Source organism: Ruegeria sp. H4 (assembly GCF_056533065.1).
Genome location: NZ_JBQFOC010000005.1, coordinates 57672 through 113611, shown reverse-complemented (window position 1 = coordinate 113611; position 55940 = coordinate 57672). Strand labels below are relative to the sequence as shown.

At 56.5% G+C, this 55940-nt stretch carries 59 protein-coding genes and 3 tRNA genes (2 of these 62 cut by a window edge); 17 read left to right on the top strand and 45 right to left on the bottom strand.

The annotated features are described in order from the left end of the window. Positions 1–757, bottom strand: partial view of an ABC transporter substrate-binding protein gene (locus tag ACR0KG_RS19595; RefSeq protein ID WP_480828217.1) — the start only. It extends 797 nt beyond the left edge of the window; only the first 757 of its 1554 coding nucleotides appear in the window; the start codon lies at positions 755–757; the stop codon falls past the left edge of the window. A 58-nt stretch (positions 758–815) separates the two neighbouring features. Continuing rightward, positions 816–2390: an ABC transporter substrate-binding protein gene (locus ACR0KG_RS19590; RefSeq protein ID WP_480828216.1), complete on the bottom strand. Its 1575-nt coding sequence runs from the start codon at positions 2388–2390 to the stop codon at positions 816–818. A 399-nt stretch (positions 2391–2789) separates the two neighbouring features. Between ACR0KG_RS19590 and ACR0KG_RS19585 the strand changes: the two genes are divergently transcribed. Continuing rightward, the gene (locus tag ACR0KG_RS19585) at positions 2790–3638 is read left to right on the top strand and encodes an MBL fold metallo-hydrolase (RefSeq protein ID WP_480828215.1); all 849 of its coding nucleotides are present in this window, start codon (positions 2790–2792) and stop codon (positions 3636–3638) included. Then, the gene (locus tag ACR0KG_RS19580) at positions 3635–4579 is read left to right on the top strand and encodes an MBL fold metallo-hydrolase (RefSeq protein ID WP_480828214.1); all 945 of its coding nucleotides are present in this window, start codon (positions 3635–3637) and stop codon (positions 4577–4579) included. Before ACR0KG_RS19585 ends, ACR0KG_RS19580 begins: the two co-directional genes overlap by 4 nt. Position 4580: 1 nt before the next feature. Here ACR0KG_RS19580 and ACR0KG_RS19575 read toward each other — a convergent pair whose 3' ends face one another. The 14 genes from ACR0KG_RS19575 to ACR0KG_RS19510 form a co-directional block, all read right to left on the bottom strand. Next, positions 4581–5639 (bottom strand): YeeE/YedE family protein, encoded by a 1059-nt coding sequence (locus ACR0KG_RS19575; protein WP_480545110.1) that lies wholly within the window; start codon positions 5637–5639, stop codon positions 4581–4583. 52 nt (positions 5640–5691) lie between these two features. Continuing rightward, positions 5692–6915, bottom strand: a complete 1224-nt coding sequence (gene hemA / locus ACR0KG_RS19570) for a 5-aminolevulinate synthase (protein WP_480545109.1) — start codon at positions 6913–6915, stop codon at positions 5692–5694. Between the two features lies 1 nt (position 6916). Further along, positions 6917–7351: a DUF302 domain-containing protein gene (locus ACR0KG_RS19565; RefSeq protein ID WP_480499491.1), complete on the bottom strand. Its 435-nt coding sequence runs from the start codon at positions 7349–7351 to the stop codon at positions 6917–6919. Between the two features lie 80 nt (positions 7352–7431). Further along, positions 7432–8694 carry an FCSD flavin-binding domain-containing protein gene (locus ACR0KG_RS19560; protein WP_480551333.1) on the bottom strand — a complete coding sequence of 421 codons (1263 nt, stop codon included), beginning with the start codon at positions 8692–8694 and terminating at the stop codon, positions 7432–7434. A gap of 24 nt (positions 8695–8718) precedes the next feature. After that, complete coding sequence (locus ACR0KG_RS19555) at positions 8719–9426, bottom strand: c-type cytochrome (RefSeq protein ID WP_480545106.1); 708 nt, start codon at positions 9424–9426, stop codon at positions 8719–8721. Between the two features lie 2 nt (positions 9427–9428). Next, positions 9429–10754 (bottom strand): c-type cytochrome, encoded by a 1326-nt coding sequence (locus ACR0KG_RS19550; protein ID WP_480828213.1) that lies wholly within the window; start codon positions 10752–10754, stop codon positions 9429–9431. Next, complete coding sequence (gene soxC / locus ACR0KG_RS19545) at positions 10738–12000, bottom strand: sulfite dehydrogenase (RefSeq protein ID WP_480828212.1); 1263 nt, start codon at positions 11998–12000, stop codon at positions 10738–10740. Before soxC ends, ACR0KG_RS19550 begins: the two co-directional genes overlap by 17 nt. A 24-nt stretch (positions 12001–12024) precedes the next feature. Further along, positions 12025–13722 (bottom strand): thiosulfohydrolase SoxB, encoded by a 1698-nt coding sequence (gene soxB, locus ACR0KG_RS19540; protein ID WP_480828211.1) that lies wholly within the window; start codon positions 13720–13722, stop codon positions 12025–12027. Positions 13723–13809: 87 nt separating this feature from the next. Then, on the bottom strand, positions 13810–14655 hold the full coding sequence (gene soxA / locus ACR0KG_RS19535) for a sulfur oxidation c-type cytochrome SoxA (protein WP_480551325.1): 846 nt from the start codon (positions 14653–14655) through the stop codon (positions 13810–13812). Positions 14656–14724: 69 nt separating this feature from the next. Beyond that, a complete protein-coding gene (soxZ, locus tag ACR0KG_RS19530; protein ID WP_353010669.1) occupies positions 14725–15054 on the bottom strand; it encodes a thiosulfate oxidation carrier complex protein SoxZ in 330 nt (109 codons plus the stop codon). A gap of 34 nt (positions 15055–15088) precedes the next feature. Continuing rightward, the gene (gene soxY, locus ACR0KG_RS19525; protein ID WP_480545101.1) at positions 15089–15505 is read right to left on the bottom strand and encodes a thiosulfate oxidation carrier protein SoxY; all 417 of its coding nucleotides are present in this window, start codon (positions 15503–15505) and stop codon (positions 15089–15091) included. Positions 15506–15551: 46 nt separating this feature from the next. After that, complete coding sequence (gene soxX, locus ACR0KG_RS19520) at positions 15552–16028, bottom strand: sulfur oxidation c-type cytochrome SoxX (protein WP_480545100.1); 477 nt, start codon at positions 16026–16028, stop codon at positions 15552–15554. A gap of 131 nt (positions 16029–16159) precedes the next feature. Beyond that, positions 16160–16738, bottom strand: a complete 579-nt coding sequence (locus ACR0KG_RS19515) for a thioredoxin family protein (RefSeq protein ID WP_480828210.1) — start codon at positions 16736–16738, stop codon at positions 16160–16162. A gap of 14 nt (positions 16739–16752) precedes the next feature. Next, positions 16753–17493 (bottom strand): cytochrome c biogenesis CcdA family protein, encoded by a 741-nt coding sequence (locus ACR0KG_RS19510; protein ID WP_480828209.1) that lies wholly within the window; start codon positions 17491–17493, stop codon positions 16753–16755. Positions 17494–17573: 80 nt separating this feature from the next. Between ACR0KG_RS19510 and ACR0KG_RS19505 the strand changes: the two genes are divergently transcribed. The 3 genes from ACR0KG_RS19505 to ACR0KG_RS19495 all read left to right on the top strand — a co-directional run bounded on the left by ACR0KG_RS19505 (position 17574) and on the right by ACR0KG_RS19495 (position 19460). Beyond that, positions 17574–17948: a hypothetical protein gene (locus ACR0KG_RS19505; protein WP_480828208.1), complete on the top strand. Its 375-nt coding sequence runs from the start codon at positions 17574–17576 to the stop codon at positions 17946–17948. A 100-nt stretch (positions 17949–18048) separates the two neighbouring features. Next, entirely contained in the window at positions 18049–18357 is a 309-nt protein-coding gene (locus tag ACR0KG_RS19500) for a metalloregulator ArsR/SmtB family transcription factor (protein ID WP_170536475.1), read from the top strand. A gap of 41 nt (positions 18358–18398) precedes the next feature. Next, entirely contained in the window at positions 18399–19460 is a 1062-nt protein-coding gene (locus ACR0KG_RS19495; protein WP_480828207.1) for a YeeE/YedE family protein, read from the top strand. A 110-nt stretch (positions 19461–19570) separates the two neighbouring features. Here ACR0KG_RS19495 and ACR0KG_RS19490 read toward each other — a convergent pair. From ACR0KG_RS19490 to ACR0KG_RS19420, 15 genes are all read right to left on the bottom strand, one after another. Continuing rightward, a tRNA-Phe gene (locus ACR0KG_RS19490) sits at positions 19571–19645 on the bottom strand. 79 nt (positions 19646–19724) lie between these two features. After that, on the bottom strand, positions 19725–19907 hold the full coding sequence (locus ACR0KG_RS19485; protein WP_480551313.1) for a DNA gyrase inhibitor YacG: 183 nt from the start codon (positions 19905–19907) through the stop codon (positions 19725–19727). Further along, a complete protein-coding gene (locus ACR0KG_RS19480) occupies positions 19904–20926 on the bottom strand; it encodes a ribonuclease E/G (RefSeq protein ID WP_480828206.1) in 1023 nt (340 codons plus the stop codon). Before ACR0KG_RS19480 ends, ACR0KG_RS19485 begins: the two co-directional genes overlap by 4 nt. After that, positions 20923–21501, bottom strand: a complete 579-nt coding sequence (locus ACR0KG_RS19475) for a Maf family protein (RefSeq protein ID WP_480828205.1) — start codon at positions 21499–21501, stop codon at positions 20923–20925. The genes ACR0KG_RS19480 and ACR0KG_RS19475 overlap by 4 nt, the downstream gene beginning before the upstream one ends. Before the next feature lie 11 nt (positions 21502–21512). Next, positions 21513–21731, bottom strand: coding sequence for a translation initiation factor IF-1 (gene infA / locus ACR0KG_RS19470; RefSeq protein ID WP_005978431.1), 219 nt, complete (start codon positions 21729–21731; stop codon positions 21513–21515). Positions 21732–21821: 90 nt separating this feature from the next. Next, the gene (locus ACR0KG_RS19465) at positions 21822–22697 is read right to left on the bottom strand and encodes a carbon-nitrogen hydrolase family protein (RefSeq protein WP_480828204.1); all 876 of its coding nucleotides are present in this window, start codon (positions 22695–22697) and stop codon (positions 21822–21824) included. Between the two features lie 140 nt (positions 22698–22837). After that, entirely contained in the window at positions 22838–23431 is a 594-nt protein-coding gene (locus ACR0KG_RS19460) for a GNAT family N-acetyltransferase (RefSeq protein ID WP_480551306.1), read from the bottom strand. Beyond that, positions 23424–23822: a ketosteroid isomerase-related protein gene (locus ACR0KG_RS19455; protein WP_170452409.1), complete on the bottom strand. Its 399-nt coding sequence runs from the start codon at positions 23820–23822 to the stop codon at positions 23424–23426. The genes ACR0KG_RS19460 and ACR0KG_RS19455 overlap by 8 nt, the downstream gene beginning before the upstream one ends. Positions 23823–23825: 3 nt before the next feature. Then, entirely contained in the window at positions 23826–24278 is a 453-nt protein-coding gene (locus tag ACR0KG_RS19450) for an arsenate-mycothiol transferase ArsC (RefSeq protein WP_480545089.1), read from the bottom strand. 3 nt (positions 24279–24281) lie between these two features. After that, positions 24282–24761 (bottom strand): UPF0262 family protein, encoded by a 480-nt coding sequence (locus ACR0KG_RS19445; RefSeq protein ID WP_480545088.1) that lies wholly within the window; start codon positions 24759–24761, stop codon positions 24282–24284. A gap of 99 nt (positions 24762–24860) precedes the next feature. Beyond that, positions 24861–26162, bottom strand: coding sequence for a histidinol dehydrogenase (gene hisD / locus ACR0KG_RS19440; protein ID WP_480545087.1), 1302 nt, complete (start codon positions 26160–26162; stop codon positions 24861–24863). A gap of 53 nt (positions 26163–26215) precedes the next feature. Continuing rightward, on the bottom strand, positions 26216–26710 hold the full coding sequence (locus ACR0KG_RS19435; RefSeq protein WP_480828203.1) for a GNAT family N-acetyltransferase: 495 nt from the start codon (positions 26708–26710) through the stop codon (positions 26216–26218). A gap of 22 nt (positions 26711–26732) precedes the next feature. Beyond that, a complete protein-coding gene (locus tag ACR0KG_RS19430; protein WP_480545085.1) occupies positions 26733–27209 on the bottom strand; it encodes a DUF2948 family protein in 477 nt (158 codons plus the stop codon). Further along, positions 27206–28474, bottom strand: coding sequence for a UDP-N-acetylglucosamine 1-carboxyvinyltransferase (gene murA / locus ACR0KG_RS19425; RefSeq protein WP_480551304.1), 1269 nt, complete (start codon positions 28472–28474; stop codon positions 27206–27208). Before murA ends, ACR0KG_RS19430 begins: the two co-directional genes overlap by 4 nt. A 6-nt stretch (positions 28475–28480) precedes the next feature. Beyond that, positions 28481–28636 carry a hypothetical protein gene (locus ACR0KG_RS19420; protein WP_480828202.1) on the bottom strand — a complete coding sequence of 52 codons (156 nt, stop codon included), beginning with the start codon at positions 28634–28636 and terminating at the stop codon, positions 28481–28483. A gap of 83 nt (positions 28637–28719) precedes the next feature. Here ACR0KG_RS19420 and ACR0KG_RS19415 point away from each other — a divergent pair. After that, positions 28720–28794: transfer RNA gene (locus tag ACR0KG_RS19415), tRNA-Thr, on the top strand. A gap of 196 nt (positions 28795–28990) precedes the next feature. On the opposite strand, the gene ACR0KG_RS19410 is transcribed toward ACR0KG_RS19415, so the two are convergent. The 5 genes from ACR0KG_RS19410 to ACR0KG_RS19390 all read right to left on the bottom strand — a co-directional run bounded on the left by ACR0KG_RS19410 (position 28991) and on the right by ACR0KG_RS19390 (position 34459). Next, entirely contained in the window at positions 28991–29884 is an 894-nt protein-coding gene (locus ACR0KG_RS19410) for a hypothetical protein (RefSeq protein ID WP_480828201.1), read from the bottom strand. Positions 29885–29888: 4 nt separating this feature from the next. Next, positions 29889–30614 (bottom strand): class I SAM-dependent methyltransferase, encoded by a 726-nt coding sequence (locus tag ACR0KG_RS19405; RefSeq protein WP_480828200.1) that lies wholly within the window; start codon positions 30612–30614, stop codon positions 29889–29891. A 7-nt stretch (positions 30615–30621) separates the two neighbouring features. Next, positions 30622–32157 carry a hypothetical protein gene (locus tag ACR0KG_RS19400; protein WP_480828199.1) on the bottom strand — a complete coding sequence of 512 codons (1536 nt, stop codon included), beginning with the start codon at positions 32155–32157 and terminating at the stop codon, positions 30622–30624. Further along, positions 32141–33118 (bottom strand): glycosyltransferase family 2 protein, encoded by a 978-nt coding sequence (locus ACR0KG_RS19395; RefSeq protein WP_480828229.1) that lies wholly within the window; start codon positions 33116–33118, stop codon positions 32141–32143. Before ACR0KG_RS19395 ends, ACR0KG_RS19400 begins: the two co-directional genes overlap by 17 nt. A 390-nt stretch (positions 33119–33508) precedes the next feature. Continuing rightward, the gene (locus ACR0KG_RS19390) at positions 33509–34459 is read right to left on the bottom strand and encodes a GlxA family transcriptional regulator (protein WP_480828198.1); all 951 of its coding nucleotides are present in this window, start codon (positions 34457–34459) and stop codon (positions 33509–33511) included. A gap of 153 nt (positions 34460–34612) precedes the next feature. Here ACR0KG_RS19390 and ACR0KG_RS19385 point away from each other — a divergent pair, with 153 nt between their 5' ends. The 4 genes from ACR0KG_RS19385 (at position 34613) to ACR0KG_RS19370 (ending at position 39085) form a co-directional block, all read left to right on the top strand. Then, positions 34613–35323, top strand: coding sequence for a GntR family transcriptional regulator (locus ACR0KG_RS19385; protein WP_480828197.1), 711 nt, complete (start codon positions 34613–34615; stop codon positions 35321–35323). Between the two features lie 7 nt (positions 35324–35330). Then, positions 35331–36248: a dihydrodipicolinate synthase family protein gene (locus ACR0KG_RS19380; RefSeq protein WP_480828196.1), complete on the top strand. Its 918-nt coding sequence runs from the start codon at positions 35331–35333 to the stop codon at positions 36246–36248. A gap of 3 nt (positions 36249–36251) precedes the next feature. Beyond that, positions 36252–37748 (top strand): aldehyde dehydrogenase, encoded by a 1497-nt coding sequence (locus ACR0KG_RS19375; protein ID WP_480828195.1) that lies wholly within the window; start codon positions 36252–36254, stop codon positions 37746–37748. Positions 37749–37846: 98 nt separating this feature from the next. Further along, positions 37847–39085, top strand: coding sequence for an NAD(P)/FAD-dependent oxidoreductase (locus ACR0KG_RS19370; protein WP_480828194.1), 1239 nt, complete (start codon positions 37847–37849; stop codon positions 39083–39085). A 4-nt stretch (positions 39086–39089) separates the two neighbouring features. Here the strand turns inward: ACR0KG_RS19370 and ACR0KG_RS19365 are convergent, their stop codons facing one another. From ACR0KG_RS19365 to ACR0KG_RS19350, 4 genes are all read right to left on the bottom strand, one after another. After that, positions 39090–39824 carry an SDR family NAD(P)-dependent oxidoreductase gene (locus ACR0KG_RS19365; RefSeq protein WP_480828193.1) on the bottom strand — a complete coding sequence of 245 codons (735 nt, stop codon included), beginning with the start codon at positions 39822–39824 and terminating at the stop codon, positions 39090–39092. Beyond that, positions 39821–40552, bottom strand: coding sequence for an SDR family NAD(P)-dependent oxidoreductase (locus ACR0KG_RS19360; protein WP_480828192.1), 732 nt, complete (start codon positions 40550–40552; stop codon positions 39821–39823). The genes ACR0KG_RS19365 and ACR0KG_RS19360 overlap by 4 nt, the downstream gene beginning before the upstream one ends. A gap of 141 nt (positions 40553–40693) precedes the next feature. Further along, positions 40694–42235 carry a trimethylamine methyltransferase family protein gene (locus ACR0KG_RS19355; protein WP_480828191.1) on the bottom strand — a complete coding sequence of 514 codons (1542 nt, stop codon included), beginning with the start codon at positions 42233–42235 and terminating at the stop codon, positions 40694–40696. Between the two features lie 149 nt (positions 42236–42384). Next, positions 42385–44211, bottom strand: coding sequence for a BCCT family transporter (locus ACR0KG_RS19350; RefSeq protein ID WP_480828190.1), 1827 nt, complete (start codon positions 44209–44211; stop codon positions 42385–42387). A gap of 464 nt (positions 44212–44675) precedes the next feature. Here ACR0KG_RS19350 and ACR0KG_RS19345 point away from each other — a divergent pair, with 464 nt between their 5' ends. From ACR0KG_RS19345 to ACR0KG_RS19320, 6 genes are all read left to right on the top strand, one after another. Then, positions 44676–45581 (top strand): LysR substrate-binding domain-containing protein, encoded by a 906-nt coding sequence (locus ACR0KG_RS19345; protein ID WP_480551284.1) that lies wholly within the window; start codon positions 44676–44678, stop codon positions 45579–45581. 96 nt (positions 45582–45677) lie between these two features. Next, complete coding sequence (locus ACR0KG_RS19340; RefSeq protein WP_480551282.1) at positions 45678–46832, top strand: aromatic ring-hydroxylating oxygenase subunit alpha; 1155 nt, start codon at positions 45678–45680, stop codon at positions 46830–46832. 29 nt (positions 46833–46861) lie between these two features. Next, positions 46862–47101, top strand: coding sequence for a hypothetical protein (locus tag ACR0KG_RS19335; protein ID WP_480828189.1), 240 nt, complete (start codon positions 46862–46864; stop codon positions 47099–47101). Between the two features lie 135 nt (positions 47102–47236). Continuing rightward, positions 47237–48706, top strand: coding sequence for a flavin-containing monooxygenase (locus ACR0KG_RS19330; RefSeq protein WP_480828188.1), 1470 nt, complete (start codon positions 47237–47239; stop codon positions 48704–48706). Positions 48707–48710: 4 nt separating this feature from the next. Beyond that, on the top strand, positions 48711–49685 hold the full coding sequence (locus ACR0KG_RS19325; protein WP_480828187.1) for an alpha/beta fold hydrolase: 975 nt from the start codon (positions 48711–48713) through the stop codon (positions 49683–49685). An 85-nt stretch (positions 49686–49770) separates the two neighbouring features. Continuing rightward, positions 49771–49847, top strand: a tRNA-Met gene (locus ACR0KG_RS19320). Here ACR0KG_RS19320 and ACR0KG_RS19315 read toward each other — a convergent pair. Then, on the bottom strand, positions 49804–51417 hold the full coding sequence (locus tag ACR0KG_RS19315; protein WP_480828228.1) for a recombinase family protein: 1614 nt from the start codon (positions 51415–51417) through the stop codon (positions 49804–49806). The genes ACR0KG_RS19320 and ACR0KG_RS19315 overlap by 44 nt on opposite strands. A gap of 274 nt (positions 51418–51691) precedes the next feature. After that, a complete protein-coding gene (locus tag ACR0KG_RS19310; protein ID WP_480828186.1) occupies positions 51692–52126 on the bottom strand; it encodes a hypothetical protein in 435 nt (144 codons plus the stop codon). A 104-nt stretch (positions 52127–52230) separates the two neighbouring features. On the opposite strand from ACR0KG_RS19310, the gene ACR0KG_RS19305 reads away from it, so the two are divergent. Then, on the top strand, positions 52231–52680 hold the full coding sequence (locus ACR0KG_RS19305; protein WP_480828185.1) for a hypothetical protein: 450 nt from the start codon (positions 52231–52233) through the stop codon (positions 52678–52680). Here the strand turns inward: ACR0KG_RS19305 and ACR0KG_RS19300 are convergent. The 3 genes from ACR0KG_RS19300 to ACR0KG_RS19290 all read right to left on the bottom strand — a co-directional run. Beyond that, positions 52661–54271, bottom strand: coding sequence for a hypothetical protein (locus ACR0KG_RS19300; protein WP_480828184.1), 1611 nt, complete (start codon positions 54269–54271; stop codon positions 52661–52663). The two genes, ACR0KG_RS19305 and ACR0KG_RS19300, sit on opposite strands and share 20 nt — an antisense overlap. A 157-nt stretch (positions 54272–54428) precedes the next feature. Further along, positions 54429–55652 (bottom strand): MobA/MobL family protein, encoded by a 1224-nt coding sequence (locus ACR0KG_RS19295; protein ID WP_480828183.1) that lies wholly within the window; start codon positions 55650–55652, stop codon positions 54429–54431. Next, positions 55649–55940 carry the 3' portion of a hypothetical protein gene (locus ACR0KG_RS19290; protein WP_480828182.1) on the bottom strand. Its footprint extends 110 nt past the window's final position, so only the last 292 of its 402 coding nucleotides appear in the window; the start codon falls outside the window, past its right edge; the stop codon is at positions 55649–55651. Before ACR0KG_RS19290 ends, ACR0KG_RS19295 begins: the two co-directional genes overlap by 4 nt.

The following is a 55940-nucleotide window of genomic DNA, read 5'->3' as shown; positions in this document are numbered from 1 at the left end:
GGTTGTTCTGCAATCGCGCAACATCCTGAATCGGTACCGGATTGATGAAATCAACATCGCCCGACAACAACGCTGCTAACGCGGTCGCAGGGTTTTGGATCGGCACCAGTTCAGCCTGGGTCAGGTTGTGCTCTGCATCGCCCCACCAGCCATCATACGGTTCCAGCACAGTGCGCAAACCTGGTTCTCGTGCGGTGATTTGAAAGGCGCCAGTCCCGTTTGCGTTCAGTGTCGCATAGTTACCGGCCTCTTTGTCGGGCAGGACGGTATCATTCGCCTCGGCCCAGCCGCTATCCATGATCATCCAGTTGGCGATGCTATCGGGGAAGATCGGGTTTGGCGCATTGGTCATCACGTCGACGGTGTAGTCATCGACTTTCAGGACCTCGGCGACGGGGGCGAACCAGCTGCGAGTGTCTGAACTTTCGTCGGACGCGCGCTGATAGGAAAAGATCACGTCATCGGCGTTGAATTCGGACCCATCATGAAACGTCACGCCCTCGCGCAGCTTAAACCGCCAGCCTGCGCCACCCTCAATCGGCTCCCAACTGGTTGCAAGCGCCGGTTCGATGGTCATGTCCTTACCGCGCCGCACCAGCCCTTCATAGACGTTGTTCAGAAACCCGAGAACCGGGGCGGAGTTGACCGCATGCGGATCCATGGTTTGCGGATCGGTGGTGACGGCAAAGGTGAACTCTTCGGCCGCAACAGGCATGGCAAGCGCGCCCAGCAGCACGGCAGTGGTTAGACGTTTCATGATAGCTCCCACTTCAAAAGCGGCCGGGCTCTGCAGAACAGAACCCGGCAACAAGGCTTTAGTTCAGGCCAAAATGTTTGACCATGGGTTGATCTTCCGGATCAACCTCGATGCCGAGATTTTCGGCCATACCCCAGTTCAGCACCTGATGGTGGATCGGGATATACAGCTGTTCGTCCTGCACCACCCGCCAAATATCGGCGATGTCCTGATTGCGTGCATCCAGGTCGGTGTTCGAGGCCAGTGACTTGATCTTTGCGTCCAGATCATCACTGTCGAAACCAGTGCCATTCCAGGTGCCGATATCGCTTTCACGACCGTGGACCAAGAAGTTGAAGATGTATTCCGAATCGTAGGTCGGCACACCCCATCCCAGCATGTAGAAATCGGTCTTGCCGTCGGTGATCAGCGGGAAGTGCTGCGCCTTGGGCTTGGCATCCAGGTTCACGGTGATGCCAATCTGACCCAACATTCCAACTGCGGCCTGACAGATGCCTTCGTCGTTGATGTAGCGGTCGTTGGGGCAATCGAGGCGGATCGAGAAGCCATCGGGATACCCCGCTTCGGCCAACAGAGCCTTTGCGCCTTCAACATCCGTGCTGCTTTCGGCATCCATCTCGGCCGTCCAGCCGTTCACGAAGGGCGGAGCAATCATGCCCGCAGGCTGCGACTGCCCGCGCATGACCACCTGCTTGATGGCATCCCGGTTGATCGCCTTTGACATCGCCTGTCGCACACGCACATCGGCCAAGGGGTTCTTGCCGTCCACATTGTCGGCTTCGATATCGTCCGCGCCTTGGTTCATCCCGAAGAAGATAACCCGGTTCTGCGGCGCCTGTTTGACAACCAGACCGTCTGCAGAATTGACCCGATCAAGGTCCTGTACTGGCATATCCTGAAGGAAGTTCACCTCACCCGACAGCATCGCTGCGACTCGGGTCGCGTCGTTCTGGATTGGTGTGTAGATGATTTCGCTGATCGCCATCGGGAACTGATCGCGGCCCCAATAGTCTTCGTTGCGCTCCATCACGGTTTTCACGTCTGGTTCACGGCTCACCAACTTGTAAGGCCCCGTGCCATTCACATTGGTGGTGGCAAAGGTGATCTCACCCCCTTCGAAATCCTGAACCGCAACCGCATTGTTTGCCTCGGTCCAACCTTTGTCCATGATGAACAGGTCAGTGAGGTTTGCGGGCAGGATCGGGTTCGGGCCATCGGTCACGATCTCAACCGTGTGATCGTCCACGGCACGCACTTCGACGATCGAGTTGATCAACTCTTTCATGTCCGAGTTCGGCTGCTTCGCCCGGTTGATGCTGAACACCACATCCTCGGCAGTAAAATCAGCGCCATCGTGGAACTTCACACCCTGACGCAGATTGAATACCCAGACATTCGGGTCATCAGCGCTGGGTGCCCAGTCCGTGGCCAACGCAGCTTCGAACGCGCCCGTGGTGTCACGAATGATCAGCGGCTCGTACATCTGATGGCGCACGGTATGCGTGGGCCCTTCATTTTGCGAATGAGGATCAAGCGTCAGCGCATCCCCGGAGCGCGCCCAGCGCAAAGTCTCAGCCTGAACCAGCGTTGTTGAGGCCATCAACATCGCCAGCGCGAACATTGGTTTCTTCATTATTTTCTCCCTTATCTGCAGCGGGTTAGCTGCATTGAATTCGCGATACTAAGTCGCAAATTTCTGTTAACGCTAAAATCGAGGATAGCATACCAACTGCGTCGGCATGTCAATCGGTCAACGGCACAGAAAATCGGAGAATGAAGAATTTAGAACGTCGCCAAGCAGAGTTACAAACAAAACCAATGTCGACATCCAAACGCTGGGCAACTCCTGAGACTGCTCTCAAAGACACAAGTATCACCTTGGTCGCGCTAAAACACAGTCGATCTAAAGTCTTTCGATATTTACAAATTAATATATTCATTTTAATGATTGTATATGAGAGAAATCCAACTTTCCCGGCGTATTTTTTTACGTAATGCTACCTGCCTTGCAGCACTCGGAGCTCAATCCAAGGTGGTACTGGCGGAATTGCAAATCGGCTCATCTGGCAGGTTGCAAACGTTATCTGATGGATATCTGACCATACCGCCAGAAATGGTCTTTGGATCGATGCCACAGGATGAGCTGACGCCGTTTCTGAAGCAAAAACAGATAGACGCGACAAGGTACGAACCAGAGTGTAACGTGACGCTCTACCTAGATGGCACGAACACCGTACTCTTCGATGTCGGTGCAGGACCAGATTTTATGCCAACATCCGGCAAGCTGCTGGATGCTCTTTCCGCCGTGAATCTCACCCCCGAAGACGTTACCCATGTGGTCTTCACCCATGCGCATCCTGACCATATCTGGGGCGTTCTGGACGACTTTGACGACATGCTGTTCGCCAACGCCACGCATTACTTCGGTCGCACCGAATGGGACTATTGGTGGAACCCCGCAACGGTTGAAACGATTGGCGAAGATCGCGCCGCGTTTGCAGTCGGCGCGAAGCGGCGCATGGAAGCGATCGAGGATCAGGTCATGTTCTTCGATGACGGGCAAGAAATCCTGCCGGGTATCGCCGCGCGCGCCAGCCTTGGGCACACACCCGGACATATGGCGTTTGAAATTCGCGAAGGCAGTGACTCGGCAATGGTTGTGGGCGACGCGCTTGGCAATCCCCATGTCGCCTTTGAACGCCCGGACTGGTACAGCGGCGCGGATCAGGACCCTCAGACCGCTGCCGCCACACGCAGCCTTCTGCTGGATCAGCTTGCTGAAGAACAGATGAAAGTTATTGGGTTTCATCTGCCAGATGGTGGGATTGGCCGGGTCGAAAAGACAGGCTCGGCATATCGATTCATAGGAGAGCCGTCATGATACGATCACTTTTGACTATCTTCGCCATAGCCGCACCCGCCTGGGCCAGCGAAGACATCGCTGATAAATATCCGCAAAGCGCACTCTACTCCAAGCCAGTCGAATACATCCCCGGCGTCTATTCTGCCATTGGCGCAACCGCGCCACCGACCTACGAAAACGCAGGCCACAACAACAACCTCAGCTTCATCGTCACCACAGAAGGCGTGGTTGTTGTAAACGGCGGAGCGGCCTATGTGCTGGCGCAAGCCCTGCACAAGGAAATTCAGGCGATCACGGATCAACCGGTCAAGCTTGTCTTCAACGAGAATGGTCAGGGGCACGCGATGCTCGGCAACGCCTACTGGTCGGAACTTGGCATTCCAATCGTGGCGCATTCGGATGCAGCCGCGGAATTTGAGGAATATGGCCCCCAGATTCTGGAGGGCATGCAGCGATACAATCGCGACAAGGCAGAAGGAACCTTTTTGGCTGGTCCGACCGAGACATTCGATGACGAATATGTGGTTGAGATGGGCGATTTTCGGATTGAGGCCAAATACCTCGGACCTGCCCACAGCCCCGGCGATATCTCAATCTGGTTGCCAAATCAAAGCCTTGTCATCGCCGGAGATATGGCATTTCACGAACGTATGCTGCCGATCTTTCAGGAGACCTATACAGCGGATTGGCTGGAAACCTGGGACAACGCGTTCGAGCCTTTGGGCGCTACGTATGTGATACCCGGTCACGGCCATCCGACAAACATGGATCAGGTGCGTCGCTACACGCGCGACTATCTGATATACCTGCGTGGCAAAGTGCGGGAGCATATGGATGCAGGCGGCGATCTGGCCGAAGCCTACTATGTCGATCAATCCCCTTATGCCCATCTGGACACGTTCGAAGAACTGGCGACCAAAAATGCCGGGCGCGTTTTTGAACAGATGGAGTTTGAATAGTTCAGGATCGCTGCAGAGCGGGCAGTCGCGTTGCGAAGCGATGTGTCACAATCGCGCCGACCCACATAAAGAACACCGCAAGCCAAGCAGTCAGGGACAGGGCGGACCCTCCGGACAGCCCTGCCCCCACGGCGCAACCGCCTGCCAGCATGGCTCCAAATCCCATAAGGGCAGCGCCAAAAAGGTACCGTTCCATCGGGGTGTCGTTGCCGAACCGTTCGATCTTCCATTCTCCGGCATAAATAGCTGAAGCCGCAGCCCCGATGGCAACACCCGGAACAAGGCCGATACCAAAGGACAATGCAACGTTTCGTTTGGCGACCAAAGCCATCAAAGTATCTGTGGCCGGGCCGGTAAAGGTAATCGAAGACACGGGTACGACCTCGAAAGAGGTCTGCGCAATTGCGAAGGTCATCAACCAGCCGAGCGCGACTGCCATCCCGACGCCTGCGGCAGACACGATCCGTATAGGCGCGACACGCCGGTAGACCGCGAATGCTGTTGCCAGAGCCAAACCCAGCGTTGCGATCGCTGTGTAAGCCTTTGGCGACAATCCAAGCAACTCTGACAGATCGCGCGATGCGCCACCTGAAATCGTCCAGATGCCAAAAAACGTTTCACGAACGGGACTAAGAACACCTGTATACGCCGCCTGAGCCACCAATGTCAGGACCAGCCCGGACACCAGCGCGCGCAGATTTCCGCAGGATGCCAAAACCAACAAGCGCGATGCACAACCGCGTGCCAGTATCATACCCGCACCAAACATCGCGCCACCGAGGATGGCGCCGCTCAGGCTACCGGTCGAGGCGATTGCACGTGTCTCAGACAGGTCCAACTGGTCAAATACGACGAGCCCCTGCACCATAGTCAGAGCCGCAGTGAAGGCGATCAGCCAAACCGCCAAACGCGGACCAAACGCGCCCTCGGCGACTTCGACAGTCGAGGCGCGCAGACAGAAATGAGACTTTTGGGCCGTCGCACCAAACAGGATGCCAACAAGCACACCTGCGCATGCCAAAGCGCCTTGGTCACCCAGGAAATCAATGAGCTTTTCCATCAGCGGAAACTCTCACACCGTTGCGGTTGCGTCTTTGTCTTCGGTCAAGTTGTCATTGCGCGGCCATCGGCCTGCGCGCCAATTGGCATTGCGTCCACAACTCAGCCAATGCAGAAACCAGACGATCCACGTCCTCACTAGAATGCACGGGCGACGGCGTTATCCGTAGACGTTCCGTTCCTTTCGGGACGGTCGGGTAGTTGATGGGCTGGATGTAGATCCCGTAGTCGCGCATCAGAACATCCGAGATGAAGCGGCACTTGACCGGATCGCCGACCATGACCGGGATGATGTGACTTGGGTTCGGCGTATGCGGAATGCCCAGATCGTCCAGCCTGTCCCGAACCTCGCGCACGCACTGCTGGTGCAGATGTCGTTCCGCATTGCTTTGCTTTAGGTGCCGGACTGAAGCCGCGGCCCCTGCGGCTACGGCCGGAGGTAGTGCTGTGGTAAAGATAAACCCGCTGGCAAAAGACCGGACAAAATCGACAAGTTCGTGCGATGCCGCGATGTATCCGCCGACGACACCGAAGGCTTTGCCCAATGTCCCCTCGATGACGGTGAGCCGATCCATCAGGCCTTCGCGTTCGGCAATTCCCCCTCCGCGCGGCCCGTAAAGCCCAACAGCATGAACCTCATCCAAATAGGTCATCGCGCCATAACGATCCGCCAAATCACAAATCTCGGCAATCGGCGCGATGTCACCGTCCATAGAATAGACGCTTTCAAACGCAATCAGCTTGGGCGCATTGGCGGGCAGATCAGCAAGGTGCCGTTCAAGGTCCGCAACATCGTTATGTTTCCAAATCCGCTTCTGACAACGGCTGTGGCGGATGCCTTCGATCATCGAGGCGTGGTTTAGCTCATCCGACAAAACCGTGATGCCGGGGATGCGCGATGCCAAAGTGCCCAGCGCTGCCCAGTTCGACACATATCCGGATGTAAACAGCAAAGCCGCATCTTTATCGTGCAGATCCGCAAGTTCTTGTTCGAGCAAAACGTGCTGGTGAGTTGTCCCAGAGATGTTTCTTGTGCCCCCCGCGCCAGCACCGCTTTGGTCGATTGCGGCGTGCATGGCGGCAAGTACCTTTGGATGCTGCCCCATACCGAGATAGTCATTTGAGCACCAGACCGTGACGTTTTCGGGTCCATTCCCGGTGTAGCTGCGCGCCTTTGGAAACGCGCCGCACTGACGTTCGAGGTCTGCAAAAATCCGGTAGTTTCCGTCTTCTTGCAGCTGGTCCAATTGATCACGAAAGTACTGCTGATAGTTCATCTCAATCCCCGACGGCCTCTTCCACGATCTCGGACAACAGGGTCTGGACCTTTTGCATCGGTCCCTCGGGATAGCTTCGGTATCCCACCGTCACGCCATTGTCGTCTTCGGCCACGAAAATCCCATAGGGACAAAAGCCGATGTTCATCGGATCAGCTTCCATCACCTCGCGCGAGAGTTTTGCTGAGCAGAAAATGAAGATATCAGCAGCCGCGAATATCTGTTTGTCGCTTCCAACATCCGCACCTGTCCGATTCAGCATCTCGCCGACATGGCTTACATAATCGATGACCAGCCCCTGCCCGACTATCGCGGATTCAACGGCGAATGTGGCATCGTCGAAACTGCCGTCAAAAGGGGTGGTGATGACCTCTTGGGCCAGAGCCTGACCTGTGAGAACGGTGGAAAATACGGCCGCAGCAATAATGTGTTTCATGGTCTTTGCACTCCTCCTGAACCGCATTTTCGCAGATTGTCTGTCGGGGGCTTTGACACCGGTCAAATCCCCCGCAGCCCTTAGCTGAACATGTCCGAGGTGATACCCGCATACCAACCCAGCGATTCCTCGTAGGTTGCTTTCCTCAGATCGGCATCTTCACCGGTTTGGCTGATAAAGCCGTCCACCTTGGCAATCTTCTCTGGCGTCGCCTCATAGGTCGCGCCAACCTTCACACCATCATTGGTGTCGATCAGCGACCAGCATGTGTTCGAGAACTTGGCCGGGAACACTTTGGACCCGGTCAATGCACCGCGCACGGCATTCGCACAGACCTTCGCCTGACTGTTGGCCGAAAAACCGGATTTCGGCATGTCGCCCTGCTGGCTCGCATCGCCAAGAACATAGATATCCGGATCCGCCTTCGATGACATGTCAGCCGCATTCACCGGCGCCCAATTGCCATCGGTCACACCGGCCATTTCCGCAATACGTCCGGCCTTCATCGCCGGGATGACGTTGCAGACATCAACCTTGGTTTCTTCACCGTCGATCGTCACGGTCATTGCGTCCGGGTTCACGGAAACATTGCCACCGCCAAAGTCCTCTCCGATCCAATCGACCATACCTTCGTAGTGGTTTGCCCAGCCTTCCTGAAACAAAGCCATTTTCGAGAATTTCGGCTTGGGGTCGGCGACGATGATTTTTGCAGTTGGATTATTCTCTTTTAGAACATGGGCCACCATGGAAATACGCTCATAAGGCCCTGGTGGGCACCGGTATGGGTTTGGCGGCGCAACCATTGCATACGTCCCGCCTTCAGGCATTGCCATAACCTGTGCTTTCAAAAGCTCGGTCTGCGATCCGGCCTTGTAGGCGTGCGGCATCTTATTCTGCGCTGAAACATCCCAGCCTTCGACCGCACCATCGACAAAGTCGATACCCGGGCTCAGGATCAGCTTGTCGTAGGGAACGGACCCGCCCCCAGCCAAGGACACCGTCTTGGCATCACGATCAACACCAACGGCCCAATCATGGACCACGTTGATCCCGTAGTTCGCCGCCAGAGCACCATAGCTGTGCGCGATATCCGAAAGCTCTTGAAACCCTGCTAGATACAGATTTGAGAAAAAGCAGGTGTAGTAGGTCCGCGATGGCTCGATCAGAGTTACATCAATCTCACCTTTGCTGTCTTTGGCGATGTAGCGCGCGGCGGTTGCGCCACCCGCGCCACCACCAACAACAACGACACGGGGTTTGCCTTGCGCCAGCACCATCGGCGCCGATAGCCCAGCTGCCACAACACCTGCGGCCCCCAAGAATGTTCGTCTGTTGAATGTCATCGCGTTTCCTCCCGTATTGCGCTGTTATTCTGGATTATTGAAATAGGCCGCCAATGCCGCGATCTCGTCATTGCTCAGCCGTCCGGCAATCATCTGCATGACCGGATGAGGGCGCTGTTTGTCTTTGTAAGCATGCATCGCGACCACGAAATCTTCGTCTGGCCAGTAGACGATTGACGGGATGCCAGCGTCGCCCCCTTCGATCTGATGGCAGGTTGTACATTCGCTGCTGAGATAGGCGCCATATTCCGGGTCGCCCTGAATAGCCAGTATCGCCGGATCAACAGAATGATCCGTGCCCCTGGCCGTTGGATCCGCTTCGGGGATGTCCTGCGGATTATCAGAGAATCCGCGCAAAAAGGCGATGATGTTGGCGCGGTCCTCGGGGTCTTTCAGGCCCCGAAAACTCATCCGTGTTCCAGATGCAAATGCACGTGGATTTTCAATATAGGCCGATAGTGTATCAGCGTGCCATTCCAGGCCCGAATTTCCAGCACGCTCAAGACTCTTGGAGTAATTGAACCCGTCAAGGCCTGCCGCTTTGCGTCCAAAAACGCCATTCAGATGCGGGCCGATTTTGTTTTTGGCACCCTCACCGACCTGATGACATCCTTTGCATTTGGCAAACACCACTTTTCCGGCTTCGGCGTCGCCCAGGTCTTCGGTTGCGCTGACCGACGAGGTGGTCGCTATAGCGACCGCCGCATGGGTCAGTATAGCCGACCAGCGCATGATCAGTTTCCGAACGACTTGAGATAGACGATCACAGCCTCGATATCGTCAGGTTTTCTAAGCCCCGCAAAAGACATCCGCGTGCCTTTCATGTACTCTTTGGGTTTCGTCAGGAAGGCCGCCATTTCCTGGTCGGTCCAGACAAGCCCCTCCTCAGCAGCAGCGTTCAAGGCCTTGGAGTATTTGAACCCTTCGACTGAGGCTGCATTGGCACCGATGATCCCGTTCAATACGGGCCCTGTACTGTTTTTTGCACTTTCGCCGACCTGATGACAGGCTTTGCATTTCTTGAAGACTTTCTCGCCAGCGGCAAACACTTCTGTCGTTCCGTCCGTATCGCTGGATTCCTGAATGGTTGGCGTTGCAGCAGCTTCGTCCTCAGGCTTTGACGCCGCAGTCGGAATGAACGAAGGACCTTCTGCCGTAAACTTTGGCAATTCGTCCGCGCTGGCGTCGTTCATGACCGAGTTTGAACCACCTTCGGGCGGCGTCTCCACCAAAAAGACAGAGCGCATCGTGACGGCGGCTTCTGACTTGCAATTCTCCATGCATGGCTCTTGCCGCCACTCGGCGTACTCAGTTTCAGGACGTACATCGACGACAAAGCCGTTCATGTTGTACATTTCAAAGTCGGCGAAGTTGTCGTGGTTGAGCTCGAAGTCGTCATCCACAAGATCGTTCGAATACAAGATGTAGGCGACGATCGCATAGGTTTCATCCGCGGTCAGCGTACCTGCTTCGCCAAAGGGCATAGAGCGGGAAATATAGTCCCAAGCAGTCGACAGATGCGGCCAATAAGAGCCAACAGTTTTCACTGGATCTTCGTCGGCAAGCGTGTCGAAACCGCCGGCCAGAACAGGCCAATTGTCGGCGCCTTCGGCAAACTCTCCGTGACAGGACGCACACCGGTCTACAAACACTTCTTCTCCAGTCCAGACATCGCCTGATCCAACGGGCAAGCCACGCCCGTCGGGCAAGACGTCAACGTCCCAGGCCGCGATCTCTTGCTCAAGCGCGGGGCGCCCAAGCCCGTATGTGCCCTCGCTGCTGGGCGCAGGCGCGGTCAGGTTCATCCCGTTTGCGGCCCGCTCGGCCGCTGCGGTCTGGATTTCTTCGACCTTGGCCGCCAGTTCGGCTGCCCGGCTGGCCTCTGCTTGCGCGGTTTCCTGGGCAGTGGCTGCGTGCGCCTCAACCTGACTTATCCGGGTTTCCAAGGTTTCTATCTGCGATTGGCCGTAGTTCCGATTCGCAATAGCCACAGCCACCGCAAGCACCAACGCAGTGCCGCCGAATACGGGCAAGAAAACATGACTAAGAGACTTCGACATTCTCAGCGATCCCTTCTGCGCTCACGTACCAAGTCTGGATACAGTTGTTGTGGTAGACCGAGTTCTCTCCGCGCTTTTCGCGCAGTTGGTCTTTGGTTGGCTGCACATAACCGGTCTCATCTATCGCCCGGGCCTGCAACAACATCGGCGCTCCGTCCCAGTTCGTATCCAGATAGAAACGCGTCAAAGCCTTGCTGTCGCCCTGCTTGCCAAGACGCGCCGTCTCCCACGTGATCCCACCGTCCTTGGACACATCGACCCGCGTGATCTGACCATGGCCTGACCAGGCAAGCCCGGAAATGACCAAGGGTCCCGGTCCGTGTTTGATCGGCATTTGCGGACTGGGTGAGGTGATGACGGATTTTGCATCCATCACCCACGTCCATTTCTGGGCTGTGCCATCTTCGTAGACGTCGGTGTATTTTGATGTTTCTTCGCGGCTTTCGACCGCCATATCGACAACCTCAATGCGGCGCAGCCATTTGACCCACATGTTGCCTTCCCAGCCAGGAACAACCAGTCGCACGGGATATCCATGCTCCATGCGCAGCGCTTCACCATTTGCCTTGAAAGCTACCAGCACGTCATCCAGTGCTTTTTCCATCGGGATGGAGCGGCCATTGGATGACGCGTCTGCGCCTTCAACATAGACCCATTTGTCTGGTGAGATATCAGCGCCTGCTTCCTGCAGTAGCGTGCGCAACGGAACACCGGTGTATTCCATGTTGTGAATCATGCCGTGGGTAAATTGAACGCCGTTGAGTTGCGCACCCGCCCACTCCATACCTGTGTTCGCCGCGCATTCGCAGAAATACACATGGTTTTCGCGCGGGAACCGCTCGATATCGTCGTAGGTAAAGACCAGCGGGCGGTCGACCAGCCCGTTGATCATCAGGCGATAGTCTTCCTTACGCAGCTCGATCGCGCCCGAGTGGTGGCGTTCAAAGGCGCAGCCTTGCGGCGTGATCGTGCCTTCAAGCGCATGGATCGGAGTGAAGTTGATCGACGAAATAGGAGAGGCGGTCAGCCATTCCACGTTGCGCCGAACGACATGGGATTCGAAGCTGATCGGCATGCCATAAGGTGACTCATCGACACCGGCGCCTGTGTAAGACGCCCAATCCTGAAGCTCTGTTATCAGTGGGTCGGGCGTGTCTGCCGCTGCCGCACCCGCAACTGACCCAGCCGCAACCGCAGCACTGCCTTTCAGGAAGGCCCGGCGGGACGGTTTGAACGCGTCATCCATATCTCTTAGGTCTCCATTGGTTTCTTAAGCGCCGACAACATCGACGCTGGTGTTCTCTTGCACCGTGACGGTGCCAAGGTTGCGAATGTGGTTTTCGACGACATCCCAGATCGGCGGACCCTCGGTGCCTTCGTTGACACTGGCCCAACCAGCCACGACGTAGGTTTTCGACGGATCAATCGCTTCACCCGTTTTGAGCAAAGTCATTTCGCTGATCCGTTGCCCTTGTGGCTTGTTCACATCGATGCGGTAGCCAAGCCCACCGACGCGGACCATATCGCCGCCCTGCTGATAATAAGGGTCGGGGTTGAACAGGTTGTCACCGACATCCTCGAGGATCACATGGATGAATTCGCCTGTCATTTCAGTGCGATATGCGTTCGGGTAGGACATCGAGGTGACGTTCCAGATGTCTTCGCGCGTAATCTCCTGCCCCGGTAGGATCGACGGCCCCCAACGCACGCCGGGCGACATTGCGATATCAGCCTCGCGCTGCTTGATCAGGGCATCGCAGATCAGGTCATCCCAAGTGCCGTTAAAGTTGCCGCGGCGATAGAGCAACGAGTCCGTTTGGCCGATCACTTCGCGCAGCGTGTCCTCATAGGGTGCGCGCTGTTCATCGATCAGGGCAGAGATCGCAGGATCAGGAGCGATGACGTCAGAGAAGATCGGGATCAGCTTGTGCTTCAGCCCCATCATCTGCCCGTCCCTCACGTCGAGATCGACGCGGCTGACGAATTTTCCGTTCGAGCCAGACGCGATGATATGCGTTTTTCCCACGAGAACAGGTTCCGGCAGTGCATCATGAGTGTGGCCGCTGAGGATCACGTCGATCCCCTGCACCCGGCCCGCCATCTTCTTGTCGACGTCAAAGCCGTTATGGCTGAGGACAACGACAACATCGGCACCGGCGGCACGCACCTCATCGACCATGTCCTGCATGTTCTCATCCCTGATACCGAACGAGTATTCGGGGAACATCCAGCCCGGGTTCGCAATGGGCATGTAGGGAAAGGCCTGGCCGATCACGGCGACCTTTGCGCCGCCTCGGTCAAAGAACTTGTAGGGCTGGAACAGCTCAGCAGGTTCATCCCATTCGGCGTCAAAGATGTTCTGACCCAAGGCCGCAAAGGGCAAACCTTCGACAATTTCATTCACGCGGTCGCTGCCCAGCGTGAACTCCCAATGGAACGTCATCGCATCGGGTTTCAGCGCGTTCATGACATTGACCATGTCCTGACCCGCCGTCTGATAGCAGGTGTAAGACCCGTGCCAGGTGTCGCCTCCATCCAATAGAAGCGCATCGGGACGGTCAGCACGAATGGCGTTGATGACAGTTGAGACGCGGTCCAATCCACCGACCCGACCGTAGGCCTTCGCTAGCGCAGAGAAATCGTTGTAGGTCAGCGCATAGGCTGACGGGCTTCCATCTTCGATCCCGTAGGCCTTGCGGAAAGCCGCCCCGGTGACATGTGGCATCTGCCCTCGCGCATCGCCAATACCAAGGTTGATCTCGGGCTCACGGAAGTAGATCGGTTTGAGTTGCGCGTGAATGTCGGTGACATGGATCAGGCTGATGTTGCCAAAAGTCTCGAACTCCAACAGTCGATCCTGTGTCAGGCTTTGCTGTGCGGCAAGTCTGGCCCAATTGCCGAAACCGGACGCCCCATAGAGTGCCGAGGCCGCCATTGAAGCCTGCAAGAAGTCACGTCGCGAAATCATCAATCAGCTTTCCTGTGTCACATATAAATATGTGAATGTTATTTCTGCTAAAAACCCGCGCAAAGCATTGCTTGCGCGGGGCCGTTGTTACTGGCGCACAGCCGGGGTTTCGACTGAAAGCCCGTTGCCTCGGGATGCTACATACAGCTCCAAGGCGCGGAATTCGTCTGACCCTTCGGCAAAGGTTTCTGCCCGCGTGTCGCGAATGCAGCCGCGGAACCGATTATGGCGCGAAATCAGTTTGGCCTGTTTCAGGCGATAGGTCGGGAACCCGTTGATCATACCCTGGCTCAGGTGGTCGGCACGGATCATGTTGCCCCAGTTGTCTTCGTGACAATTGGCGCAGCTAAGCTCTAGCTGGCCGTAGCGGGTGTAGTACATGTCTTTGCCCTGCTCCCAATACGGGGCGGCATCGCCATCGATCGCCACATTCATTGGCATTCCGCGCGACTGCAAACCGATCAGAGCGACCATCCCCTGCATGTCTCCTCCGGACCATTTCCAAGCATCCGCTTCCATACGATCCGTGCGGCATTTGTTGATCAGGTCTTCCATGACAACCAGCTTGCCGCTTTCAGCATCAACCTTGGGCATAGACGCGTGAAGCCCTTCAAAGCTCTCTACCCCATCGTGGCAGGACGCACAGCTTTCACCAGCGGCGCCATCAACCGTCTCGAACAGGTCGATAGCCTGATCGACAAAGATCATCGCCGGATTGTCAAAGTCATCAACTTGTAGCGCTTGCGTCTCATCTGTGCGGAAGTGCCAACCCGAATAGATCGTATCCAGATTTTCCAGATGTGCTGGCGCCTCGGTCACCGAGGTCATATCCAGCTCATCATTGATCACAAGACTGTCTTCATCCGGTCCGGCCATTGCTGCCACTGGGAAAGCCAGAATTGCCGCGATCGCCGTCAATGCCTTGGTATTCATTACGTTCCTCCCTTGGTGGATCAGCGCCAGCTTCTTGGACCAGCGCTGATCTGCCTTAGTGTCGAGCCGTCAGGCGATCTCGATTGATTTTTTCTCGTCGTAAACAGAACCGTCATCATCGTACCAGGTGAAGACGAACTCACCGGCTTCGGGCACGACGGCTTCAAACTGGAAATACGGGTTGGTCGAAATCGCCGGCTCCATCGTCACATCAACCACCATTTCGCCATTAAACTCGCAGGTGAAACGGTTGATGATCGAACGCGGGATGACATTGCCTTCTTTGTCCTTGCGTTGGCCGCTTTCCATCTTGTGGCTGATCAGGGTTTTGATCGTGATGGTTTCACCAGCCGCGGCTGTCTTTGGAACCTTGACGCGGGGTTTTACACCGGATGCCATTGGGTACTCTCCTGTTCTTCAGGGCGCGTGGCGATCAGCCGCCGCAGCCGCCAATTGTCACTTTTACGGTCGCGGATGCCTTGGCGAAGCTGCCATCGGCCATCTTGGCCACGGCGATGACATCCTGTGTTCCGGCCAGACGGATGCGAGTTGATGCGGCTTGTTCAGCAGCCAACGGGCCGAAATTGAAGGTTGCAACACCCGGTTCGGGGTTCCCGGCCGCGACAATCAGAATAGACGTTGCGCCCGGTGCGCTGACTTCGATTGGCACGGTGTTTCCGTTTTCGGCGATTTCCGGTGCAGTCAAAGTGACACCGCCATCAACCATATCCGCACCACCCGTAAACGCGGCAATCGCATCTTCAGCGGCCGCATTTGCGCGGAGCGGAATCATTGTCAGGAACGCGGCGCCCAGGCCAAGGGCCAGAGTCTCGCGGCGAGAGAGTTCCATTTTCAATCTCCTTTGAATCTTCGGAAAGTCACGCAAGAAAGCGCGGTTATTGTTCTTTCAGGGTCGCGAGAAACGCGACCACATCTTCAATTTCCTGTGCCGTTAGGATCGACGTCAAAGGCGCTGTCGGCGCTTTGCCTGTATAAGCATCACCAGGACGGATATAGCCGTCATCCTTGTAGAATGCGGGCATGACTGTTCCATCGAACGTCATCTTTGCATTTGCGATCAGCCCGCGCAGCTCGGCCTCGGACCAGCGATCACCCGCCCCATCCAGCATTGGCCCAACTTCGCCATGGAATGGAATGTCCGCCAAAGCCGAGACTGCGTGACAGGCCACACAGTTTCCTTTCGATTTATCCCCTACGATGAGCGCGCCGTTTGCAACATCACCTGCAACCCCGGTCAGAGAGACCTCGACCGCACCATAGTCATCATAGGTTACGTCTTTAGGGCCTGTATCCGCTGCAAATGCGGCAACACCCGACACCGTGCAGACCAATGTTAAGAGTCTCAGCTTCATGATCCCTCCCATTTGCTACCGCGCCGATGGCGCTTTGCGACCCAAAGCTTTTGTGTACCGTAGTCGACGGGCACTGCTCTTCGCAACATTAAATTCATCTTATTGAATTTTTTTATTTGTAACGGCAGGCCCTAATCTTGCGAAACATTGTTGCGCTCCTGAATGCGCCGCGCGTGATACCGTTGAAAATCTTCACCATTCTCAAGGTCGTAGCGTTTCTCATCAACCCAGGTGAAAAGATCCAAGGTTGTTGATTTTGAGAACGCCCCCGGCATGACAGCAACCGCTGCCTGGATGGCTGTGGCGTCTTCAGAGACCTCTTCAGGCAGGAAAACAAGCGTTGGTGTGAACAGAATCCCCCATTTGCGCATCAGGGCTCTTTGCTCTTCTTCTTGCCCGTCAAAGTCGGTTGCCGTGGTGCTGCCATGCAAATCCATCTGTACGACAAAGAAGTTTTCTTCGATATACGTTGCCAGATCGGGTTGTGGGAACACCTCCTCGTGCATCTTTTTACAATAGATGCAGCCCTGCTGTTCTATGAACAAAACCAACCGCTTACCTTCGCCCGTAGCCTCTTCAAGGTCCTCACGAAGATCCTTGAACGTGTCACGCATCCACGGCGTTTTGTGCAGCCCGTCATCCCCCAGTTCGGCGGCAGAAATTGGGGCACTCATTAGAAGTAAGACCAGAATTGAAAACGCTTGTTTCATAACATCCTCCGCTATTAGCCAATGGTCGCAAGCCATGGCATATGATCCAGCATCCATTGCGCGATGTGATTGATGGAATTGGTGGCGATCAACACGCCGAACAGGATCAGCAGACACCCCATCGCCTTTTCGATTAAGGGCAAGTGCTTCCTGAACCGCGCCATCCATTGCATGAACGGGCGCACCAGAAAGGCCGCCAGAACAAACGGAGCTGTCATTCCCACCCCATAGGCGAACAAAAGCAACGCGCCCCGCCAAGCGGTCTCGGTCCCTGCTGCCGTGAACAAGATCGCGGCAAGCACGGGCCCCACGCAGGGTGTCCAGCCAAACGCGAAGGCCAAGCCAAGCACGTAGGCCCCGATCAGGCTGACATTCGAGGTTTCGCCAACATCCGCACGATACTGGCGATACAGAATCCCGATGCGAATGAGCCCAAGAAAATGCAGGCCCATCGCGATGATGATCGCCGCAGCAATCCAGCGCAGGATGTCAAAATATTCTCGAACCAATTGTCCAAAAATCGACGCCGTCGCGCCAAGCGCCATGAAGATCGTGATGATGCCTGCCGCGAACGCAATCGCCGAAAGCGTCGCCCTGCGACGTATATTGGCGGGAATCTCCGCGCCCGCCGAGATCTGCTCCATCCCGACCCCTGCCAGATAGCTGAGGTAAAACGGGACAATCGGCAAAATGCAGGGGGAAAGAAAGGACAACAGACCAGCGACGACAGCTCCTGTAAATGTGATGTCGAACATGGTCAAAACGGTCCTGTCAGGCTATCATTCACACATTCAAAATAGTAAAGATATATCGTCGCGGTCAATCGGAGCTTGAGATGCGCCACCTGTTTCTGCTGTCTTTGGCAATGACATTGCTGGTTTTCCCTGTAGCTTCACGGGCCGAAATGACCCTTTTGATGGTCGAAGAAGACGGGTGTATGTGGTGTGCCCGCTGGGATGATGAAATCGCTGAGATTTATCCCAAGACACCCGAAGGAAAAGCAGCACCACTGCGACGGCTTGATATTCGCCAAACAACCCCGGGCGATATCGCCTTGGGAAAACCTCTTTACTATACACCGACCTTTGTTCTGCTGGACAACGGTCAGGAAGTGGGCCGGATTGAAGGCTATCCGGGCGAGGACTTTTTCTGGGGGTTGCTTGGCGCTTTGATGCATGACGCAGGGATAGATATTGAGACTTCTGGATAAACAGCAACAAATCACATAAACTGATTTGAATGCATGAAGCCGAGAAAGCGGGGCAATCTTGTTGGACAAACCATCGAAACTGCCAGTGTTCACAAAGGACATGTGTGCAGACGACCTGGACAGAATGATGGAAAATGCCCAGACGGCATCAAACTTCCTGAAGGCGATTAGCCATGAGGGACGTCTGATGATCTTGTGTTACCTGTCCTCGGGCGAGAAATCCGTGACCCAGATGGAAGAGATGCTATCGGCCCGACAAGCGGCCGTGTCACAGCAACTGTCGCGCTTGCGGTTCGAAGGTCTGGTCAAAACACGGCGCGAAGGCAAAACAATCTACTACAGCCTGGCTGATGATCGATCGACGCAAATCCTGGAAGTCGTCTACGATCTTTTCTGTAGGGAGAAGTAGAGGCCACTCAAGAAACCGCCAGCTTTGGGAGGAGACTGGCCATGCTCGAGACATTGGGAGAGGCAAATACCGTTGCGCTAATAGGCCTGATGGGTGGCATCGTCTTGGGCCTTGCTGCACGTATCGGTCGTTTCTGCACATTGGGTGCAATCGAAGATTATCTGTATGCAGATGATGACCGGCGGATGCGCATGTGGGCCATCGCCATCGGTGTGGCGATCCTTGGTAGCCATGCTGCCTTGGGAATTGGATGGCTTGACCCCGTCGAAACGCGATATCTTGCACAGACATGGAATCCGATTGGTTCGATCGTAGGCGGCCTGATGTTCGGCTATGGAATGGCCATCAGCGGGAATTGCGGTTATGGCGCATTGGCACGGCTTGGTGGTGGCGATCTTCGATCATTCGTCATCGTTCTGATCATGGGCCTTTCAGCCTATATCGCCATGTCAGGCCCCCTGGCCCATCTGCGGGTTTGGATTTTTCCGGTGGAGATGAATCTCAGTGCCCCCCAGAGCCTCAGTTTTCTGGCAGAACGGCTAATTTCTATTCCTGCGTGGATATTCGGGTCAGTTGTTGGAACCATCCTGATCGTGCTTGCCCTGGCAAATGATCGCTTTCGCCGAGCCCCTATGCAGGTTTTTTGGGGCGCTGTGGTCGGGTTGGCGATTGTCTCTGGGTGGCTTGGGACAAACTGGGTCGCAACATACGGATTCGATGCTGAGAGGGTCCAAACCCACACCTTCGCCGCACCATTGGGTGATACGATACTCTACCTCATGACCGCGTCCGGGAACACATTGTCCTTTGCCGTCGGATCAGTTTCCGGCGTTCTGATCGGCGCATTTCTCGGGTCTTGGTCCAAAGGTCATTTCCGCTGGGAGGCATGCGAGGACCCACGCGAACTCAAGCGGCAAATATTGGGGGCAGCGATTATGGGCCCCGGCGCAATCATCGCGGTGGGATGCAGCGTCGGACAAGGCATATCGGCCTTCTCGTTATTGGCCTACAGTGCGCCAGTAACCTTTGCCGCAATCTTTGCAGGTGCCACGCTGGGCCTGAAACAGCTTGTTTCGGGGCTGTCCTTCATAGCCGAACGATAAGTTGGAAGCCTTCGTCGGCGCACGCTGCTTCACGCGGAATTGCAAGACATCAAACCCGGTCGTACAGAGGGTATCAGAAAGCAGAATGCAACTACATTTGTATGCAAATATGGTGCCCGGGGGCGGAATCGAACCACCGACACGAGGATTTTCAATCCACTGCTCTACCCCTGAGCTACCCGGGCACGGGAACGGCGCTTGCCGTTGGGTGGAGGCGTTCTATGACTTGCGCCAGGGACTGTCCAGAGGCTTTTTTACATTTTTTCAGTGCGGTCGCTGCCTGATCTCGCCTTGGTCCGTATCGTCCGCCTCAACGTCCTCTTCCCGCTGTGATGGCACCGCATAAGATCCGTTCAGCCATTTGGCTAAATCGATATCTGCACAGCGTTTGGAACAGAATGGGCGGAACCTTACGACCGTTTCTTCCCCGCAGATTGGACAGCTCATTTCAGCACCTCTTTCAAGGGGATACGCGCTCTTTTCCGCTGCAACTCGAAATGGCCCAAAGGAGTCCAGCCAGCCAGTGTTGTTTCCACCGAGTCATGGCGGAAAGCAGTGCGCAGGGCTTGTTCAAAACCCCGACGGTCTTTCTTGGGCATTGGGGCAAGGTCCAGCGTGATCTGCCCACCCAGACCCCGTACCCGCAACGCGCGGGCCAACTGTTTGGCGCATGCAAAGTTCGCCTTCGTGCCAGCTGCCAGCGAAGTGTCGGCGCCCGTATTGACGTCTATCGCGACCAAAGCCCGCGTCGGCTCGATGAACAGATACCCTCCGCCCGCCAGCGGTTCCTGAATGCCGCGCGCGATGTCAAGCGCATCCAGAACGCCGTGGGTCTCAAACCCTCCAGGCTCAGTGAAAACGTCCGCCGGGTCGGTCCAATCACGCCAGGCCAGCACATGGGGGCTGTCGCCTTCGCTCAGAGTTTCGGGTTCAGTGCTCGGATCATCCAAAATCTGCTCGGCCTGCGCCAGCATCGCACTGATGTCTTCGGCAATCTCTTCGGCATCCGCACCGGCACAGCAGGAGCGTAGGATCAGGCCATAGGGGCTGTCGCCCATCATGTCATGGGCGATTTCCAGTAGCTGGTCCCGCGCGTCTTCATCCCGGATACTGCGCGAAATGTTCAGGCCCGGCGCATCCGGCGTAACAATTGCATATCGGCTTTTGAATAAGACCCGGTCAGTAACCGGAAGCGCTTTGCCTTCTTCGGCATAACCCGTGACCTGAGCCAGCAGCAAAGCGCCCGGAGCCAGCCCTTTTGCCTGTCGTAGAAAAGCAGGTCCATCGGGGGTTGCCAGGAACATACCACCCTGCCCTTTGACAGGGAGATCTGCCTTGGCGCGGTAGATCGTTCCGGGTGGCGGGGCATCCCCTGCGATCAGAAAGTCATCCAGCTTACCATCCACCATCAAGGCTGCAGCTTCGCGGCCTTCGACATGGTCTAGAACAATCGTGCGACCCTTCATGGCGTCCCTCGATAAAGCGGGTATCCGATGGCTTGCAACAATCCCGATGTCTCGGCCAAGGGTAGTCCAACAATGCCAGTGAACGAGCCGGAGATCCACGGGATGAACGCGCCTGCGGGTCCTTGAATAGCATAGGCACCGGCTTTGCCTTGCCAATCTCCGGTATTAAGGTAGGCGTTCACTTCAATATCCGACAGGCGCTTGAGCCGCACCTGCGAGACCACATCGCGCTGCAAAACGCGATCCCCGCGCCTTACAGCAACCGACGTGATTACACGGTGGCGTCGACCGGACAAGGCATGTAAAAACGCTGCCGCCTCGCCAGCGTCCTCTGGCTTGCCTAGAATGCGACGACCCAGCGCGACAGTTGTATCAGCGCACAGCACGACATCATCATCACCCGCCGCAACCGCGTTGACCTTTTCCTGGGCGATGCGGTGGCAATAGGGAACAGGTAGTTCCCCCTTAAGCGGCGCTTCATCGATATTCGGAGGTCTGACCGCATCAGGCTGTACGCCAAGCTGCGCCAGCAGGTCCAGCCGCCTAGGGCTGCCCGATCCAAGGATAAACGCCATTGGTTAGAGCGTTACTTGAAGCGATAATTGATCCGACCCTTGGTCAGATCATAGGGGGTCATCTCGACCTGAACCTTGTCGCCAGCCAGAACACGGATGCGGTTCTTGCGCATCTTTCCTGCCGTATGTGCGATGATCTCATGGCCGTTTTCCAGCTCGACCCGAAACGTCGCATTAGGCAGGAGTTCCTTCACGACACCGGGAAATTCGAGCGTATCTTCCTTGGCCATGTTGTCTCCATCGTTAGGTTGCACTCGCAGAATCTGCGAGGATGTGCGCCTAAATGAGCCTATTTCGGCCTTATTTCAAGGCCAGAATCATTAAAGCGTTGAGATTGTGACCGTTTCGGCTCGAGGGTTTTGCTCGTCCCAATGCGCGCGGTTTAGGACATGCCCATCCTCGCGGACGTTGGCGATGGCGCCCAGATTGATGTCGGCGTAGGTCCAGCCGGGCTGGTTCAGAGTACCCTCGGCCAGAACGCCGGTCTGCGGAAACCCTTTGTCGGGCGGGCCGAAGATGCCGCCTGAGCCGGTGTTCATATCCACTGCTTCGGACCAGTCATTGTTACCAACCAACGAGGCCATCACCGTCACGCATTGGTTTTCCAATGCACGCGACATCGCCCCGATGCGGACCCGCCAGTACCCCGAAAGCGCCTCGGTGCAGGACGGGACCAGGATAATATCCGCTTCTTTCAGGACGCGGCCCAGCAAAGGAAACTCACTGTCATAGCAGATCAGAATGCCGATCTTGCCCAGCGCGGTATCGAACAGTTTGAGCGGTCCACCGGGGGCGATGTCCCACTCTTCGCGCTCGAACCGGGTCATGATCTGCTTGTCCTGATGATCATGCCGACCGTTTGGCGTATAAAGCACCGCGCGGTTCACGGGGCGACCTGCGTTACTCGCAACCGGGGCTGACGCGCCCAGTATATGAGTATTGTACGCCTGAGAGAGACGCTGATGCAGGGCCTGCACCTCTTGCACCCGGTCCGAGACCGCGCGAATTGATCGTTCGAGGTCAGCGGCGACGTCCGCACCATCCAACGTAGACAGCTCCATCGCGCCGTATTCTGGGAACACCAGTAACTCAGCGCCCTGCTCAGCGGCGTCCGAAACCCAACGATCCAGCTTATCCTCGTATTGCGCCCAGCTATCGAGCCATTCAAGGTTATATGCAGCAGTGGCGACTTTCATTACGAACCTCTCGCGCAAAGACACGACAAAGAACCTGAGACAGACCCATTATGGGCTTTGTTACTCATATCCTAAAGGAAACCAGATACCGGACGGTAGCGTATCATCATCCAAGGACATAAACGTGATCCAAAATCGTCTCAAAGACTTCTGATCCAAAACTGCAACGGCTTGAGCGTTTCGCCCTCTTCCCCCATATCCTTCCACGAAAACTGCGCGATTACACCCTGCAAAGGCTCATATCCTCGCGCGCGCCAGAACCCATCTAGCGGTCGGTAGTTTTCGGGTCTGAGCGGATGATCCGCTGGGCGTTGCACACCACAAAAAGCGCATTTGGCGAAGCCCAGCTCCCGGGCATGAGCTTCACGCAAATCAAAGAACTTATGCCCGACGCCCTGCCCGCGATAGTCAGACAACAGGACAGATTCCGCACAATAGAAGATCTGCGACAAGTCCAGACCCGTGCCATCGAAGGCCGCTGCGAAATCATCGGCGTGATCCATCAGCGGTGCGCCAGTCGAAGCACCAACCAGACGATCCTCATCAAACGCGCCAACAACAATGGCTTTGTCACTGTCGCGGTAGGATTGCAGATACGTCCGCTCGTACTCCAGATCGCCGTCGTACAAATACGGCCAGGCCCGAAACACCTCGATCCGCAGGCGCGCCACGTCGTCCAGAGCAGCCTCAAGCGCCGCTCCGGTCAGGGCGCGGACCGCGGTGACCTCAGCCATTCGAGACCTGCTTGGTCCAATCCGCAAGGTTGTAGAAAGTGGTGACGCGAGTGATTTTGCCGTCTTTCAGATCGAAGAACGACCCGGCCGGCAAGCGATAGGTCTGACCATGGGCATCCGGCAACCCTTCGTCGGTTTCCAGATAGGTGCCGTTGACGATGAACTCGGCTGCCGCACGGGTGCCGCCTTCGGCCTCGAACACTACGATGTCGGTCAGGTTCTCGCTATAGCAGCGGTTCATATGGGCGCAGAAAGCCGCGAATTTCTCTTTGCCGACGCGAATCTGGCCTTCGTTCACGTGATGGGCCACGTCATCGGACAAACAGGCCAGCATGCCGTCTAGATCCCCGGCGTTGAAGGCATCGAAATAGGTTTGAACGGTCTGTTTCATGGGTCACTCCGTTGGTTCGCCCCAGCGGTCTTTCAGATGCTTGATGATCTGATCGCGGGTCTGTCGGTAGTGGTGTAGCTTTGTTTCGCGCGTCTCACCCATCCCGGTAGGGTCCATTATTGGCCAATAATCGACATCCAGGTGAAAAACCCGCGTCAGATCCAGCGCTTTGCGTTGGCTTGCAGGTGATAGCGCGACGATCAGATCAAACGAGCTTAGATCGTCGCCCCACTCCTGCATCTCGTCAAAAGACCGCGAGCGATGGCGCGACAGTTCAACACCAATCTCGTGGCAGACTGAGATACAGAAACCGTCGATCTCCAGATCGTTATAGACACCGGCGGATTGCACGTATGTGCCGGTGCCGTAAAACTTCTTCATGATGCCTTCGGCCATCGGGGACCGAACCGAGTTGTGGTCGCAACAAAACAGGACCGACTGCGGCAGAGGCTTCACGCGTTACCCCCCGAAATGCAGCACGCAGATCAGCGTGAACAGGCGGCGGGCAGTGTCTGTGTCCACATCGGCCTTGCCCTCAAGTCGTTCCTGCAAAACACGGCTGCCTTCGTTATGGATGCCCCGGCGCGCCATGTCGATGGTTTCGATCTGGCTTGGTGGCAAGGTTTTCACCGCGTTGAAATAGCTTTCGCAGATCTGGAAGTAGTCTTTGACCACCTGTCGAAAGGGTCCAAGCGATAGGTGGAACTCGGCCGCTTTCTCGCTGCCTTCGGTGGCGATGTCGAAAACCAGACGTTTGTCACGGATCGATAAGTGCAGATGGTATGGTCCGTCTGGAACAGCACGATCGTCACGTGCGGGCAGGGCAAAGCTGTTGTCTTCCAGCAGATCAAAGATGGCAACCTTACGCTCCTGCTCGATCTCTGGGGTCGGCGGGGGCAGGTTACGGTCATCCAGTTCGATATGCGAAATACGGGTCATCTTTACGGTCACATTCCTTGTCGTCCGCCCAGACCTATAACAAGCGATATCGTTCGGCAATGTATCCACGCTGCGCTTTCGATACGCCTTTGCGTCACCTCATCCATTCAACCGATTCAAACGCGCGCTGACAGACAGCCCATGCGCCTCAAGGCTTTCAGACTGTGCCAGTTGCTCAGCCGCCGGGCCGATGGCACGCAGGGCTGCGGGTGTCATCTGGCTGAGCGTCGTTCGCTTGAGAAAGTCCATGACGCTCAGACCCGATGAAAACCGTGCCGAGCGTGCCGTGGGCAAAACGTGGTTCGGCCCACCGACATAGTCGCCAATGGCTTCGGGCGTGTATTGCCCCAGGAAAATCGCTCCGGCGTGGATGGTCTTTTCGCTCAGCGCCACCGGGTCTGCCACGCAAAGCTCAAGGTGTTCGGGTGCGATGCGGTTTGACAAGGTCGCAGCCTCACTCAAATCGCGCACGGTAATGACAGCCCCAAAATCCCGCCAACTGGCCCCCGCAATCTCACGCCGCTGCAAGGTTTCCAGACGTTTTTCAACCTCCTGCGCAACGGCTCGACCAAGGGCGGCATCATCTGTGATCAGGATCGACTGGGCGCTTTCGTCGTGTTCCGCTTGGCTGAGCAGGTCCAAGGCGATCCAATCCGGATCATTGTCTTTGTCAGCGATCACCAGAATCTCGGACGGCCCGGCGATCATATCGATGCCCACCTTGCCAAAGACGCGCCGTTTGGCCGCCGCAACAAATGCGTTTCCAGGCCCCGTGATCTTGTCCACAGCAGCAATAGTCTGCGTCCCATAGGCCAGCGCGGCGATGGCCTGGGCACCACCGATCCGGTAGATTTCATCCACACCGGACAATTGCGCAGCCAGCAGAACAAGTGGATTGACCTGACCGTCCGGTGTCGGCACCGCGATCGCCAACCGCCCAACACCCGCCACCTTGGCCGGAATCGCGTTCATCAGCACGGATGACGGGTAGGATGCCAGCCCACCCGGCACATAGAGGCCCGCCGCAGAGACCGCGGACCAACGCCAACCCAGCGTCGCACCGCTTTCATCCGTCCAACTTTGATCAGACGGCATCTGCCGCTCGTGATAGGCCCGGATACGAGCCGCAGCCAATTCCAGCGCGGCTCGATCTTCGGCAGAGACCTGTTCTACAGCGTCCGCGATCTTAGCCGCGCTGAACGCCAGCGTATCTGGTGTCAGGTCCAACCGGTCGAACTTGGCGGTCAGTTCAATGATCGCTGCATCACCGCGCGCTCGTACATCTTCGATGATTTCGGCCACAACCGCGTCCACGTCCGGGCTGTCTTCGCGCTTGGCAGACAGCAGAGTTTGAAAGGCGGCTTCAAACTCGGGCGATGTGGTCTCAAGGAAAACGGGCATGATCTGGCACTCCGAAACGTTCCAAGCGGACATATCGCTGGGGCCAGCAGGTCTCAACCCTTCTTGGCGTGGTGCAACGATTTGCGCATCGGGAATTGGGTCATCCCATGCCATTCTTCGGGTGCGCCGGTCTGCGCCCAACCATCGCGCAGATAAAACGCGCGCGCGGTATGCGTGGCCTCCAAGGAAGCCTGCAGGCATCCCCGATCTGCAAGCTCCTGCTCTAACCGTGCCAGCAAAGCACGCCCAATGCCGCGTCGGATGTATCCTGGATCAACATAAAGCAGCGAAACCTTCGTGCCCTGCCGAACACCACCAACAGCGGCAATCTGACCGCTCAACTCAGCCACCCAAAGCTCGGAACCGGATTGTACCCAGCCCCGAATGCTCTGCGGGTCTTTGTTGGCCGTCCAGAGCGATATAAGGCGCGGATCGTTTCCATGATCCGCCGCACACAGATGGGTAATGGACCGGATCAACAACCGGCTCATCTGAAACACGTCGAACACGGTGGCACGGCGCAGAACCGGCTTTTGGGCGGTATTCACGAACGCCTGCGATATGCCGCGCTTATTCTGGATGATGCGGAGCCTGCCCTGAGGGCGCCAGATAAGGGCGTGTCACATCCTTCAGCGTTGCATCGATCGCTTCGACCTTCAGCCGGATTGCACCATCCCCCGCCAAGGTCAGCAAGATCAGTCCGGACCCATCTTCACCGGGCTCAAAATCGACGGACAGCAGCGACAAAATCATATCTTTGTCGCTGCGATCTATGCCCTGGCTGGAGACTGACAAGACTGAATCAAAAACCAGCACAGACTGCACACGCTCAAACGGGCGGTCGCGACGGGCAGCCGCGTCCTTATCCTCCCACCGGAACCGGTTCAAAAGCAACCCAAAACGCCGTTGCGAGGGCTGCCATGTCATCTCGGTCACCGGGAACACAGCGTCTTGCGACAGGGTCGAGATGACCTGCAGATCATCTGCATCCTCGGCCCCCAGGTTCAATGGGGCCTCGCGCCCGTCTTCGAAACTTGCGTCTGTCATTCGCCCTTGATCCGTTCGATTTTGGCACCCACACCTTCCAGCTTGCGCACCACATGTTCATAGCCACGATCCAAATGGTACACCCGGCTTACCGTGGTCTCACCCTCGGCGGCAAGCCCTGCCAGGATCAGCGAAACAGAAGCGCGCAGGTCTGTCGCCATGACGGGCGCGCCCTTCAAACGCTCAACACCTGTCACAGTCGCTGTTCCGCCATGCACCTCGATCTGCGCTCCCATGCGGACCAGTTCGGGCGCATGCATAAAGCGGTTCTCGAATATACGCTCCTCCAAGACCGAGGTGCCCTCGGCCGTGCACATCAGCGCCATCATCTGGGCTTGAAGGTCGGTTGGGAAGCCCGGGAAGGGTTCGGTGACCACATCTACGGCTGTCACACGCCCGTTCTTACGCGCCACTTTCAGGCCCTTTTGGGTTTCTTCAACGCTTACACCCGCCGCGTCCAGTTTGGCCGCGAACGATTCGACCAGCGACATGCGCCCGCCCAGCAATTCAACCTCGCCACCGCAGATGGACGGGGCCAGCATATATGTGCCCAGCTCGATCCGGTCGGTCACTACCTGATGGGTCGCCCCGTGCAGCCGATCCACGCCTTGAATTTCGATGGTCGAGGTGCCCTCACCCGCGATCTGCGCGCCCATTTTGCGCAGGCAATCGACCAGATCGACAATCTCAGGCTCACGCGCGGCGTTTTTCAGAACGGTGGTGCCTTTGGCAAGTGTTGCTGCCATGACGATGTTCTCGGTCGCTCCGACCGAGGCAAAGCGCATCTCATGCACCGCGCCTTTCAAACCGCCCGGAGCCTTGGCATGCAGATACCCGTCTTTCAGTTCGATCTCGGCGCCCAGAGCCTCGAGCCCTTCGACATGCAGGTCCATCGGACGCGCGCCAATCGCACAGCCACCCGGCAGCGACACGACCGCCTGCCCAAATCGCGCCAGCAACGGCCCCAGCACCAGATTTGAGGCCCGCATCTTGCGCACGATGTCATAGTCCGCCGTCTGGCTGGTCAGATCATGGCTCGACATCGCGATCACCTGTCCGTCCTGCAGCGCGGACACCTCGGCCCCAAGCGATTGCAGCAGCGCTGTCATGGTCTTGATATCGCTGAGGCGTGGCGCGTTGGTCAAAGTCAGCGGTTCTTCGCTGAGAAGCGTCGCAGGCATCAGCGTCAGGCACGCATTCTTGGCCCCCGCAATCGGAATTTGTCCGTTCAGCGGGCCGTTGCCCGTCACCAGAATCGAATCCATCTGCTCTTATCCCTCGTCTTTGTCGGCTTTGTTTCCGGAAGCGGCCCGCGCCTTAGCCTGCGCCTTACGCCGCGCCATGTTCACCTTTAACGCAGCCTTCAGGCGTTCTTCGCGCGCATTCCCGGATTTGCCGTGATTTTTTTGTGCATTTTTCTCTGCCATGGTCTTTCTCTACAGGAGGCGAAAAAAACCGTCCAGATACCCTTGCGCCGCGTTTCGTTTGCGTCTAATCACCCGCCCACGATGCTGCTGTAGCTCAGAGGTAGAGCACTCCCTTGGTAAGGGAGAGGTCGAGAGTTCAATTCTCTCCAGCAGCACCATCAGAATCCACGATAGTTCAGAAGACTCGAAATCGGTGCATTTGACCGGTTTTGCCCTCGTTTGCTTGATAACTTACATGCGATAGTTCTCTACTCCACGTGTCTTGGTACCTGCCAAATAGCCCAATCTCACCTCTTCATGCCTTCGATAGGCAAAACGGAGGATAATTCGACACGGGTTATCCGCATACCCGCGCTAACGCCTAAAAAAGGCAACCCCTATCGCAAAGCACACAACGTCCCCAGCGACGGTAATCAGCCGGAAAACAGCCGCAGCGATCAGGGCTGAACCGGGTGTCGTAGCGCCACTTAAAATTGCGATGAACGCGGCTTCGCGAGGGCCTAAACCGCCTGGCGCACCAGGCGTCGCGTACCCAATCAGCCAAGAGACAACAGCGGCAAGCGCCGCGACACCTATTGGGACATCGTCGATTGCGCTCAGGACCCAGGCGGCGACGGAGCTCATACCCAGAAGAAATGCGATCGCAAGAAACGAAATCAAGAGCAAAGCAGAGAGTGTGAGGCTCTGCTTGACGGCAAAAAAAACCAGTACCAGGGATAGCAGAACAGCGATTGAAATCGTAAGCATAGGCCAGACAGGGCCAATGGCTTCGAACGGTAGAATGCCAAAAGGCACGAACCAAACACCAGTTACCAAGATCACCAAAGCGGCAACGGGTAAGCAAATCAGTTCCACCAAGGTTGCCATGGCCAACTGCTTGTCGCTCAGCGTCCCGCCGCGCAGCAAAACAGCGCGTCCCAAAAGGTGGACAACATTGCCGGGTACGTATCGCGCGATTTGAGAGAGAGTGAATGACCGATACGTCCGGCGGCGCGGCTCGGGTCCGAATAGTTGCACGATGCGGTGCCACATCTCGGCCAGCACAAACAGCAACGCTGAATATAGAGCAACCATCACTGCGCAGCGTATTAAGAACCCCTCGGGTGGATCGAAGCTGATCAGCGCGTCCCAATTACGTGCAATCTCGCGTCCGATGAAAATGACGGACAGCGCCAGAACCAGCAGGCCAAGCCCGCGCACCAGTCTTCGACGTAGCACCTTATCCTTGAGCAGATGCGCCACCGGCATCGGCCTATCCCGCCGGTTCGGCGCGCAGGATCGAGGTCTGATCTGGATAAGGCAAGGTCGGAACCAGCCCGCGCAACCTGGTTTCGGACAACCCGCAATCTTTGATCGATTGGCGGTAGCGCGCGCGATGAGAATTGTCGAACACGATGATCCCATCCGGTGCCAGCTTGGGGATTGCATGTTTCAAGCAGGCTGGACGCGCGCGACCATCCACGACGATCAGATCAAAAAGCCCATCTTCGTCATCTATTGCAATGGCATAGGCTGTAAAATTTGCCCGAGAACCATTGGCTTTTTCTGAAAGATACAGAGCGTCAGCGGGCGCATCACTACTTGCCTCAACCAGTTTGACCTCGGTGGTGCACAAGCCCTCGATCATAGGCAGTTTGGCAGTGACGGCCTTGTACCAAGGCGCGTCATGTTCAACGCTGATCACGGATGTCGCGCGACGGGCCAGCCAAACTGTACTGGCGCCCGATCCATATTCTAAAACGCGAACCGGACGGGAAGCCAGGAATGCGTCCACCTGCTCGATAGCGTCGTAGGTCCACCATGGCACGTCGAGGTTGACCATCGCATCAATATCGTAGATTGCGAACAGGCTGGACATCCAATGCCAGCCGCGCCCTTTGTCACGCCGCCGCTCCAGAAATCCTGCAAGCCCGGTTACCTGGGCCAGCGCCGCCAAGATGCGCAACAGGCTAACATAGATAGACTTTAGCAAACGCATCCTGATCTTAACCCTCCAAATCGGTCGGTGCCCGGCAGATCACGGGCATCTGGTCGGACGGCAGCCCTACGCCTTCGGCCAAACCAATACAGTAGCCGTTGCTCCATGGCGCGAAGAAACTGCCTTCGATCTCGCGGAACATAGCGGTGTACTGAAACGTGGCCATCGCAGTGACTGTCGTTCCAATCAGCGCCGCGGCAAAAACCAGTCGTTTGAAGATGCCTGGCTGATGACCGTTCGAAACACCCGCCAAAACGCGGGATATCCCCAGAAAGCTCAGGAACGCGATGAGCGGCCACAGATCAAAACGGTATCTCAGCGTGATCGTCCCATAAGATAGTGTGACCAGAACGCCAACCAACAAACCGGCGGCCAGCACCAGATGGTCTACACGCCTGACCTGCGTCAAACCGATGGCTGCGAATCCGAACCAAATCAACCAAAGCCACAAAAGCCCGTAACGTGGCCCTTCGACCCTGATATACCCTAGACGATCTTCGGTCGCCCGTTGGAATAGGTTGTACATCGCCATCGAAGGGCGATGCGTCAGTTCCAGAGCAGGCAGGTCAAACGCATACAATCCTGCATTCGGTGGAATACGCCCAACATTAAATCGGCCATGTTCGGTAAATGCCTGCGCACGTGGGGAGTCCTGAGGCTCTATCCCCCAGAAAACCGTACCATATTGGGTTTCGCTTACCTCGAACGATCCATGGACTTCGGCAGCGCCGCCAAATCTGAGGGTGTTCAAGCCCAGATAGAGCAGCCCCCCGGCCCCCAGAATTGCTCCGGCAACCAACGCAGGCAGCAGCAGTCGCACACCGTGTTTAATCACGTTCCAACCGCACAGGGCGGTCAGAGCCACATACAGTCCAATCGCCAGGTTCGGGCGGGCATGCACCGTGATCGCTGCACACAAAGCCAATACCGAAAACGCCAACAGAGGATGCAACTTGTCCTGACTAAAGCGCACCCAAACCGCCACAAAGGCACCCGCCGCGCCATATGCCAGCGCGATAGGTTCGTGATAGAGGGATTGGTTGACCACAAGCAGGGTCGCAGGTCCGCAAACCCACAAAGCCGCGGCAAAAAAGACTGCCCAACCCTGTGCATTCCTTTGTACCGGTGTCGCGGTTTTAGCAATCAGATCTTTTAGCGCCACCTGATAACCCAGTGTTCCAAGTGCGGTCCAAAACCAGATCGAAAACCCGGCCATCGTGATCCACTCGAACGGCCAGGCCCAACCGAACAAAAAGCGCAGAAGCAACGGCCCTGCCCCGTGATAAAGATAACCTTGAGCGTCGGGTGTATAATGTCCCTCGAACCGCAATAGCCGGGGTGGCAGATCAAAATGCCCGTTCAGGATGGCGTGATAATAGCCATCATAGATTGCGCCCCCGAAAAACGGATCAGGGTACAGGCCCGGCGCAAGCCAACACAAAACCGCAAGGTAGGCTGCTCCGGCAAAGGCAACCATTGCAAGCGGTCTGCTTGCCCAGAATGCCACAAATCCCGTTTGCGAAGCGTTATGCACGATCTGCATGCTCCGCCCTTTGCTCCAACTCCCGAACCCGGCGCAACGTCGCTTCGAGCAGGCGCCGGTTTGTGGCAATCGTTTCCGACAGGATCGCAATAATGATCGTGAAGTACCCCATCACCACAAAGGCACCGCCCAGAACAAGCGACTGAACTTTTCCGTCGCCATCCCCCATCAGATAGAAAAAGACGAACCGCGCGATCGGTATGATCCCGATCAGCAGCAGCACCAGCCCGATGGTGGCAAAGGCTTTGAGCGGGCGGTACATGACGTAACTGCGCAAGATGGTCCCCATCTGGCGCGAAATGAAGGACCGCATGGACTTGAACAGACGCGATGGTCGTTCGACCTGATTGACCTCAACAGGGACGGTCACGACGCTCAAGCCCGTCTGTCCAGCATGGATAAGTGTTTCGGTTGTGTAGCTGAATTTGGTCATGACATTGATATGCAACGCCGCATCGCGCGAATAGGCGCGAAACCCCGAAACGGCATCGTTCACCTCTAGCCCCGCAAAGCCCGAAACAACGCGGCTGCCAACCCGTTGCAATATCCGCTTAACGGGTGAGAACGATTGGTTTTCGCCGGGCTTCCGATCTCCGACGACCACGTCAGCCTTCCCAGCCAGAATGGGTGCAATCAGATCAGGGATGGATGCACCGGAATATTGGTTGTCACCATCCGTGTTAACGATGATATCCGCCCCCTGGGCCAAGGCATTGTCGATCCCTATCTGAAACGAACGAGCAAGCCCTTTGTTGCCGCGGTTGCGAACAACATGCTCAACACCAAGTTCTTTTGAGATCTCACTGGTGCGATCCGTTGATCCGTCATCAATGACCTGAAGCTCGACCACCCCCACGCCAGAGATATCGCGCGGGATGTCGCGAATGACGGCAGGTAAGGTTTCTTCTTCATTCAGACACGGAATCTGAACCACCAGCTTGGGAAGCGCCTTTAGCGTCATTTTGTTCACTCTACCTGCCCGACACGACATTCTGCGATCGCCTGGCGAGTGTTGTCTATTTTCTCTGAGTTGTCACCATCGGCCCAAGAAGCCGAAACCCAACTGCGACCTGATTGCACTGCAGATGACGCCAGGGCCTTAGCCAAGCCCACGAAACACAGGTTACGTTAACAAAGAGGACGACATATTAATCATTGTGTCACAATCGCGCCCAAAACTGTCATGATATTGTAATAGTTCTGCCAGTTTCGCTGTGTAGTTCAACCTTATCCGATCGATCAGTTTACTAGTCAGATTTTAACGAGGGGGTTCATGGTCGGCCAAGGGGGTGGGCATAGTGAGTCCCCATTTTGCGACCATTATGCTCACCCTACCACATAGCCGGGAAGATCAATCCAATTTGTTTCTCTGAGAATGCGGTGTCACACCAAAGCTTGACCTGTACACGCGCGAGAAATGGCCCGGATTTTCAAATCCGCAGGCGAACGCGACCTCGGTAATCGAGGCTTCGGTCTGCAATAGCAGCTTTTGTGCACGCTCCAGCCGCATCTCCATCAGGTATTTCTTGGGTGAGGTGTTCAGGTATTTTCCGAACAAACGTTCAAGCTGGCGCGTTGAGATTCCCAGCCTCTCCGCAATCTCAGACGGCGACACCGGCGTTTCGATACTGTCGCGCATGATCTCTATCGACCTGGCCAGGTGGGCGTTGCGCATACCGTTGCGCGACTGCAGCGAAACGCGTTGCTTTGCGGTTGCATTGCGCACCGCATTGTAGACCATCTGATCCGCCACCGCGACGGCCAGCTCAGCCCCGTGGTCGCGTTCGATCAGATGCAACATCAAATCAGCGGTCGCGGTGCCTCCCGAGGCGGTGATATGCTTCTCATCCGCGACAAAAACACTGCGCACCAGATTGACCTCTGGAAAGGCTTCCATAAAGGCATCGTGGTATTCCCAGTGAATCGCAGCCTGCATCCCGTCCAGAAACCCTGCTTTGGCCAGCACCCAAGCGCCCGAGCACAAGGCACCGATGGATGTGCCCTGTGCGCGCTCACGCCTAAGCGTTGCCAGCAAAGGCCGTGTAACGTGATTGCGCATGTGAATGCCTGACAAAACAAACAGTTGGTCAGTTTTGGGTAGGTCCTCCAGACCGCCATGAACCAACGTGACCAGCCCATTTGAACAGACCGCGCGCTCGCCGTCTTCGGAAATCATAGACCAATCATACAGCTGCTCTTCACTGACCCAATTCGCGATGCGCAGCGGTTCCACCGCGCATGAAAACGCGAGGTGGGAAAACTCCTCGACCAAAATAAAGGTGATATGCCGCGTCTGGCGCATTGGGGCTTCCACTCGAAAGGCCGATTCCGGCCGGATTTGTCACCGATGGTTCATGCTGCATTATTTTTTACTGTATACAAGTTGTATTTTTTACGCATACACATCTGAGGTGAGAAGTCCCTGATTCGAATACTTCTAAGTCACGGAGATCAGATGAAAGACGATCCCAAATCTCGCAAAACCGAGTTGATGGAGCATTTGAAAGTCTCGATCCTGACATTGCGCCTACAGCCCGGCACGGACCTGGATGAGGCGCTTCTGTCGGATGAATTTGGCCTGTCCAGAACCCCTTTGCGCGAAGTATTCAGGCAATTGGGGGGCGAAGGCTATCTAGAGCTGCGCACCAATCGCAGCGCGCGGGTGTCCGAGATGTCTTACACCACCTTGCGCGACTTCTTTCTGGCCGCCCCCATGATTTATGGCGCGGTGTTGCGATTGGCGGCCAGCAATGCGACGCCTGCCCAAATCGAAGACCTGAAAACGGCACAGCTGGCCTTCAAATCAGCCCTCCGCACTGGTTCGGCAGCGGATCGCGCACTCGCCAACAATCGTTTTCATGAATTGACCGGAGAGATGTCGGGGAACGTCTACCTGCTGCCGTCCTTCAACAGGCTGTTGATTGATCACGCCCGGATCGGGATGACGTTCTATAGGCCACAAACCGCAAAAATGTCCGAAAACCTATCGGAAGCCAGCACCCAGCATGACGCCATCATCGCCGCCATCGAGGCAGGCGATGAGGCGGCTGCTGCGCAGCTGGCCGACGAGCACTGGAACCTATCCCGCGATCAGATCGAACTGTTCGTGATGCCAGACGCATTGGATGTGCCATTGGGCCTGTCCCCGCTTTCGAAACCCGCATGAGGACCGAATGAACCCGATTTTCAAGTTTGAGGGGATTTATACCCCGGTGGTCACACCCTATCACGACGATGGCAGTGTAAATTGGGACGCGCTGGCGCAAGTGATCGAATACCTGATCGAACATGGCGTACATGGCCTGATCTCAGGCGGTTCGACTGGCGAAAACTATGCGCAAACCGTTGAAGAACGGTTGGAGCTTGCGCGGTTTACGCATGACCGACTGAAAGGTCGTGTGCCGCTGGTCGTTGGGACCGGTGCGATGCTGACGCCGGACTCAATAGCTTTGGCGACGGGTGCGCGCGAAATCGACGCTGATGCTATTTTGTTGGCCAGCCCTCCCTACTCGGTGCCCACAGATCGTGAAAATGCGCTCAATGCTCTGGCCATCGACAAGGCCGCTGACTTGCCGGTGATGCTGTACAACTATCCCCATCGGACCGGCACGATGATGGGCGAAGAGTTTCTGGACCGCGTTGGGGGCAGTCGGAATTTTTGTGGCATCAAGGAAAGCTCGGGCGATATCAACCGGGTGCATCTGCTGGCGCGGGATTACCCGCATATTCAACTGGGGTGCGGCATGGATGATCAGGCGCTGGAATTCTTCGCCTGGGGCGCGCCATTCTGGGTCTGCGGCGGATCAAACTTCCTGCCGGTCGAACATGTTGCGCTGTATCAGGCCTGTGTGATCGAAGGTAACTTTACCAAGGGCCGCCGGATCATGTCGGCCATGATGCCACTGATGCGGGTGTTGGAACAGGGCGGCAAGTTCATCCAGACCATCAAGCATGGTGTGACCATGAACGGGATCGACGCAGGCACAATGCGGGCGCCTCTGAAAGGTCTGAACAAGGATGACAAGCGCGCGTTGGAACAGGTGACGCGCGTACTGAAAAAGAAAATCGCAGATATTGTAGCGGAGGGTTAAGGCATGGAACTGCTGACATTGGACGAATACAAATCCATCGCTGCAGGTCTGACCCTGCCCACCGGAGCCTTCATCGACGGTGCATTCCGCCCGGCAATCTCGGGCGACACTTTTGAGACAGTGAACCCTGCCACCGGCGACAAGCTGGCCGATATCGCGGCGTGCGGTGCGGCGGATGTGGACTTTGCCGTCGCAAAGGCGCGTGAGGCATTTGACGATGGGCGCTGGTCCAAACTGCACCCCTCCGACCGCAAGGATGTGTTGATCCGGCTCTGCAAACTAATGACACGCAATGCGAGGGAACTGGCGGTGATGGAAAGCATCGATAGCGGCAAGACCATCTACGATTGCGAAACCGTGGACCTTCCCGAGTCAATCCATTGCCTGAAATGGCATGCCGAAGCGATTGATAAGATCTACGATCAGGTCTCGCCCGCCAGTGATGACCACATTGCCATGGTGGTGCGTGAACCGATTGGGGTTGTGGGGCTGGTACTGCCTTGGAACTTCCCTTTGCTTATGCTGGCGTGGAAGATCGGACCTGCTTTGGCAGCAGGCTGTTCGGTAGTAGTGAAACCAGCAACTGAAACAACGCTGACGGCCCTGCGCCTGGCCGAACTGGCGATGGAAGCGGGCCTTCCGCGGGGCGTTCTGAACATCGTTCCGGGCGGTGGCCCAGAGGTTGGAGAACCCATCGGGCGGCATATGGATATCGATATGGTGTCCTTCACAGGCTCGACCGTGACCGGCAAACGCTTCTTGACCTATTCCGCCGAAAGCAACGCCAAAGAGGTGGTGCTTGAGATGGGAGGCAAGAACCCCGCGATCGTAATGGAGGATGCCGAAAACCTCGACCGCGTGGCGGCCCATGTGGTGAACGGCGCGTTCTGGAACATGGGCGAAAATTGCTCGGCCTCATCGCGGCTGATTGTGCACAAGGATGTAAAGGCAGAGTTGCTGGAACGCATCGCGCATCACGCCAAGCAGTGGAATATCGGCGATCCGTTGGACCCGGAAACACGGTTGGGCGCATTGGTCAGCGAAGGGCACTACACCAAGGTATGCGGGTATTTGGATCAAGCCGAGAATGTGGTTATCGGTGGCAAAGCTGCAGATGGCTTTGTCGAGGCTACAGTGGTCGAGGTTCCCGGAAACGATGCTACCCTGGCGCGCGAGGAGATATTTGGCCCCATCTTGTCGGTGATCGAGGTATCCGGCTTCGACGAAGCCGTCAAAATCGCCAATGACACGGATTATGGCCTCTGCGCTTCAATCTTCACAGCCAACGCCAAACGCGCCATTCGCGGCGCGCGGGCAATCCGTGCGGGTACGGTTACGGTGAACAGCTTCGGCGAGGGTGATATCACAACGCCCTTTGGTGGCTACAAGCAATCAGGCTTTGGTGGGCGCGACAACTCGGTTCATGCCCACGATCAGTACACCCAGCTTAAGACCATCTGGATTGATCTGGCTGATGATGCGGACGAGGCCGTGGATTGACGCGGTTCGAGGCCAAACGGCTTCCTCGGCAAACAGGTCCGGCCGGGTGGAACGCTATTCTGCCCCCTAGGAAGGCTTTGCCAGCGCTCAGCGAGGACTTGAGCGCTGATGTCACCATCGTCGGTGGTGGCTTCGCGGGGCTCAACGCGGCGCGGCGTCTGCATCAGATCGACCCGTCGCTCAGGGTTGTCTTGCTTGAGGCCGGGCATATTGCCGAAGGGTCCGCTGGTCGCAATTCAGGGTTCATGATCGATCTGCCGCATGATCTGGCCTCGGATAATTATGCAGGCGATGCGTTGGAATCGGATCGCGCTGCCATCGCGCTGAATCGCAAAGCCATCGCCTTTGCGACCCATGTTGCCACCGAATGCGATCTGCCGCAGGAAGCCTTTGATCCATGCGGCAAGTTCAATGCAGCCGCAACACCCGGCGGTGACGCCCACAACCTGGAGTTCGCCGAGCATCTGAAGAAGCTGGGCGAGCCACATACGCTGTATGATCGCCAGCAGATCAGCGAGATCACCGGCAGCCCTCATTACACCTCAGCGCTTTATGCACCTGGAACGGTGATGATCCAACCGGCAACCTATGTGCGTGCTTTGGCTAAGACGTTGTCGGAGCTGGTGCGGATATTCGAACGCTCTCCGGTCATTGCGTTCGAGAGGCAAGGCAACGGGTGGCTTGTTCGGACGCCCAAGGCAAAGGTCACCACCGGCAGCATTATTCTGGCCAATAATGGCCATCTCGAAAGCTTCGGATTCTATGCCCGGCGCCTGATGCATATCTGTCTCTACGCGTCACTGACGGAACCGATGACGCCCGAACAGATCAAAACGCTCGGCGGACAATCACGCTGGTCTGTTACACCTGCGAACCCAATGGGTACATCGGTCAGGCGCGTTTCAGGCAGCTATGGCGACCGTATTTTGGTCCGCACATCCTCTAGCTTTCATCCTGATCTTGAGACATCTGAGGCGCGGCTAAGCAAGGCTGGCCGCGTGCATGATCGTAAGTTCCGCGAACGGTTCCCACACCTACCCGATCTGCAGATGGAGCATCGTTGGGCCGGGATGTTGTGCCTCAGCCGGAACGGATCCGCTGCGTTTGGGGAGCTTGAAAGTGGTGTCTATTCGGCCTGCTGTCAGAACGGACTGGGCATCGCACGCGGGACGCTACAAGGCATGGGCGTGGCAGAACTCATCCTGCAGGGCAAATCCGAAATCGCCGATCATTTCACCGCACAGCCCACGCCCCCACGCCTACCGCCGGAACCCCTCGCGTCAATTGGCGCAAACAGCTACCTCAAGTGGAAAGAGTGGCGCTCGGGCAAAGAATAACCCGTCAAGGCAAGCTCAGCTTTGCCATCCTACCCCCATCCACTGTATAAACCTGCCCAGTGATAAAGGACGCATCGTCCGATGCCAGAAACGCGACCAAGGCCGCAACCTCTTTGGGCTGTCCTGTGCGACCGACCGGATGAATGCCGCCTATGTTGCTACGAAACGCATCGGGATCAGGCATCGAGTCAATATAGTCCAGATTCAGATCGGTATCGATCCAACCGGGCGCAATCGCGTTGCATCGGATACCATCCTTCCCATGATCGACAGCAACCGCACGGGTCAGGCCATGCAACCCCGCCTTTGACGCGCAATAGGCGGCATGACCCGGGTTGCTGCCCAGCCCCTCAATCGATCCGGTATTCACAATGGAACCCTGCGTTTTGCGCAGGTGCGGCAGCGCGGCTTTGATCATCAAGAAAGGCGCCGTCAGGTTGACAGACAGCGTGCGCTGCCAGTCTTGCAAGCTCATCGCTTCAACCGACGCCTCCTGCATCATACCTGAATTGTTGACCAGAACATCCAGACGTCCGGCCTTGGCGATGACTGCGTCAATCACGCGCTGCGGCGTAGCGGGATCGGTGAAATCTGCGGTGATCCCTTCGAAATCATCATCCGCCCCGCGTTGTGCCGTAAAAACGCGCGCGCCTTCTTGTTGCAGCCGTATCGCGACAGCGCGGCCAATGCCGCTGCGACCGCCTGTAACCAGCGCAGTTTTACCTTCAAATCGTGTCATGAAACAGGTTTGCCTCCGTTCACTTCGACCAACGTGCCGCACACATAGCGCGACGCGTCTGACACAAGGAACAGTACGACATCGGAAATGTCTTCGGGCTCGGCGATCCGACCCAATGGTACGGTTTGCCCCAGTCCCGCCACCGCTGTGTCCGGATCAAATCCCCGTTTTTCAAAGCCAGAGCGCAGCATCGGCGTATTCACTTCGTTCGGACAAACCGCATTGATGCGAATGCCCTGGTGCGCGTGATCCATCCCCATACATTGGGTCAAGGATGCAATGGCCGCCTTGGTCATGCAATAGACCGCATGATTAGGCCCCGGACGCAAACCCCAGCATGAGGCCGTGTTGACGATAGCTCCGCCCCCGGCATTGGCCAAGATCGGGATTGCGGCGCGGCAGATGCGAAACGGGGCCTCGACATTTACACCCAGCGACAATGACCAATCATTGTCTGACGTCTCAGTAACGGATCCGCGTGTTATGACACCGGCATTGTTTATGACGATGTCCAAACCGCCCAAAGCCGAAGCCGCCGCACTTGGTAGACCATCCGTATAATCGGGGTCTAAAAGATCCCCAGGCAAATACGCTTCAGCGCCGATCTCGTCGACATCTCGATCCGCCACTGCGATACGAGCACCCGCGTCGCGCAAACGCTGCACCAAGGCCATGCCAATTCCACCTGCAGCACCCGTTACAAGCGCCGATTTTCCGTTCAATTCCATATTCTCATCCAATACATCAGGCCAATGTCAACCATACGCCGCTCCGATCTTTTTCAGCTTCTGCGAGCTTCACATCTGCCGCCAAGACCTGATTAAAAAAGAGCCCGCCTATGTGCAGGCGGGCCAGGTCGGGGAGATTGCTTAGTAGCTTTGATTCAATTCATCCGCTGCCGGTATCTCTCGCTCACGCCGTGCAATATAGTCCAGCAACTCTTCATTCTTGGCGATATCCAGCGTCGGTTCTTGATACTCGGCCAACAATTTACGCGCATGGTTCAGGGCACGTTCGGTAATCTCAACTTCACCTTCGGCCACCCATTGTTCGATCGAGTTGTTGTCAAACATCTCAGGCATGAAGAAAGCCGTCTGGAAATTGTCCTGCGTATGCGGATGGCCCAGATAGTGCCCGCCGGGTCCGACGTCTGGAACCGCGGCAAGCGCTTCGTCAAAATCACCCCACTTTGGCCCCTCGGCCATGCGATAGGCCATCGCGCATTGCTCGGCATCGACGATGAATTTGGCAATGGAACAGTGCATCCCGGCCTCGTTCCACCCGGCGCTGTGCCAGATATAGTTCGCGCCCGCATGAATGACCGCGCTCAGCGTTGTGGCCGACTCATACCCCGCCTGCGCATCAAAGGTCTTGGCCCCGCCCAAGGTGTTCGATGTACGCCAAGGCACGTCGTAGTATCGCGCCATCTGACCGATCATGAAGTTCATCAGGCTGATTTCCGGCGTGCCAGCCATCGGGGCGCCGGACTTCATGGACACGGTCGACAGATAATGGCCATAGATCGCCGGAGCCCCTTTGCGGATCACTTGCGTGTAAGCCAACGCACTCAGCGCCTCGGCATTCAGCTGTGCGACCGTGGCGGGAACGGAGGCAGGCGTGTTGGCCCCGCCCAAAACGAACGGAGAGCATAAAACCGGCTGATTGCGACGACAGAAGGCACGCATCGCCCCCAGCATTGTCTCATCCCAGACCAACGGCGAGTTGCCGTTGCAATTCCCGGTGGTGACCGGGTGTTGCTCAAGAAAATCTTCGCCAAACAGGATCGCGCACATGTCCATCACATCCTCGGCGTTCTTGGGCGAGGTGGTCATGCCCATGAACGTCTTGTCCGAGTGTTTCATCGACGAATAGGTGATACGCAGATGCCGTTGGCTGATCGGGTGATCATACGGTTCGACGATGTGATGCGCCGAGGAATGCAACGCGGGCATCATGTGGCTGAGTTTGTGAAACACTGCCAAATCGTCCAGCGTTGGATTCCTTCGCACATCGTCCAGATCGCGCAGGAACGGTGCACCGGTCATAGGCACAAAGATCGAGTGCCTTCCCCCCAGCCGCACGTTCTTATTCGGATCACGCGCGTGATATGTGAAATCCGACGGGATGGTTGCGAGCAACTCGCGCACGAGGCCACGATCTAGATAGACCAACTCACCTTCGACTTTGGCCCCTGCCCGCTTCCAGTCTTCCAGGGCAATCGGATCGCGGAACTGCACGCCTACGTTTTCAAGGATGTCCATCGATGCACTATCGATGCGCTCAACTTGGCTTCCGTCCATCACTTCGCACAGCGGGATGCCGCGGGTCAGTCCTGGCAGCATCTCGAAATTTGGAGCGGTACGTATGGCGCGGCGGGCCGAGCGCCCACCGGCACGTGTCGTAGTACGCATGTTCACGGGGCAATCCTCCTTCTTCCTGCTTACTTTGGCGGGGTCGACCGGGGATTACCTCTCTGATTGCGATATGTGATTGCAGGAAGCGACACGAAAAACGCCGCCCAAGGGGGCGGCGTTCTGGTTTTGTATATCAAGCTTGAAGCTTATTCAGCGGCCTGTGCACTTGCGGCTTCGTGTTTGTCGCGTTGACCGTCGCGGAACAGTGCCTTGGCCAGCGAGATACACATCAGCCCCATCACCATCGTGAACGGAAGCGCGCCGATGATCATAGCATTGCGCAAAGCGTCCATCGGATTGTTGTCACCTGCGGCCAGGATCAGCGCACCGATTACGGCCGTCAGGATGACACCCCAGATGATACGATGCTTGATCCCGGTTTCCTGGCTGCCACCCGACATGATGGTGTTCATCACCAGAATGCCCGAGTCCGCCGAGGTTACCAGGAAGGTCATGATCAGGATCACGCACATGACATTCAGCATGGACAGCAGCCCACCATCGATCATGTAGGACAGCGTCACAAACAGCTTGTTTGTGTTCGATGCACCAATGATCGCACCTTCGGCAGCGCCTGCCAGTTCCAGATCAATCGCAGTGCCACCCAGAACGGTCATCCATGCAAAGCACACCAGCGCCGGTGCGAAGACACAGCCCAAGATGAACTCACGCACCGAACGACCCTTGGAGATACGCGCCAGGAACAGGCCCACGAAGGGCGAGAACGCGATCCACCAGGCCCAGTAGAACGTGGTCCAACCAGCCTGCCATCCGAACTGGCGGCCCTGTTCACCAGCGGCATAGACTGCAGCCAGCGTCTCGGCATCCAGCTCGGCGGCTGCACCTGTCAGGCTATCCTTGAAGCCATCAAAGCTGCCCCAGGCATTGGTCGCACCAGCCATCAGATCGCCAGCCATCGGCTGTGCCGCTTCCGGCAGACCAGCGGCGAAGGCATCCGCAGACATTGGACCATAGGCGCTAAAGCTCAGTGACAGGAAGTGAAGGATGTAGTCCACCATCGCTGTACCATAGGTGGTCATCGCGAAGACGAACGACCCAAACACAACAAATGTTCCCAACAGGATGATCGACAGAACCAGGTTGAGGTTCGACAAGTACTTAACCCCGCGCCCAACACCTGAAACCGCCGAGATGATCGACAGGCTCATGATGACCAGCAGACCCGAGATCAGACCCACTTTGCTTGGCGTCGGGACTTCGCCACCCAGGTCCATCACCCATTGCATACCGGTGATCGCGTATACACCATCGATGAATTGGCTGACGCCATATCCAATCGTCACCGAGACGCCGAGGATTGTCGCCACAACACCCAGTACGTCGACCACATGACCCAGGAACCCGTTCATCAGGCGACCGAACAAGGGTGTCAGCGCCGACCGGATGGTCAGTGGCATGTTGCGGGTATAGGCGTAGTAAGCCAGCGACAGGCCGGTCACCACGTAAATGGCCCAGGCATGGAAACCATAATGCAGGTAGGTAAAGCGATAAGCCGACTGCAGCGCTTCGGGGCTGTTACCCTCGACCGCGCCCGAGACAACAACGGGGTTCGATCCCCACAGGCCGAGCGGTTCAGCCGTTGCAAAGACCATCAGCCCGACGCCCAAACCGGCGCCGAACATCATCGAAAACCATGAGAAGTTTGAGAACTCGGGCCTTTCACCCGGTGTACCCATGATCCGCTTACCGGTTGATGGGATAATGGCGACGATCGCCAGGAAGAAGAAGAACAGGCCAACAATAATAACATAAAAACTATTGAAGCTTTCCAGCAAGCGACCGTTCCAGCTGCCCAATGTACTGTTGGCATTCGCGGGAAAAACCAGCGCCCACAGCACAAGGGCTACCATAATGCCCTTGCTGATCAGCGCAATCGGCACGCTGTAATTCTCATAGAAACCGGCATCTGCCGTTTCTATCTCAAGATCCGTGAATGGTTCAGGTACCGACATATCTCTCCTCCGTGTTGTCGATCCGAGGGGGCGGAGAGCTGCCGCAGGAGCGATGCCCTCTCATTATTCTTTAAGTTATCGTTTGCTTACTGCTTCCCAAGCCGTGTGTTCAGACGCGCCTACAGTTCTTGTTTTCTTGGAATACGCCCACGAGGCTTCACCGTTCCTTGATTCGCGATAGCGACAATTCAGACCCGCATTTTTAAGGTCGTTGGTGAAGCGGCCCACAGTTTCGGCGAGCGTGTTTCGTGTTCTCTGCCGAATGTGATCCAAGTTCTTCTGTTTGCGTAAAGCGCCCCTTGCTAAATTGTCGCACCAAAACCGACCTTTTTACAGGTTTAGACGACCCATGGATCGCGGTTCCGGCAATTTGCCGTATTCTCGATGCATCAATTGCTTTCTTTCAATGGCAAAAATTTTCATAGTCACGCGAACAAGACTAATCCGTAATCAGCCAGGTCCTGATGTCCCGACGCCACTATAAACTGCCGCCTCTTACCACCCTTGCTGCTTTCGAAGCCGCGGCGCGCCACCTCAGCTTTAAAAACGCCGCCGAAGAGCTTTCGGTGACGCCCGGCGCAGTCAGCCATCAAATCAAAGCACTCGAAGGGTATCTGGAGGCACCGCTGTTCCAGCGCAAACACCGCAGCGTTGATCTGACCGATGACGGCAAAGCATTGTACGAGGCGCTGTCGACCTCATTCGCCCGTATCTCAAAGACCCTGTCTACCATACGGGATCGCTCGCTTGGCGGAAAAGTGACCGTGGGCTCAACCACTGCCGTTGCAGCCCTTTGGCTGTCCCCATCGGTGATCAGGTTCTGGCGAGACGCGCCCGAGATCAGCGTTGATCAAATCTCGCAGGACCGGCCTTTTCGGGATCGCCCTGACCTGGATTTCTTTATCCGCTACGGGCGCGACAGTGACGCAAACTTGGACCACACCGCGCTTTATCGTGACAACCTGATCCCGGTCGGCAGCCCGGAATTGGCCGAGCGCCTGAACCGAACAGGGTTAAAGGATATTGCAGCCCAACGCCTGATACATCTTGATTCCGAAGACAACAGCTGGACCACATGGCCAGATTGGTTCCGCGAACTGGGTTATGAGGAACGACTGACATCCGAGGCGCGGGTCAACAGCTATTCGGTCGCTTTGCAACTGGCCCGTAAAGGGGCAGGTCTGGTTCTGGGGTGGCAGCGGTTGATTCAGCCTATGTTGCAGTCGGGCAAACTTGTTCCCATCGGCTCACATTATCTGACGGCACCCAACCAGTTTTACCTTGTCGGTCGGCCAGATGATGAGCTGTCCGACAACGCCCGAGCGCTCAAAGATTGGATCATTCAAGAGGTGCGCGAAGGGACGGTTTAATTCAACTCAACCTGTGATGAGGTTTTCTGATATTGATGAAAACCCATTCTGTCCGCCAATAGGTTTTGCAATGCAATCCAGCCGCAGGAGAGCCTGATGAACAAACATAGCCCGCTTTCGTCGGTTCTGGCCGATGTGAACACCGCCAACGGCCTGCCAAACGAACATTATGTCGACCCCGGCGTTTTCGCCGAGGAGCGGCAATCGGTTCTTTATGCAAACTGGTCCGGCATCGGATTTGGCAAAGACGTCCCAGAATCCGGCGATGCAAAACCGGTGGATTTTCTGGGCATGCCCCTGTTGATCGTCCGTGACCGTGATGGCGAGATTGGCGTGTTTCAAAACACCTGCCGCCACCGCGGGATGATCCTTGTGGATGCACCCAAGAAAATCGGCGGCGCTATTCGCTGCCCCTATCACAGCTGGTGTTACAGCCTGAAGGGAGAGTTGCGCGCGACACCCCATGTTGGCGGCCCTGGTCAGAACAAACATGAAGATGTCAAAAACGAAGACCTTGGGCTGGTGCGTATCCGTTCGCATGTCTGGCGCGATGTGATCTTTGTGAATGTCGACGGCAATGCTCCGACCTTTGAGGATGCGCATGGAGAATTGCTGGAACGCTGGAGAGAATTCGAAACTCCCCTGTTTCATGGCGGCGATGAATCCTCGTTGAAACTTGAGGTCAAAACCAACTGGAAGCTGGCGGTTGAAAACTATTGCGAAAGCTATCACCTGCCGTGGGTCCATCCGGGGCTCAACAGCTATTCCCGGCTGGAAGATCACTACAACATCGAAAAGCGCGGGCATTATTCGGGTCAGGGCACGTTGGTCTATCGGCAGTTGACCGATCAGGATGGCGCAACAATGCCTGATTTTCCGGGCCTCAGCGACAAATGGGATGAAGGCGCGGAATACATCGCTCTATACCCGAACGTCTTGCTGGGCGTTCAGCGCGATCACAGCTTTGCAATCATCCTGGAACCTGTCGATCAGGGCAATACGGTTGAGCATATCGAGCTCTACTATGCCAAAAGCGAGGCTGATACACCCGAACATGACGGGCTGCGCGCCTCGAATGCACAACTATGGAAAACCGTTTTCGAAGAAGACGTTTTTGTCGTCGAAGGCATGCAAAAAGGGCGACATGGTATGCTGTTTGATGGCGGCCGGTTCTCGCCAGCGATGGATGGCCCAACGCACAACTTCCACCACTGGGTGGCAACGCAGATCGAGAACGGACGCTCCGAATAATCTCGACATCGCAGGTGGAGTTAGCAGAAATGGACAGGGCAACGCTGGATGACTTGTTGCTGGATGCGCATTCGCGCAATAATCCAGCTGCCCTCGTCACATATTACACGATGGCCGCAGATGAGCGCGAAGCCGCAGGCGACATCGACGCGGCTTGTTTTTTCCTGACCCATGCCTTTGTTTTCGCGCTCGAGCATGGCGCGCCCGAGGCCGACGGTCTCAACCAGCGTCTGGTGCGCCATGGTCGGGCTGATCGCCTAAAGCTCTGATCTCCGCAATGCCGCCCGCCGCATTTTGAGATGCGCCCGGCGTTTTGACCCGAACAAACGACAGCTTGCTTCTTACCTCAGCATCCTTATCTATGCTGGGATGATCTCCATATGGTTGTGCTAAGGGGCGAAGGCTTGGATCAAAAAACGGATATGTTGATCATAGGCGCAGGCATCGCCGGGATGACCATGGCGCTTGAGGCGCGCAAACTGGGCATCCGAGACATCACCATTCTGGAAAAGGCCGATGATATCGGTGGGACATGGCGAGAAAACACATATCCCGGAGTTGCCTGCGATGTGCCTTCGCACCTTTACAGCATGGCATCTCATCCCAACCCGGACTGGAGTCAGGTTTACGCAGGCGGGGCCGAAATACAGGCTTATCTTCGAGACATTGCGCAAAAAGAAAACCTGTATCACCTCTGCCAATTCAACCATCGCCTGAAATCCGCCGAATGGCGCAGCGATCATTGGTACGTTGAAACCGATGACGGACAACGCTGGACCGCTCAGTTTCTGGTTTCGGCCATCGGGGCGTTGCACATTCCCAAAACCCCCAAAATTCCGGGCGCCGACAGTTTTACAGGACCCAGCTTTCATTCCGCCGAATGGGATCACGATGTTGATCTGACCGGTGCAAATATAGCCGTTGTTGGCAGCGGTGCCTCAGCCATCCAGTTTGTCCCGGAAATCGCCAAGATCGCGAAGCGGGTAACAGTCTTCCAACGCAGCGCCCCTTACGTGCTGCCGCGCATGGATGGACCGGTCGCACCATGGGTCAGACGGCTGTACCGGCGGGTTCCGCTGCTGGCGCGGATAAGGCGGAGCCTGATCTTTGCCTATTTCGAATTCCGCCACCGTGTGTTCCGGCGCGAGAAGCTGATGGTGAAATACGCCATGCATCTGTGGCACAAAGCGTTGCATTCCGCAGTATCGGACCCGGCAGAGCGGGAGAAGCTGACCCCGAACTACCAAATCGGATGCAAACGGATCCTCAGCTCGAATGAGTGGTACCCAGCCCTGATGCGCGACAATGTCGATGTCATCCCATCGGGCGTGGCGGCGATTGAGGGTGATACGATCACAGCCAGCGATGGGACAAAAGTAAAGGCCGATGTCCTGGTCTGGGGGACCGGTTTTCACGTAACCGATATTGCCGAACGTCTGGACATTACAGGCGCAGACGATCTGACGCTACGCGACGCCTGGTTAGATGGGATGCAAGCCCATCTGGGCACTGCAGTCGCAGGGTTCCCGAACTTTTTCATCCTTTTGGGACCGCATACAACGCTGGCCCACAACTCGGTCATTTTGATGATCGAGGCTCAGGTGCGCCATATCAGCGAAGTGCTTACGTCGATGTCGGATCAAGGCCTTCGCACAATCAACCCGCATGCAGAAAAGCAGGCCGCGTTTACACAGGAAATGCAGGATCGGCACGCAGACGCTGTTTGGCAAGACGGCGGTTGCACATCATGGTATCAGGATGCCAAAGGCCACAATACGGCCCTGTGGCCCGGAACCGCTGCTGAGTTCCAGAAACGCATGGCCGCCGCAGGCATCGAACACTATATGCCCTTGCCCGACGCAAAAGGAGACTGATGAGATGACAATTGTTCTAAGCTTACTGGCACTTATTGTCGTCTTTCTTTTGGGCATGCGCCTCTGGACACGGCATCTGACCAAGGTTGGTCTTCAGACCGTTCCTCAATTGGGCCAGATCATCCCGGTCGCGGGCGGTAGTATTCACTACGTCGAAAAAGGTGACCCCAACGCACAAACGATTGTAATGATCCATGGGTTGGCCGGGCAGTTGCAGCACTTCACCTATGGGCTGATGGATGAGCTTGCGGATGAGTATCACGTGATCGCCTTGGATCGATCAGGCTGTGGATATTCCACCCGCGACACGGCCGAGATGGGTCTTTTGCCCGAACAGGCCCGTATGATCACCGAATTCCTCGATGCCAAGGGCGTCACTGACGCCGTGCTGGTCGGGCATTCACTGGGCGGGGCAGTCTCGCTTGCCATCGCCCTGGACTACCCGGACCGCGTGTCTAGCCTGGCCTTGCTTGCGCCCTTGACCCATCAAATGCCAAAGCCACCAGAGGTGTTTAAGTCCCTCGAAATCCGCACGGCCTGGATACGCCGCCTGATCGGAAACACCCTGGCTGTTCCCATCGCGTCCAAAACCGCACCCCATGTCTTGCAGGTAGCCTTTGACCCCGAAACAGCCCCAGATGATTTCCTGGAACGCGCTGGTGGCGCGCTTGGCTTACGCCCATCAGCCTTTATCACCGCATCCCAGGATCTTGTCGGGGTAGATGACAGCATCGCAGCTCAAAGCGCGCGCTATCCCGAGCTGAAAACACCCGGAGGTGTTTTGTACGGGGCGCAGGATACGATCCTGTCCCCCGCAATGCACGGGCCGCAGATGCAGCAGTTCGGACTGACTTATCAAGAGGTTGACGGCCTGGGTCATATGACACCCATCACCGTGCCAAAAACATGCGCCGATTTCATACGCAAGGTGATCCAGAACGCTGCGAAGGCGGACAATACATCAACTGATGTCGGTTGAGGTTGGATCAGAAAAATTCCCTCTCGAACCGACCATTTCCCCCTTGACCCTCTCCTACGGCTCGCTTACATCGCCTCTCACTCATGGCGGAGTAGCTCAGTTGGTTAGAGCAGCGGAATCATAATCCGCGTGTCGGGGGTTCAAGTCCCTCCTCCGCTACCACTAAACCCCCCACTTTTTTGGAACGGTTTGAAACCAGGGCGCTAAGGCGGCCTTTCACTTCGACCGGCACGCCGCCTTCCTCGGTCGGAGACACAACGATCTCCGAAATCAAGCCGCGCACCGCATCACGTGCTTTTGGATTCAGATTGCCGTCATGCGACTGCATGGAAGAGATCATTTCATCCAGTGCCGTGACATAACTGGATGCTGTCGCAGGATTGAATTCGAGCGCCTTCTCCTTCTCGTCAAAGCTGGCCAATACGTCCGCGGCAACTGAGGCGCGTTCTTTGGCCTCGGTCAACTTTGCCTCGCCTTCGACTCCTTCAAGAATTTCCATCTCAAAAAGCTCGATACGGCGCGATAGCAGCTTGTTAGCTTCTGCTACAGCGCGTTCGAGCTTCTTCCTGTCCGGTTTGTCCGCTGCGTTGAGTTTGCGACGTTCTTCATTGTAGGTGCGGATGAACTCATCGATGTAGGTTGGCTCAGACAACTCCTTTCGCAGTTCGGTCAGCAGAGCGCTCTCGATCTTGTCGAGGCGAACCTTCCCGTTATTGTTGCAGGAGCCACTCTCTTTGGCCGTTGAGCAACGGATGCGGATGGTATTGCCGTTTCTGTCATGAATCGACATGCCGCCACCGCAGCACCTGCATTTGATCAGCCCCGAGAACGGGCGCACAGGGTTTCGGGTCGATTTTCCCGATCGCTTGGCCGCAGACTGCGTGACCAAACGCCGCTGAACTGCGTCCCAAAGTTCCTCTTCGACAATACGAAGGTGCGGAACTCCCACAAATTTCCAGTCTTTGACCGGCTTTTCACGGCTGACCCTTTTGCCTGTTGTCGGGTTTCGTACCATTTTGACGCGATCCCAAACGAGTATGCCAGCATAAAGGGAATTTCTGAGAATACCGTAGCCGCGCTTGCCGTTTCCATCCAGCGTTGACGCGTTCCACTTCGTCCCACGAGGCGGTAACTCACCGCGAGCGTTGAGCTCATGAGCAATATCTCGCGGGGAGGCTCCTTCTGCGTAGGCCTTATAGATTTGGCAAATAACTTCCGCTTCGTGTGCCTTGACCTGGAGCTCCTCGGGTTTTCCCGCAATAGGAGAGTAACCATAAGCCTTACCGCCGGCACTCAAACCTTTGGCTATGTTGCCTGAGATTCCGCGATGCACTTTTTCACGCAGATCTTTGAGGAAAACCGTACCGACGAAGCCGCGAAGGCCAATCTGGAGTTCCGACTGTACCCCCTCGCTGGCTGGAATGATTTCGACGCCGGCGTAGCTAAGCAGTTTATGCACCTTATGAAGATCACCTGCGTCCCGGCTGATCCGATCAACACACTCCACGACCAGTGCATCAATTTCCCCCGCACTCGCCGCTTCGAGAAGATTAGCAAAACCAACTCGCCCAATCAGAGTCTCAGAGGTTTTGGCCCTGTCTTCGAATGTCCGGACCTCCCTATAGCCTTCACTTGTCAGGTAGCGTCGGCAGAGCTCCACCTGATCTTCAATGGAGCGCTCCGACTGGAGCGTGGTCAAATAGCGGGCGTAGATCGCAGCGCGGCGTTGCATTCTCTCGAGTTCCTTGCGTCTTGTTGTGCTGCCGCCCGGGCCAATTCCCGGACGAGCTCAAGCAAACCAACATCTGGCGTCGGGTTTTGCTTTGCTGCTGGGGACTTGGTGATCTCTTCACAAATCGAAAAATCGGTTTGGATCGGTTTTTGAACTGTCATGGTGCTCGCTTTATGTTTCAACGAGCGTGAGATCGGTCTCCTTTAGAAAATTTAGAAACGCAGTTTAATCCGAACGGTTCGGAGAGCGAGAAACGCTCTCCGATAGCGGCAGGCTAAGTCTGCGCTTCTGCGATCACTCGACGAGATATGCGGTCGGCACGACGCAGGTTCTGGATGAGTTGAAGACGCCTGCGAAGCGTTACCAAAGGTTCAACCGTCAGGTTCAACTCGGCTGCTTGATTTGTCAGCCGCCAATTTATCCAGGCACCGCCCGGGCAATTCTCATCCGTGATCACCTCGCTCACCCATCCGGCTTCTATCTCAGCCAAGACAGGCTGGAGCAGAGATTCGAGATCGTCGAGATCGCGATCACCGAACATTTCGCCCGCACCGAGGCGCGAGCCAAAACGATAGGCTATGCGCGCGCCGCTGGGCTCCAGACTGTCGATCAGCATGTCGAGTGCCTTTGACGCTGAGGGCACCATGTTGAGCGCTTCGAGGATCGCGGCCTCGATCGGCAATAGCTGCTGTGCGATGCTATCATACATAGCGCACCTCCCGCGTATCCGGCCGTCCCTTGCGACGCGTTTCCACCGTGTCTCATGACACTTAAACTGAAATCGCGCTGCCCTCCGAGAACTGGAAATCCCGTTTGAAAGTTGGCGATGTCGTCGCGTTTCGCTTCCCCCATGAAACGATGGGAGAGGATGATCCCAAAGTTCGGCCGTCGCTGGTTATTGATGTCGAGGAAATGGCCGGTGAGCGCTTTGCGGTTCTGGCTTACGGCACAACGAACCCCTGTCCACGTAAGCAGGCTTATTGCGTCGATGTGCGTTCGGAAGAGGAGCGGGAACAGGCTTCTTTGAGGGCGCCAACACGCTTCAATGCGGCTCGACGTGTTTCCGTATCTGTCGACAACAGCGGCTTCGACAGAAACTCCGATGGAACGCCCGTATTGGGTGAACTCGCCGACGCAGCGCTGGATCGACTTCATCGCGTTCGCGCACGAATACATGCAGAACGCGATATCCGGCGCTCCCGTAGGTTCGCCAGCAGAGGCTCGGGTCGAAAGATACGCGCCGTCATCCTTCATCGAAGTTGAAAAGAGCCGCGTCTTCCACCGTGTTTGGGCTGGTTCCCACTTTCGGCTGCGCGACATCCGGACTGCGCAGTCGAAGGTGGGCGACCTGCTTTTTCCGCTGTTTCGGTTCTCGTCCGTGCGCTGTTGTCCGGTCTGTTGCAGCTTTCCGATCTGTCGCCAGCGTGTTCGAAGTGTTTCCAATGGGTCGGTTGACGGGTGTTTCCGACTGCTGTGCCTCTGTTGGAGGTCCACAGAGTTCTCTGTGTCCAGAATGGTTCCCCTGTAGTGGACATGGACCTGTCCGGTCCGGAGCAACGGGCAGCTCTGGGAGTGTTCCTACCTTCTTGCGCGCGTAATACTGGGACCTACCAAGACCATAGTTCAGCCAGGGCTTGTTTCTCGATGCGTTGTTTTCCGGCAGGTACTGATCTCGCGAGGTACTCCCCTGAACAGCACGTCGTGCTCGTTCCCGTTCAGCTTTTCTGCGGTGGCGCTCTTCCGCTGGCATCACCTGACGCATGCTCAACTGACGCGCCATATCCGCTGATACGTCGAGACGCTCCGCAACAGTCGAGCCGCTGTAACAATATCTCTCGCTCTCGCGTGCATTGTCGCAAGCTTGCAGCTTTGACTTAGCAAGAGCCTGCTTAATGATTGCGTTTGTTTCATTCCTGCATAGCCTGGGGGTTGCCGTATCTGCCGCTCGTTGAATGTGACCTTCGATGCGTTTGGTGTCTGACTGATGGGTCTGGCAGGTAGCATAGAAGTGCAGCCAGGTGTTTCGGTATCCCACAGGGATCACCCCACCGTGGTAAATCCGGTAAGCCTCGAGATCTTTCAGGATCTGTTCAAATCGCTCAGCTTGGGTCAATCCCCGCGGCATTGTCTGACTACCCGGCTCCCGATCCTGACGCTGTTTGCGGCGCTCCGTAAGCTCGGAACGGGTGGGCCGCCCGACGGCGGCAAAAATCTGATCAGCAAGGACATCAAAATCCTGGCGTTGGCAATTCCCACCAGACACCCGAACGACCCGGCCCGATTTCTCGTTTCGAGTGCCAGGAATGCGAAAGACGCGAGCTGGGTCGTTGCAAGTACGATCCGAACCAAAGGGAGCAAGCAGATCCATCAATGCCCGGATTGCCGCCTGCCAGCGGGATAGTGCAGCAGGTGGCATCGAATGGATCAACCAGATTGCCGCCAGTCCTCGTCCCGTCCGCAAATAGAATGATGGCTCAGAGACACTGCGCATCAGAAGATGGTCTGCGACGGCTGCCTGAACGTTCTCTTCACCCTCAGCGCGCCAGCCGGGATCGTTGTGAAAGTCCAAATCGACATAGAGCGTATTCAGACTTGCCAGGCTGGAGTTCCTGCGTCGACCATTGAACCGGTTCAACGAGATGAACGATGTGCGATCCAGCAGCGCATGAAGGCACGCTACAATCCCATCCGGAGAGCGGGTGAATTGTTGGCTGGCCTCCCCGGAATTCTTGATCAGAACGGCAGGCTTACCAACCGCACCGACGGGATGGAGAAGCTGAACATACTCCTTTGGCGAAACGGTGTGGGTGTCATCTGAATGCGGGGCAAAGTCGCGCGGATCGGTGTGCTTCATCCGCGGGAATTGGCTCTACGGTTGTAGGCACAGAAAAATCCAAGCAAAGAAAGGCAAGGCCCGGGTGACGTCCCATGCTCGTCAACCGATCAACGGCTCGAGTCCAAACAATATCGATCGCATCCAGTATTGTGCCCTGCAAAAACGGGATTCGGTGTCATCTTGTACGCTGACGCGGCTTGCGTGTTCTTACACGCCGTATGTTGGAAACCCGATCATTCTGCTGGAGCTGAGGTAGGTGATACGCCTCAAGGTCGACATCAGAGGAGAATTCCTCATCGAGGATGTCTAATGGCACGACGTTTATGCCTTCTGTCGCCCATCGAACCGCTTTCTGGTATGCTGTCTCAGTTCTTAGACATTCTATTTGCGACGAAGCTTCCAGCGCAGCTTTCACTTCGCGATCGGATCTCGCCTTCAGCATTCGACGTTTCTCATCGCTGGCCGTTTTCTTGCGGGCAGCCTCTCTCTCCTGCGCGATACGCTCCGCTTCGAGGTCGTCTCTCTGACGCTCCAGGGCGCGCAGCTGCAACCAGGAGTGCCAGAGTGTTGAATTGTGTTCTTGGACAGCCTGGCGCCGTACTCCGGCAACGGTGTCGTCGCTTCCGCTTTCTTGCAATCTGCGGCGCGACCTGGCGGATCTGCGTGGCCCGACATGATCTTGTCTTGCTAGGCCTTGCGGTGCATCGCCTGTCTTGGCCATCTCGGCATACGAACGAAGATCAACCCGCGCTGGAGAGCCAATCTTGCGCAGGGCCGCGTTGGTCCGCTTTTCCCATTCTCCGCGGATACGCTTGATTTCTCCGGGGCCTGAGGTTCTGTCGTCAAGAACACGCGTTTTCTCTCCAAAACCACCCGTGATCCTATCAACCTTCCGCGTCGTCATCAGGATGTGAGCGTGGAAATTCAGGTTGGTCTTCGATGGATCGAAGAGCCTCTGCTCGTAGTCTTCCCGCGTCAGTTCGAGTTTGCCCGCATTGTGCCGTTTCTCTTCCTCAGGACACAGGAAACGCGGCGCGTGAACGTCGGCTTGAACGGCAACGCCGTGTTCATCGCGAAGCCAGAGGCAGAAGCCGCGGACAAGCCCGACCTGCTCGAGAAGCGGTAGCTCGCGTGGCAGGGAGGGGCGCAGTTCGCGGATGACTCTTGCATTCCTTCGGCGTTCAGAACGCTCGGCTGCGTTCCAGAGCTCCTCGGCACTTCCTGTCCAGTTGATCAATTCATGCGACAGGAGGCCACCCTTTCTGCCCGGCGAAAACCGTCGTCCAACCCGCGCATCCCGGAAGGTGGTGCGTGCGGTGTATGTGGCGGATTTGACGGCGGAGCGGCCGTCAGCACGAGAATGTAGGATGACTTCGAGTCTGCTGGCGGGGTGTATCATGTAAAGGACATCGGGCCCCAACCCGATCTCCGCACAAAAAAGCCCGCGGCAGGCGCGCAGGCAAACCCCAAGTTTGCGTAACTGCGCGCATTGCCCAGCAGGCATGCGGACGGCCGCTCACGAGGCGGCCTGGCGAAGCCACATTTTCCCGCCCGGGTAGCGAAGCCGGGATCCAAGCCGCATTTCTTGTCCGACGACTGAAAAGGGAGGGCGAATTGGCGGACCTGGATCAACAAATCGAACAGGCGCGCGCGAGACTCAGGGACCTTCAAGCCCGGGCGAGCAAAC

What these genes read in the sequence shown, in the direction of transcription:
- ACR0KG_RS19590 (WP_480828216.1), bottom strand. Translation starts at nt 2,390, where the DNA reads ATGAAGAAACCAATGTTCGCGCTGGCGATGTTGATGGCCTCAACAACG.
- ACR0KG_RS19580 (WP_480828214.1), top strand. Translation starts at nt 3,635, where the DNA reads ATGATACGATCACTTTTGACTATCTTCGCCATAGCCGCACCCGCCTGG.
- ACR0KG_RS19575 (WP_480545110.1), bottom strand. Translation starts at nt 5,639, where the DNA reads ATGGAAAAGCTCATTGATTTCCTGGGTGACCAAGGCGCTTTGGCATGC.
- hemA (WP_480545109.1), bottom strand. Translation starts at nt 6,915, where the DNA reads ATGAACTATCAGCAGTACTTTCGTGATCAATTGGACCAGCTGCAAGAA.
- ACR0KG_RS19565 (WP_480499491.1), bottom strand. Translation starts at nt 7,351, where the DNA reads ATGAAACACATTATTGCTGCGGCCGTATTTTCCACCGTTCTCACAGGT.
- ACR0KG_RS19560 (WP_480551333.1), bottom strand. Translation starts at nt 8,694, where the DNA reads ATGACATTCAACAGACGAACATTCTTGGGGGCCGCAGGTGTTGTGGCA.
- ACR0KG_RS19555 (WP_480545106.1), bottom strand. Translation starts at nt 9,426, where the DNA reads ATGCGCTGGTCGGCTATACTGACCCATGCGGCGGTCGCTATAGCGACC.
- ACR0KG_RS19550 (WP_480828213.1), bottom strand. Translation starts at nt 10,754, where the DNA reads ATGTCGAAGTCTCTTAGTCATGTTTTCTTGCCCGTATTCGGCGGCACT.
- soxC (WP_480828212.1), bottom strand. Translation starts at nt 12,000, where the DNA reads ATGGATGACGCGTTCAAACCGTCCCGCCGGGCCTTCCTGAAAGGCAGT.
- soxB (WP_480828211.1), bottom strand. Translation starts at nt 13,722, where the DNA reads ATGATTTCGCGACGTGACTTCTTGCAGGCTTCAATGGCGGCCTCGGCA.
- soxA (WP_480551325.1), bottom strand. Translation starts at nt 14,655, where the DNA reads ATGAATACCAAGGCATTGACGGCGATCGCGGCAATTCTGGCTTTCCCA.
- soxZ (WP_353010669.1), bottom strand. Translation starts at nt 15,054, where the DNA reads ATGGCATCCGGTGTAAAACCCCGCGTCAAGGTTCCAAAGACAGCCGCG.
- soxY (WP_480545101.1), bottom strand. Translation starts at nt 15,505, where the DNA reads ATGGAACTCTCTCGCCGCGAGACTCTGGCCCTTGGCCTGGGCGCCGCG.
- soxX (WP_480545100.1), bottom strand. Translation starts at nt 16,028, where the DNA reads ATGAAGCTGAGACTCTTAACATTGGTCTGCACGGTGTCGGGTGTTGCC.
- ACR0KG_RS19515 (WP_480828210.1), bottom strand. Translation starts at nt 16,738, where the DNA reads ATGAAACAAGCGTTTTCAATTCTGGTCTTACTTCTAATGAGTGCCCCA.
- ACR0KG_RS19510 (WP_480828209.1), bottom strand. Translation starts at nt 17,493, where the DNA reads ATGTTCGACATCACATTTACAGGAGCTGTCGTCGCTGGTCTGTTGTCC.
- ACR0KG_RS19505 (WP_480828208.1), top strand. Translation starts at nt 17,574, where the DNA reads ATGCGCCACCTGTTTCTGCTGTCTTTGGCAATGACATTGCTGGTTTTC.
- ACR0KG_RS19500 (WP_170536475.1), top strand. Translation starts at nt 18,049, where the DNA reads ATGTGTGCAGACGACCTGGACAGAATGATGGAAAATGCCCAGACGGCA.
- ACR0KG_RS19495 (WP_480828207.1), top strand. Translation starts at nt 18,399, where the DNA reads ATGCTCGAGACATTGGGAGAGGCAAATACCGTTGCGCTAATAGGCCTG.
- ACR0KG_RS19485 (WP_480551313.1), bottom strand. Translation starts at nt 19,907, where the DNA reads ATGAGCTGTCCAATCTGCGGGGAAGAAACGGTCGTAAGGTTCCGCCCA.
- ACR0KG_RS19480 (WP_480828206.1), bottom strand. Translation starts at nt 20,926, where the DNA reads ATGAAGGGTCGCACGATTGTTCTAGACCATGTCGAAGGCCGCGAAGCT.
- ACR0KG_RS19475 (WP_480828205.1), bottom strand. Translation starts at nt 21,501, where the DNA reads ATGGCGTTTATCCTTGGATCGGGCAGCCCTAGGCGGCTGGACCTGCTG.
- infA (WP_005978431.1), bottom strand. Translation starts at nt 21,731, where the DNA reads ATGGCCAAGGAAGATACGCTCGAATTTCCCGGTGTCGTGAAGGAACTC.
- ACR0KG_RS19465 (WP_480828204.1), bottom strand. Translation starts at nt 22,697, where the DNA reads ATGAAAGTCGCCACTGCTGCATATAACCTTGAATGGCTCGATAGCTGG.
- ACR0KG_RS19460 (WP_480551306.1), bottom strand. Translation starts at nt 23,431, where the DNA reads ATGGCTGAGGTCACCGCGGTCCGCGCCCTGACCGGAGCGGCGCTTGAG.
- ACR0KG_RS19455 (WP_170452409.1), bottom strand. Translation starts at nt 23,822, where the DNA reads ATGAAACAGACCGTTCAAACCTATTTCGATGCCTTCAACGCCGGGGAT.
- ACR0KG_RS19445 (WP_480545088.1), bottom strand. Translation starts at nt 24,761, where the DNA reads ATGACCCGTATTTCGCATATCGAACTGGATGACCGTAACCTGCCCCCG.
- hisD (WP_480545087.1), bottom strand. Translation starts at nt 26,162, where the DNA reads ATGCCCGTTTTCCTTGAGACCACATCGCCCGAGTTTGAAGCCGCCTTT.
- ACR0KG_RS19430 (WP_480545085.1), bottom strand. Translation starts at nt 27,209, where the DNA reads ATGACAGACGCAAGTTTCGAAGACGGGCGCGAGGCCCCATTGAACCTG.
- murA (WP_480551304.1), bottom strand. Translation starts at nt 28,474, where the DNA reads ATGGATTCGATTCTGGTGACGGGCAACGGCCCGCTGAACGGACAAATT.
- ACR0KG_RS19420 (WP_480828202.1), bottom strand. Translation starts at nt 28,636, where the DNA reads ATGGCAGAGAAAAATGCACAAAAAAATCACGGCAAATCCGGGAATGCG.
- ACR0KG_RS19410 (WP_480828201.1), bottom strand. Translation starts at nt 29,884, where the DNA reads ATGCCGGTGGCGCATCTGCTCAAGGATAAGGTGCTACGTCGAAGACTG.
- ACR0KG_RS19405 (WP_480828200.1), bottom strand. Translation starts at nt 30,614, where the DNA reads ATGCGTTTGCTAAAGTCTATCTATGTTAGCCTGTTGCGCATCTTGGCG.
- ACR0KG_RS19400 (WP_480828199.1), bottom strand. Translation starts at nt 32,157, where the DNA reads ATGCAGATCGTGCATAACGCTTCGCAAACGGGATTTGTGGCATTCTGG.
- ACR0KG_RS19395 (WP_480828229.1), bottom strand. Translation starts at nt 33,118, where the DNA reads ATGACGCTAAAGGCGCTTCCCAAGCTGGTGGTTCAGATTCCGTGTCTG.
- ACR0KG_RS19390 (WP_480828198.1), bottom strand. Translation starts at nt 34,459, where the DNA reads ATGCGCCAGACGCGGCATATCACCTTTATTTTGGTCGAGGAGTTTTCC.
- ACR0KG_RS19385 (WP_480828197.1), top strand. Translation starts at nt 34,613, where the DNA reads ATGAAAGACGATCCCAAATCTCGCAAAACCGAGTTGATGGAGCATTTG.
- ACR0KG_RS19380 (WP_480828196.1), top strand. Translation starts at nt 35,331, where the DNA reads ATGAACCCGATTTTCAAGTTTGAGGGGATTTATACCCCGGTGGTCACA.
- ACR0KG_RS19375 (WP_480828195.1), top strand. Translation starts at nt 36,252, where the DNA reads ATGGAACTGCTGACATTGGACGAATACAAATCCATCGCTGCAGGTCTG.
- ACR0KG_RS19365 (WP_480828193.1), bottom strand. Translation starts at nt 39,824, where the DNA reads ATGACACGATTTGAAGGTAAAACTGCGCTGGTTACAGGCGGTCGCAGC.
- ACR0KG_RS19360 (WP_480828192.1), bottom strand. Translation starts at nt 40,552, where the DNA reads ATGGAATTGAACGGAAAATCGGCGCTTGTAACGGGTGCTGCAGGTGGA.
- ACR0KG_RS19355 (WP_480828191.1), bottom strand. Translation starts at nt 42,235, where the DNA reads ATGCGTACTACGACACGTGCCGGTGGGCGCTCGGCCCGCCGCGCCATA.
- ACR0KG_RS19350 (WP_480828190.1), bottom strand. Translation starts at nt 44,211, where the DNA reads ATGTCGGTACCTGAACCATTCACGGATCTTGAGATAGAAACGGCAGAT.
- ACR0KG_RS19345 (WP_480551284.1), top strand. Translation starts at nt 44,676, where the DNA reads ATGTCCCGACGCCACTATAAACTGCCGCCTCTTACCACCCTTGCTGCT.
- ACR0KG_RS19340 (WP_480551282.1), top strand. Translation starts at nt 45,678, where the DNA reads ATGAACAAACATAGCCCGCTTTCGTCGGTTCTGGCCGATGTGAACACC.
- ACR0KG_RS19335 (WP_480828189.1), top strand. Translation starts at nt 46,862, where the DNA reads ATGGACAGGGCAACGCTGGATGACTTGTTGCTGGATGCGCATTCGCGC.
- ACR0KG_RS19325 (WP_480828187.1), top strand. Translation starts at nt 48,711, where the DNA reads ATGACAATTGTTCTAAGCTTACTGGCACTTATTGTCGTCTTTCTTTTG.
- ACR0KG_RS19315 (WP_480828228.1), bottom strand. Translation starts at nt 51,417, where the DNA reads ATGCAACGCCGCGCTGCGATCTACGCCCGCTATTTGACCACGCTCCAG.
- ACR0KG_RS19310 (WP_480828186.1), bottom strand. Translation starts at nt 52,126, where the DNA reads ATGTATGATAGCATCGCACAGCAGCTATTGCCGATCGAGGCCGCGATC.
- ACR0KG_RS19300 (WP_480828184.1), bottom strand. Translation starts at nt 54,271, where the DNA reads ATGAAGCACACCGATCCGCGCGACTTTGCCCCGCATTCAGATGACACC.
- ACR0KG_RS19295 (WP_480828183.1), bottom strand. Translation starts at nt 55,652, where the DNA reads ATGATACACCCCGCCAGCAGACTCGAAGTCATCCTACATTCTCGTGCT.